The sequence below is a fragment of the Rhodococcus baikonurensis genome (assembly GCF_040489275.1).
Taxonomy (GTDB): Bacteria; Actinomycetota; Actinomycetes; order Mycobacteriales; family Mycobacteriaceae; genus Rhodococcus_F; species Rhodococcus_F baikonurensis.
In genome coordinates this window covers 1-57,671 of sequence record NZ_JBEUOQ010000011.1, presented here as the reverse complement: position 1 = coordinate 57,671, position 57,671 = coordinate 1, and the positions used below count along the sequence as shown (strand labels likewise).

Here is a 57,671-nt window from a genome sequence, read left to right as displayed (position 1 = left end):
TGACGACGGTGCCACCGCTCTTGAGCTCACCAGGGAGTGCACGTACCAACAACTCTTCGAGTTGCTGCTCCGAGATAACGGGAATCCCGTCTGCACCGGCCTTACGCACCTTGCTGCTCTGCGATGCCGCGTTGTCGCACACCACAACGCTGGTCTGGCGGCTCACCGAATTCATGACATCGAGTCCAGCCTCCGTGAGGCGAGCGGCCAATTTGATTCGAGGAGTTTGCGTCGAGCCGCTAATCACGACCTTCATACCCTGAACCAAGCCGTACGCCATATTCAGGCGTCCAGGATTGGTGAACGACGACGGCACCCGCTTGATCTGATCAGGATAAACTGCGACGCGGCGATCCTTGCAACTGACTACAGGGAGCGGGAGCTGCAGAGAATCTGCCAGGGATGCACTCCGCCCGAAGATCTCGACAAGCACGCGGGCATCGTCGTACGCGTCATGTGCGTTGAGTTGCTCGATCTTCCAGTACTCGGCCAACGTTCCGAGCCTGTGGTTGGGCACGTCGAGTTCCAGACGGCGCGACAGTGCCAATGTACAGAGGCGTTTTTCGATCGGAGTTCCGAAGCCAGCTCGCTGAAACTCTGCGTCCAAGAAGCCGTAGTCGAATGACGCGTTGTGAGCCACCAGGGTCCGGCCCGAGAGCAACTCACCGAATTCCTCGGCGACGTCTTCGAAACGCGGCGCACCGGCCAAGCGGTCGGGAGTGAGGTTGTGAACGTGGACGGGCCCCGGATCGCATCCCGGATTGAGCAGCGTCGAGAACTGGCGCTCTACCGATCCATCCTCACGCAGGACTAATGCGGCGATGCTGAGCACACGATGCGACGCCGACCGCATTCCTGACGTCTCGACATCGAGAACGACCCAGCGGTGGTCCGCAGGCAGACAAAGCGTCTCGGCGTGGCTCAACGCACTAGTCATCGAAATTCCTCCATCAGAAAACTATGCAAACGATCGGCTCGGTGGTCGATTGACACCGACATCATTCCTGAACCGTCCGACAAAATCGTATTACGAGATACTGACAGTCTGTTGGCCCTATCGAAATGGCCCGATCGAAAACCGTCCGGAAGCGGCCCCCGCACTAATCTAGCGAACACTCATAGCAATCTTGCGTTTGGAATCAGATGAAAGTTGAGTCTCGATAAAGTCGTTCAACCGTTCCGGCGTCGTTTCGACGCGGAGCGCGACTTCCAGGATCGACCATGTGTCGTAGTTATCTTGTTCTCCGAAAGTTATGACACCGACTCCATGCTCCGCTGCAACACTTCGCACTGACAACAAGTCATCGGCCAAGGAATCTCGGCGCACCTGTGGAATATGCAGCAATACATAGGCATGGGTGGCGCTCCTCCTGTGCGCTAGCGCCTCGTAAACCGCCGTAACATTGATCTGATCAGCAGGCTTGACCTCAAATGTCACCACTTCGATGTACTTGCCTGGGAGGTAGTCGTACTCCTTCAGATTGATGGCGACGATGTCAGGGCGGGTCCAGCGACCGCCGGTGGAGCGCCTCCCTTGGTCCGAGGTATCTTCGACAACAATCGAATTCGAGCGAGTCTCGCGGCTCCATGATTCACGAAGCGTGTCGACAAGTGGGCCGTACAGGTGACGTTCTCTAACCCGCGCGGGAATACGCACCCCACCAACCGATTCAATGACCTGGCCTGCGAGTTCAATTCCATCGACTTGGTCCGGCGCGCGGCGCAGAGTTCCCCCACCACCAAGCCCCGCAATCGCGGCCTGTTTCCGGATCAACCCTTCACGAGTTTCCCAGTATTTTGTCTTCCTCCAACGTAGAGCTTTTCGGGTAGTGATATTCCCCTGGGCAGATCCGTCCTCAGGCAATGCTTGGTAGAGCGTGTATTCGTCGGTATTCAACTGAAAGTCGATCACTGCGGTCTCCAATACGAGAGGAAATTAGGACATCTCTGTTTGAAGTGAAATCAGCGGAACGCACTCCCCTTCGAGGTCAGTGCCTTCACACGCTCGACAGTCCAGATCGCAAGCACATCCACCTTGCGCTTGCGACCCGTCTCCTTGTGCGTATCCATTTCCTGTTCCGCGATGATGTCCTTGATACCGTCGGCGTCGAGGGCCGAAAGACGCTCCAAGAGAACCTCTTCCCCATCGAGCTTGAAGACCTCGAACGGGTCGAAAGCCCCCGGCTCCCGTTTCACCTTCGGGGCAGCAGCACGACGACGCGGCGCCGGTGCAGAAGCAGGTACCACAGCGGCGGATCCATCCGACGGAACTGCAAAAGCGCTTTCGATTGCCTTCGCGAAGCGCGGGGTGCGGGCAGCTTCCTCCGCGACTACCTGAACCAGCTTGGCCAGCAACACCGATGCCGAGGCATTCGTCGCCGCCAGCTTCAAGAGCGCAGCACCGGTCTCCTGCACCTGCACCCGTCGACGCGCTTCATCGATACCCGCACTCATAGCTTCGCCTGCGCTTCCGTGAGAATGTTCTGCGTGATCGCACGCATCTGATCGAACTGACCTGCGTTGCCGTACTTCACTTTCAAAGTGCTGTACGGGTGAAACTCCGCCGACGCCGCAATCTGATTCGACTCCGCGAGGTATTCCGGCAACACGTGTGGGACGTTCGGATCGCGCCGAAGGTTCCGCACAGTAGTGCGGTGCACCGCCGAGTTGGACTTGTATTTGGTGATCACCAACCCGAGTTCGAAGAGTTCACGGCCGAGTTCTTTGCCGAACTTCGCAATGTGCGTCTGGATCTGCGGAATGCCGTACGTGGAGAGCACATCTGGGATCGTGGGGATCACATAGCCGTCAGCCATGGCCAATCCGTTGAGTGTGATCGGCCCGAGATTCGGCGGGCAATCGATCAGAACGTAGTCGTAGTACGGCATCACCGGTGCGACGGCATCCCTCAATAATTCAACCGGCTTGGTGGAGTTCCGATCAGCCACCCGAAGGGCACTGATCTCTTCCTGCAGCTCGATCAAATCGAGAGATGAAGGAAGCAGATCCACACCCGTCACTCGCTTGACCGGCGAGACGCCGCGCTGAATCGAAGCTTCGAGATCGAAGTTCGACGTGCCATCGACAGCGTCACGGAAAATGGTTGCGCTGGTCAGCCCTTGCTTGTTGAGTTCGAGCCAATGATCCTCACTGATCATCATCGTCGTCAGATTGATCTGCGCATCGAGGTCGATCAACAGCACGCGCTGACCGAATTCGAGCGACATGAACTCGGCCAAACCCGCGGTGATCGTCGTCTTACCGACGCCGCCCTTGAGGTTGATCGTCGCAATCGTCTTAGCCATCAGAACCCATTCCTGTCTCCCACCACAACACACCTAGTTCGCATCGACGATCGCACCTGTCCCTGACTGCCTCACCCGAAAACCGATTCGCCCCAACGGCTCTGCTGCGTGTGGAAGCGCGTACGAGAACAACGTTGCAAAATCGCGCGAGTCCACCGGACCAGCCTGCGCCCGTTTCAACTGACGAGGAGCCGGATCGTTCGCAAACACCAGAATCAACGCACCGCGAGTCTTCCGATGAAGAGCTCCCGCAAGCGGTCCCCCGTTCTTCTTCGGGCTGCCCGCAATGTGCTCGATCGCATCGCGCTCACGAACGGCCGTACCGGTGAAACCTGTTCGGTACTCGCGTTCCTGACGTTTGCGATTGACGATCGGAAGTTTCTCGTGCCAACCTTTGATCTCGATCGGCTCCCGGGTCTTGGGGTACGGAAGCAGAACTGCGAAGTCTTCGAGCAATCCGGATTCGATTGCGGTCGAGAGCGCTTCGCGGTGGGGACCGAAATCCCACCCGTTCGCCCACTCGAACTGGTCGACGGCCGCCAACACCACACGGGCAGGGACGATGCCGTATCGCGCAGTGAACGATCGCGAAACGTCATCCTTGTCAACGAAATTGAAGGACCCACTTTCGTCCAACGACTTCAAAAAAGGTGCAACCGCGTCGAAGTGTCGAGCGTTGATCGAACCGTCGCCTCGCGGGGGCTGCATCGTGAAACTGAAACTTTCACCACCCATACCGCGATAAACCAGATCGGCGTTGAACATCTTGTTTCGAGCCGTTGGCCTCAGCCACGGCAGCTGCTGAAACACCATCGGAGGCACATCGCGTGGAGTGACCCACGGTTCGCCCTTCTCGTTCACACCGCTGAACCGAGTGAGCTCATTCCGGAACTCCTGCTCGTCCCGAACGATCGCCTCGAACGCCTTGTACATGTCGTAGTCCGCGCCGGCGGGTCCGCCAACCGTGCGGCCGATGAACAGGCGCACCAGGTCTCGGTACCCGGGGCGGAATCCGAACCATCGTCCCATCTGCATCAATGTGTCAGCTTGGCCCGTTCGACGCGTGTAGTAGGTGATGGTCAGGCCCTCGACTGTAAAGCCGCGACTCAGCTTCGTTCCGCCGACAAGGATCTTCCACACTCCTCGTTCCTGGAAGTCGAGGGAATCCTGCTTGTAGTCCTTCTCCGCCGCACCATTGACCACGATGACAGGGCTGGTGCCCTCGGAAATCTTGTCGTAGGCGGCGCCGATGAACTCCTCCAGCTCACCGAACGAGCTGGGATTAGCCAACTCGCTACCACGCGCAGCACTCACCACTGCAAAGTCCTCGGCCCAGAGCTTTTCCAGCCTCGAGAGACTCTTAGCCTGGCTGTACCCCGCCGACTTCCACAAGGCCTTGAAATCATTGGCCACAGCGTCGTGCTCGGCCTGCTTCACCGATTCGTGCACCAACATCGTGTGGTGCCGATACGGCTTGGCGCCCTTCGATTCCCGGAAAAGCTTGATCGCCCCGGTCAGGACAAACGAGTCGAGAGCCCGCAATTGTTCGGCAGAACGATCCTCGTCGCACTCGGCCCGGAGATCCCGTACGTACGCTTTCTCGTTCGAATTGACCGGAGTCTTGTCGTCGTCCTCGACGTCGTCGAGATCGTGGAAGTCCGCACCACCCATGTACGGGCCAGGCCGCTCGAGACTGACGATGAAGTCCGAAGGAAAGACGTTGACGCTGTCCTCCGGATCGACAAACACATTGGCAAAAGGTGTTGCGGTGTAACCGATGTACTGGGCACGCTTGAGTAGACCGAGGATCTCAGCGATCTGGCCGTTGATCGCCGTCCGCTCGATCTGCTCGGTTTTCATCTTCTTCGGATCAATTGTGTTCACCGACGCCTGATCGGCTTCGTCGTCGATGATCAGGGCAGGAATCTGATCGAGTTCGGTCGGCACTTTCTTCAGATCGGCCACCAGCTTCTTAAGGCTGGAGACGTTCTTCTTCACGACCGCGATGCGAATATTGCTGGGGTACAGATTCTTCGGATCATTGAGTGGAAGAGAGTGATCCACGGTTTCGAAGTGCAGTGCGCTCAAGCCCGCGAGCAGACTCTTGTAGTCAAAGGTCGAGGTGGTGAGCCGGCGGATAGCCGGGATTTCATTCGTCTTGTTCGGATCGATTTCGTGTTCGAGAAAGTTCCCGTGCCGCCAGTCCTCGTCGTTGGCGTAGTCATCGTCCACGCCGGCACTGATGTTTTGACGACCGACCAATTCCATGTCGAGGCGTCGCTGAGTCTGGCTCCGGAGAATCTCGATCGTGCCGGTCAGAACGATGACCAAGCGGTATCCAGCGTCGATCGCCTTGGCCACGACGCCACTGAAATTCGCCGTCTTCCCGCTCTGGACGTAGCCGACCACCAAACCTTTGGACTGATACGGCTCCGGCCTGGTTGGGTCGGCGAGTCGATGCACAACCTCGGTCGTGGCGATGTCCAGCTTTCCGATTGTCGCTTCGTCCCAGTTCTTGTCGGCTAAAACTCGCTTGTAAGCGCGCCAATAGAAGTCATGCTCACGACGACGCTCTGAGGTGTACCAGGGGTCCCACGGCTGCTGAGCAGCAATGACAACCGGCCCACCTTCGCGAGGGAAGTGCGCATCCATCTCGGCGTGGGCGTCGACCGGCAATCCCAACAAGTCGTAGATCCGAGCCCGCCGTTCCGGACTTTGCGGAACAGTCGCCCCCACCCATGTCTCAACACTTTCCGCATCCCACTGCCGCAGACGCGAGGTGAGCGCCGTTCGTACACCGACAGCACTGTCGTCGAGGAACACATCGATGATGTCCGCGATGGTCAGGCCATCCGGATAGCTCGCTCGCAGGCGCGCGTTGACCGGGTACAGCACATTCTCGGGCGGAAACCCGTCACCGAGTTCACGTGCAACCGCACGGAATACTTCATCACTCACTGCACTACCTGCTCCCGGTGCGCTGCCACTGCGGAAATCAACACTTCCTGCCACGCCTGCATCTTTTCCCTCTGACGAGCGCCGATTCTCGTTCCTTCGAACATCTCACTCACCAACAGGAAGACAAGAGTCTTGAGCACCGGAGCGTCAGCCGGGTCGAGACTGCGACGTCCGAGCAGATCACGCCGAAAACGCGCATTGACCCACAAAGTTCGAGTCTTTAGATCGACTTCGAAGAACTGATCACGCGCCAAAGCTCGCCAACCCACCGCAACAGGATCATCACCGACGCTGAATTCGAAGGCGTCGCTGAAGGAATCGAGCACGTCTTCCGGAAAGCCGGATGCCGGCTCGATGACGCTGATCGGCCGAGGTGCAGAACTTCGGGCTGCCCGCACGACGCGCTCGGCATCGGTCAGATACGAACGGAATCCACCGTTGCCATCCGTGAAGACGGCCCCGTCGAAGGCAGCCGACGCAGTGGCGTCGAGCGTCACCCCCGATTTCTCGGGATTGATGGTGATGTGCTGCAGCAGAGATTCGTTCAGGTCGACAGCAATTCGTGCCAATCCGTAGTCCGGTCGGCCCCGCACTATCGCGTTCCAGCCGCCGATCTGCAGGAGTCGATCGTGCCGATAGAAGTAGAGCCCCTGCTGGTCACGGCCAGGGGCGCCGTGGATGCGAAATTCCGGTGCATTGCTCCGGGCGGGCCACACGTGAGCTTCGGTGGTTACTGTGCCACCGGCGATCGACACGGTAAGTGTCCGAGGGTAGTTAGGGTCACCGGTGCGCGGATACCGGAACGGGTCGATGGCACTGACTGTGCGCAGCGCGCCGGCGCGTCCCGCTTCGACGTCGAAGACATCGACAGTCAGAGCAATCCGGCCGGATTCGATGAGACGGTGAAATACGACGCCGAGGTGACTGCGCACGTCGTTGATGGTCTGTTCGAGCCAGCTGGTCTGCTCGTCCGCGTGCGCGGACATGAGAAATGTTGTGATGCTGCACCATTCGACAACAGTTCCGGTGTCGAAGGGAAAGCGGGGCGTGACTGCGTCGAAGAATTCTTTGGCTTGCCGGTCCTCGATCACCGAAACTGACTGACGCCCCTGCACTGAGGCCGAGTCGATCTCGCGGCCCTGCGTCGGGTGCCCGGACTTTCGAGACCACACTCGGAGCAACCGAGCCTGACTCAACGACGCCGCCTTCATCCCTACACCGAAATGACCCAGGTCCTCGGCGGCATACTCGCGTCGACGGCCGTAGGTCATCGCAGCATCGATGGTGTCACTGTCCATGCCGGAGCCGTTGTCGATCACCATCATCGACACGATCCGTGTGCCGTCCTGAACGAACCTGATCAGCACGTGCGACGCCGCGGCGTCGAGGCTGTTGTCGATCAGATCGGCGAGCGCTGTCGCGATGGTGTGGTGCAAGCCGATGGCGCCGGCGAGGGACTCGTCCGCCACAAGAATCTTGGTGCTCACTATGCGGGTGTCCGTGACGTCAGTCATGGGATGCGTCCTTACCCTCTGCCTCGCCGATTTCGGATGCTTCGCCACGCCTCCATGCCGCCTCCAAGAAGTCCAGAACCACGTCCTCACCACGATCTTCGTACGCGCGCAGTATCTTTCGTGGACGGTCTTCGCCGTCCAGACACACGGCTTCGGCAAGGATCCGCACCACATGCCTCTCGGCAGTTCGCAATGGCTCGCGATTGCCAACCTCTGCGAGTGCCTGACGTAGTGGGTCGATGTCAGAGTGGACGATCGCCGGTCGAACCACGCGGAAGGTTCCGTCTTGCCACAGCTCGAGCAACACGTCTTCGCCCTCGACAGCGGAGAGTTCACGCAGGAATCGGCGGATAGTGCCGAACGTCGGCTGCGCTCCGGTCCACCGAACTGCTTGAACGCCGAGGTGGCTCTCCAACTCGATGGTCTCACCGCGCACACAGCCGGCAGCGACCGCAACACCGGCGGGTACTGCAAACCCGGAGCCCCGCAGATGATCTGCGGTCACGGTCAGTCGATACCGCCACGTACTCCCTGACCGGTACAGGCGGCGAGTCAACTCTGGCGTCTTCGCAGTGTTGCGTGTCCGCTTGCGCCGGACTATCCCGTCACCACCAATGTTGAACTCACTGGCTTCTTCAGCCTCTCCCGAAGAAACCGATTCCTCCCCAACGGAATCCGCGCTTCCCCAGGCGTGCAGCCGCCAGACTGCGCCGTCGAGCGCCACGCGATCGTCGGCCTCGAGCGCGCGCTCGATCGACCGGTCACTGCGATCGGACTTCAGCAACTCCACTAGCTCGACGACGGACTTCGGCGATCCGACGGCTTCGAGCGCGCCGACTGCCAGATCGGAGATCCGACGCGCACGCGTCAGCGCAGAATCCGCCACTACGACGACCCCGCACCACGCAAGCCACTTCTCCAGTTCGCCGCGTGACATCGACACAACTTCGGCGACGTCGTCGAGTGCAACTACACCGTTGGGGGACTCAAAGTCTTCCAGCAAGGTCTGAGTGCGTTTCTTGGCCGCCGCGACGCCCGGAGCGGCTGCCCAACCGTCAGTCACCTCGAAGTAGTCGTCGAGACGGTCCAGAACCAACCACAGCGGAACTCCGTAACCAGGCACCTCCGCCGCGATGCTCGGATGCACGTCGAGGAGGCGATCGAGCGAAGCTACCGGCTGAATCTCGACGCGCAGGCTGGCAAGCAGGTTCCCCACGGCTGTCCCGAATCCGCACGCCGCGTTGAGTTTGGCTTTCACGTCGGCCTCGATCTGCCCGACCCGCCCCGAGCCCACTCCGAGCCTGGCTCCGATCGCTCCCCTACGCTGCGGCACTCGCGCTACGATCCGCTCACGCAACACCAACGACTCCCGCTCATCCAGCTGCGAGAAGAGATTGTCGATTTCGTCCATCGCGTCGGTACGGTCGGTGTCGGGCAAGTCGTTCGGCGTCAGAGCCGAGATCCGGGCGGCAACTTCCTGAATCGAGGCCGGAGATTCGTCGTCGATCTCGACGGTGACGAGTGGTCTGCTGTCCTGACCTCGGACCCGTCGCCACATAGCAAGCTGAGCGAGATCGTCGAGCAGCGCTGTGATCGCGGGTGGGGCACCTGCTTCCTCAGCGGCCTCGACGCGGGCGAGCGGAGTCGTCATGACCGCACAGACCAACAGGTTGAGCACTATGTCGTGCACCGTCTGTTCGCTCGTTCCGCGCACGCCGAAGATCTCAGCGGTCGTGTGCGTCAGCAGTCCGCCGATTGCTTTGTCGGTGGTGAGCCGAGACAGTGCCGTCACTGCGCGAGTATCGAGACTCAACGCCTCCAGCGGGAGATCTTCACCAAGGAGCGGAAAGCTCTCTCGTAATACCGCTGCCGCGTGGTGGGCGATGTAGAGGGACGCCAGCTCGGAGAGAACCTTCTCGAGATCGACCTCGAGAACAGTGAACGACGGCGCTTCGCTGAACCACCAATCAGGCGACGGGGCCAGCGGCTCGAGCAGCGCAGCACGATCGGATACGTAGTCGTCCAGCCAAGGAAATAGATCGACCCACAGCGTCTGACTCAGCTCGTTCGCGGGAAGCGAGTTCACACCCAACGTCAACGCACTACTCCCACTCACGGATACCTTCATTGCGGTCAAAACCGACCGCGATGTCGGTAACAAGTTACTGCAGCTTGTGAGCCGTCGCAGCGCCGGACCTGCTTACCCGACAGTCAGGCTTCTCCGCTCAGTCGACGGCGGTGAAACCCTTCGCCCGATCTTTGTCGACCGAGGTCCACAGCGTCGTCGACAGTTCGGCCTTCACCAGCGGGATAACCTCCTCCGCAAAACGGCGCAACGTGTCCTTCTGCTGCTCGAAGTCGAGCACGTGATTGACCGACACCGATTGGAAATCGTGGCCGTAACTCTCGTGATAATCGAGGATCTTCTCGGCGACCCGCTCCGAAGACCCGACCAACGCCGGCCCGCGGTCGACGGCTTCCTCGATGGTCCGGAAGCTCGTCGACTTCCCGACAGCTTTGGGATCGTGCTTGCGTTTGTCGGCCTGCGCAACGGCGCCTTCGTAGATCGGACGGAACTCTTCGATGGCCTGCTCGGTCGTGTCGGCGAGGAACAATCCGCCCGAACCCGAACCGACATACGCCTTGGCCGGGTCATGTCCGTACGCCAGGTACTGCTCGCGGTAGTGGTCGATCAGCACTTTGTAGTTCTCACGAGGCTGGAAGGCGTTGGCGGTGACGATGGGGTCGCCCCACTTCGCCGCGAGTTCGACGGCCTCGAACGAGGTAGCCGATCCGTGCCAGATACGGAACGGGCCGTCGAAAGGACGCGGTAGCGTCGTCGCGTCCTCGAGCGAAGGCCGGTGCGTTCCCACCCACTTGACGTTTTCCTCGCTGATCAGCAGTTTGAGGAGTTCGTAGTTCTCGGTGAGGTACTCGTACTGCTTGGCGATGTCGAGACCGAGGAGCGGGTATTGAAGAACCTCGTTGCCCTTGCCGATCACGATCTCGAGGCGTCCCCGGCTGAGTTGATCGATGGTTCCGAAATCTTCGGCGACTCGGATCGGATCAAGTAGCGAAAGGACCGTGACACCTGTCGACAGCAGGATTCTGTCCGTGGCCTGCGCAATCGCCCCCAAAACGACGGTTGGCGCCGACGAAAGAACCGGCCCGGCATGGCGCTCACCCACCGAGAACGAATCGATACCCAGTTCTTCGGCGAGAACCGCCAGTTCGACGACGCGGTTGAGCCGATCGGACGGGGCAACTTCCTCGCCGGTCACTGGATGGGGTGGGTTGAAAATGATGTCCAGAACCTGAAAACGCATGACCCGTCTTTCTCGATAACCGCACAGCGCGCCTGTCCCTTGGAGGCTAGTGCGCGGTTCCTCGACGGATCCACCAACCGACCGACGCTCCCAATGCAACCAACGTGCGAAATCTACTAATCAGCAACATCTTTCAACCAGAAGAGACCACCCAGTCGATAAAACTCTCGCCGATCCGAAGTCGACCGAAATCATGCCGAACTCCCGCCAGGCAGGACCTGTGTCACCGACCAATCGAGCGCACGGTAAACATGAAGTACTAAGAGTGCGTTCCCTTATCGTTAAGAGGTACTTGATATGAACGGTGCGGCAGCCATCGGTGATGGCATATTCCAGATTCCTGTCCCGATCACGGACAACCCGCTCGGCCACACGCTCGTCTACGCCATGGAATCCCCCGGCGGACTGATCTTGGTCGACGCTGGTTGGGGCGACGACAACGGCTGGCAAGGCCTAAACGCGGGGCTCGCCGAGATCGGGCATTCGGTGACCGACATCGAGGGCGTCGTAGTCACGCACTTCCATCCGGACCACACCGGACTGTGCGGCCGGGTCCGCGAGGCGTCCGGCGCCTGGATCGCGATGCACGAGGACGACCACTACCTGTTCGATCAGATGTCGACTGCACGCGACGACGAGTGGATGGCATACCAACTCGAGAACATGGAACGCGCTGGAGCCCCGAAAGCCGACCGCGATGCCTTCCGGTTGACTGCCGCGGGTGAGTCTCCCGTGGGCCCCGAGTCCGCTCCCGACCGCCTTCTCGCGGACGACGAGATCATCGCACTGACCGGCCGCGGCCTCCGCGTTGTCTACACCCCCGGCCACACGCCTGGCCACGTCTGCTTCTACCTCGACGACGCCGACGTCATGTTCACCGGCGACCACGTCCTGCAGAAGACAACCCCACACGTCGGCAACTTCGTGTACCCACTCGACGAGCGTGACGCCCTCGCCGATTTCCTCGACTCGCTCGCACGGGTGCAGAACATGAACATCACCCGCGGTCTCGGCGCTCACGGCATTCCGATCGACGACGTCGGAGGTCGCGCCGGCGAGCTGATCGAACACCACCAGGAACGACTCGATCACCTGCTGCAGGAGTTCGCCGACGACAAGCTCACGGTGTGGGACGTCGCGGCAAAGATGAAGTGGTACAAGCCGTGGGCCGAGATCTCCCCGATGGGAAAGACGATGGCGTTGTCCGAGGGCGCAGCTCACCTTCGCCATCTGGTTGCCCGAGAGCAGGTCTCTCAGGTTCCCGGCTCCGAGCCCGCGCTCTTCGCTCGCTCCGTCTGAAAGATCAGGGCCGACAAGCACTCCGCTCGTCGGCCCTGATCTCTATTCCGCTTCGGCCTGATCGACTATTCGGGTCGACGCGGATCGCGGGACCACCACCACCGGAACCGGCGAGTACCGCACGATCTTCGCTGCCCGACTGCCGAGGAACACCCGGGCCAGTGGACCTGCCTTGCTCGAGCCGACCGTCAGAACGTCACCTCGATCCCACTCGACGCCCTCGAGCGCCTCGGCCCAGTTACGGCCATGGCTGATAACCGATTCCATGACGTCAGGTATTTCGGGCAGTGCACGCACTCTCTCGAAGGCAGCGTTGGTCTCGCGCTCGACCACCTCGGCCCACTCGGAGATGACCGGTGAGTCCCCCTCTGTCCCGAGCGTGGTCGTGTACTGCGCGTTCGCACGAACTGCAAACGCCGCCAATCTGAGTCCGGCACCGACACGCGCAGCCACGGTCGCGGCGGCGAGCACCAGGTCGTCCTGATCGGGTGTGCCCGAGTATGCGGCGGTGACGCGGCGAACCACCTCACCGGGCTTGGTTCGAAATCCCCTCGGCGCCAGCGCGACCGGGACGTCGGAGCTGTGCAGCAAGCGGGAGGTGACGCTGCCGAGAGCCACGTGGCCGAACACCCCGGCTGTGGACGAGTCCAGGACGATCATCTTGGCTTCGTGCTCGTGAACGAGATCGAGCAGGCCACTCGACGTCGACTGAGCTTCATGCACGACATAGGTCACGTCGACGTCGGAGGGCATGTCTGCCCGCGCTTTCGCCAGTGCCGCTTCGGCTTCGGCTCGCAACTGCTGGTGGTATTCGGCGTCGACACGCGCCATCCCGGGCGGTGGCGGCGAGGGAATCACCGCGCAGATCACCAGCGGTTCACCGGACGAGCGCGCCAACAGCGTTGCAAGATGGACGGTTCCGGAACTGTCACCGTCGGGTGCGTATCCCGCGAGCAGCGTCATGACTCGGACTCCGATCCCAATTCGGCGCGGTTCTTCGCACCGAGGCGCGAGTGCTTCATACCGTAGGCGAAGTACCAGATGATCGCGACGGTCACCCAGACGAGGAACACGTAGATCGTGACGGTTCGGAGGTCCTTGATGATCCACAGGCAGCCCAGGATCGAGAGGATCGGCGTCACCGGATAGCCGGGAACTTTGAAGCTGCGCGGAAGGTCCGGGTCACTGCGCCGCAGGATGATGACCCCGATCGAGACCACGAGGAAGGCCACCAGGGTTCCGATGCTGGTCATTTCGGCGAGGAAGTTGATCGGAATGAAACCGGCCAGAATGCTGATGACGACGCAGACGATGATGGTGTTGGGCACCGGCGTCAGAGTCCGCGGGTTCACCTTGTGGAAGATCGACGGAATCATGCCGTCGCGTGACATCGCGAACAGGATACGGGTCTGACCGTAGATGACCACGAGCGTGACGCTGCAGATGGAGATCACCGCACCGGCGGCCAGAAGTGTTCCCGGCCAGGTAGATCCGGTCACCTGTTCGAGGATGGCGGACAGTCCGGCTTCCTGACCTTCGAACGATGTGGAATCCTGTGCACCGATCGCCACGGCGACGACGGCGATGTAGATCGCGGTGACGGACACGAGTGCAATGAGGATCGCGAGAGGGAGATTGCGACGAGGGTTCTTCACTTCCTCGCCGGCGGTGGACACGGCGTCGAGGCCGATGTACGAGAAGAAGATGATTCCGGCGGCGGACATGACGCCACTGAATCCGAACGGTGCGAAGTCGGCGAAGTGATTGCTGTTCCATCCGGCGATGCCGACCACGATGAAGAGCAACAGAATTGCGAGTTTGATCGAGACCATGATGGCGTTGGCCTTGGCTGATTCACTGGCGCCGCGGATGAGCAGAACACCGCACAGGCACACCAGGATCACTGCGGGCAGATTGATGATGCCGCCCTGCTCCGGCGCTTGTGACAACGCGTCGGGAATCTGGAACCCGAAGAGGTTGCCCAATAGCTGGTTCAAATACTGCGACCATCCGACGGACACCGCCGCGGCCGAGACTCCGTACTCGAGAAGCAGACACGCGCCGACGGCCATGGCTGGAAGCTCTCCGAGCGTCGCGTAAGCGTAGGAATACGACGAGCCCGACGCCGGGACAGCTCCGGCCAACTCCGCGTAACAAATCGCTGTGAGTCCCGCGACGACACCGGCAACAACGAAGGAGATGATCACTGCCGGACCCGCAACCGGGACCGCCTGCGAGAGGACGAAGAAAATACCGGTGCCGATCGTGGCACCGATTCCGAACATGGACAACTGCGCCAAACCGATACTGCGGGTCAGCTCACCGCCGTTGGTATCTGCGCCGGTCTCCTGGTCTATCTGCAAAGCCGGCTTGCGCCGAAGTACGTGTTTGACGAGAGTAGCCATCGACGCTCCTCTAGAGTGCCTGGTAGGAAACTGTTGTATCCTCATACTGCACGTAAGTGTCCTGTGACACAACAGTTGGAGCAAAGTTGTCCAGCTCACGCCAACCGTCCGGTCTGGAATGCCCGGATCGTGAACCGCCTTCGGAGAAAACGGGGAGATCATGACCGGACCGACCATCACCGTCGACCTGCGTCGTATCGAACAGAATGCGCGCGTCCTCGTCGAGGCGTCCAGCGCTCACGGTATATCGGTGGCCGGTGTCAGCAAATCTACGTGCGGCTCCCCCAAAGTGGCACGAGCAATGGTCCGCGGCGGCGTCACGCAGATCGCCGACTCCCGCCTGGACAACCTGGCCCGCATTCGCCGCGACGGCATCACCGTTCCCCTGATGCTGATCCGCGCACCGTCGCTGAACGAGATCGACGACACGATCCGCTACGCGGACATCAGCCTCAACTCCGAGTTGACGACGATTGCTGCTCTGGGCAGAGCAGCACAAACGCGAGGAGTCGTCCACGACATCGTGCTGATGATCGACCTCGGAGATCTCCGCGAAGGAATCCTGCCGGCGGAGGCGTTGGACGTAGTCGCTGAAATCCTTCCCATCGAGGGCATCAGACTGATCGGAATCGGCGCGAACCTCGCGTGCGTCGGTGGCATCCAACCGACCGTCGACAACCTGTCGAATCTGGTCTACCTAGCCGACGAAATCACGAAGCGGTTCTCGATCGAACTGCCGATCGTTTCCGGCGGCAATACGTTCTCACTGCCACTACTCGAGACGGGCACGATGCCCGAGGGGATCAACCATCTGCGTTTGGGCGCCAGCATCGTACTGGCCGAATCACCTACTCCCCCCAAACTGTACGAACTGCTGAACAACGATGCCTTCACTCTCACCGCGGACATCATCGAGGCGAAGGTCAAGCCGTCGCGGCCGTATGGAGTCTCAGGCGAAGACGCATTCGGCCGACGCCCCGTCTTCGACAACGAGGACAAGCCGAGCCGACGCCTGATCTTGTCCATCGGCCGCGAAGACATCTCGCCGGAAGGCTTGACCCCGATCGATCCGCGCCTGAAGGTGATCAGTGCCAGCAGCGATCACCTCCTCGTCGACGCCGGAGAAACAGGTGACGAATACCGACTGGGTGGCACGGTCGACTTCACGATCGATTACGGCGCGCTCTTGATGGCGATGACGTCGCCCTACGTCGAAAAGCGTTATGTCCTGGGCACCGAACCGATCGACGCCAATGCAACCGTCGAATTGATCGACCTCGAAACTGCCGGCCTGGCACGCCATCTCCTCGATCACGGTCTACGCGAAGACATGTCCGGAATCGGATTCAACTGCATCCAAGCCGAGAACGCTGCCGCGGATCTCACGACGTTGCCGCTGTGGCTCACTTCCGAGGCCTGGCAGAACACCAGAATTCCGATCGCCACCGAACCCGGAACCGATTTGGGTGCAATCATTTTCGCCTCCCACGGCGATATCGAGCAATTGCTGTCGTCCGCGGCGGATCTGCACGGCCCCAGTTTGGAGAACACCGTCTTGGTGGGGGTCAAGAACGCCACGGTCGATCACAAGCGCGCACTCGACGAGTACGGGGTGTTGCTGGTGACGATCGACGAGATCGATCGTCATGGCATGGCGGCCTTGATGCCTCGTGTCCTCGCCGCGGCGGGTCAGGGCGTGAACGGTGTCCACGTCCACTTCGACATGGACATCATCGACGGGCGTGTTCTCGGCGTCGACGACACGACGCATCTGGGCGGCCTCACATTCCGAGAAGCGCACCTGGCCGCCGAATTCATCAGCGAGACCGGCCTGACGAGATCGATGTCGATCGGAAGCGTCGCAGCGGCGGCTTCCGATCCTCTCGGCCGTCAGGCGACCTTCGTCGACGGATTGGTTGCATCGCTGCTGGGGCGCAAGGTGGTCAAAGCCTGACGTTGTCGGCAGCCCTTGCGAGAATCGTCCGATGATCACGCGGAGCCCCGGTCAACACGTATTCATCGCACTCGGCACGCCCTGGATCGATGCCGTAGTCGCGTTTCTCGAACCCAGAGCACGTGTGGATCCCTGGATCATGCACGGAAAGATGGCCATCGGTGACCTGGTGATCACTGTTCTCGACACCACTCCTCGCACGGTGCTCTGCATCGAGACCGTGGCTGCGCCGTTCGACGGCACGTCGCGGATGGAAGTCGACGAAGAAGTGAGCGCGCTCCGCTCTTTACCCGTCGTTCCCGAACTCGAACAACGATGGTCCATCACTTTTCCCACGGATCCAGGGCCGGTCGACGACGCACTGGCCGACCGGATTCTCACGGCCGTCCAGTCCTACGGTGCGCCCTACATCGGCGACATCGGCGACATCGGCGACATCGACACACTGGATCCGATGTCCACGGCTGCCCACGCCCGAACGTTGATGAACGAGCGCGGAGACTGCACCGGTTGCAGCTCACCGATGCCGTTGCGAAAGTTCAACAGCGGCGATCGCCTTCACTTTCATTCCGCACCACGGATCTTCAGGCGGGCCGAACTTGGGGACGACTACCCAGCAGTCCTGTGCCGCAAATGCACCGGAAGGATGGCCACTTCCGGGCACACCAACTTCATCGACTACATGCGGTCGAAGAATCCACTGTGCCCGCAGTGCGGTGCACACAGAACCGCTCAGTGTGCCCCGGGGATGCCGGTCCATCCGTTCGATCACCTACCGTGGCTCGCCGGAACGGGCTGCGTCGTGGGACCGGACACCCCGGAATGGACGTGCCGAGCGTGCAGTCACTCATGGGGACAGATGTTCCCGCCGGATCACCCGCAGCACGACTGATCAGTTCGCGGCGAAGCCGGGAAGCCGATCGATGTCCGCGATGATCGAATACTCCGCGGCGTCACCCTGGAGGATTCGACTCTGCTCGCCGTGGACGTCGACGGGGACGTCGCCGGCCAATGTCACTCGGTGCACACTGCGTGCCTGAGTTCCGTAGTCGGCGATCCCGTAATGCTGAGTCGCCTGGTTGTCCCAGATCGCCAGGTCGCCGGCCGTCCAGTTCCATCGAACAGTGTTTTCCAACTTGATGATTCGTGCCTGCAGGATCTGGTAAAGAGCGACCGACTCCGACGGCTTGAGCCCAACGAACTCCTTGAAGAAGTGACCGAGCAGGAGGGTCTTCTCCCCCGTCGCCGGATGGATACGCACCACCGGGTGTTCGGTCTCGTAGATCTCACGGGTGAATTCGGCGTAGTAGGCCTGGCGCTGCGCATCTACCGGGTTCGCCTGGTTGGCGACCTCGGCGTAGTCGTAGGCATTGGTGTGAACGGCCCGCAGATTCTCGACGAAGACTTTCAGTGAAGGCGGCAGTTGGTCGTATGCAGCGGTGGTGGACGCCCACGTGGTCGCTCCGCCGTACTCGGGAATGGTCGTCGCTCGCAGAATCGAGGCTTTCGGGATGCGGTCGACGAACGTCACGTCCGTATGCCAACTGTTGGCGGCGCGGTCGAGCACCAACAGCTTGTCGCCCCTGGACTTCACCGTCGGGTGCGGGGTGGTCTGCGTGCCGAGGGTTCCGGCGAATTCGTACTGCGACGTGTCGTCGAGATGCTGCTGCCCTTGGAAGAACACAACCTTGTGCGCTGCCAGCGCATAGTTGATCGCGTAGGCGGTCTCTTCGGACAAGTCCCCGGAGAGATAGACGCCGTCGATACGGGCGCCGATCAGCTCGCCCACTTTGTGGACGGTGATTCCGCCGGCAGCGTAGATCTGCTCCGGGGTCTGGATAACGCGTTCGAGTTCGGTGACGGACATGGCGATCTCCTGTGAGTCGGTCAAGCCTGCGGGCACGGCAGTCGTCATGGCGCTGCCTACTGTGAACACTCAATCATTGACGCTGCGGCCTCGAATACGGTTGAACTCGAGGTGATCTCAAAGTTCTCCGCTCCCTCGTCGGAGAATATTGCCGCTCACTGGGACGAGGCCGTCGTCGTTGTCGTCATGAGCTGTAGCGTGCGACCTGCCGCACCCACGTCTACGGAGGACAGCATGCAACCCGAGGGCCCTGCCGAACAGATTCGTTCAACGCTCGCTCGGATCGCGCATCTTGCCGATACCGGCTCGGTCGAGGCTTACGTGGAGCAGTTCACCCGCGAGGCCGAATGGAACATGCCCGCTAATCCCGATCGCAGTATCCCCGCACAGGTACGACGTGGCCGTGAAGAAATTGCTGCTGGAGTACGCGAGCGTCGGGCGGCCGGGATACAAGGCCCGGGCACATTCACACGCCACGTCACCACGGCGATCGCCGTGGACGTGACCTCGGAAACTACAGCCCGCGTGGATGCGGTGTGGACGTTCTACGTCGACACGACCACAATTCCCAAGCTCAGTGGCGTCGGGAGTTACGCCGACGAGTTCGAACTCGAAGACGGGCGGTGGCGACTGTCGCGACGAGTGATCTCGCGCGGCTGAAGAACACACCGGCCCGCCGCCGAAGAAGCAACAAACCAGCGTTGCCGTAGCGGGCTTCCTTCTCGGCGGTACGCATTGCGTGATCGACGACGGAGGTCAGTCCTTCCCAATCGATCTGGCGCAGTGGAACTTCCACCGAATCGAACTGTGGAAGTTCTGGTAGTCGCGGTAGCTCTGGGAGGGCCACTGCACCAAAACTTCCGTCGAGCCAGTTGAACTCGGGGCCTTGCACAACCTGTTTCGCGAGGAACGTCGAATCGAGCCCCGTCATCGCCGTCGCAATGTCGCCCAATTCCGGAACTTCGACAAATCTAACTGCCGGCGGATCGAAGGCGTACACGATATCGGTCGACTGCTCAGTCGTACCGTGACCATTCGAAGCTACGAGACGAAACTGACCGGATTGCTTCAACGTCAGCCGGTGCCGCGACGCACCAATTCCGAGCGCATGCACTTCACCCCATGGCGATTCGAGACTCAGCCGTCGATGCCCCCTAACGCGCCAAGTGACTTCGATGGACTGATAGCGCAACCCGTGTTCGGGAAGCACCTCGAACATCTCGATCACCGGAGGGGCAGAATGTGAGACAGTTTGGGAATACAGATACGAGTACCATTCGAAAGCCGACGGTCGAGCGTGAGGGTCTGTCCCGAGTCCTCGGTCGAACATACCGATTCCCTCATTGTCGATCCGGGCGCCCAGCGAGAACAAAGGCGCCGGACTCTCTTCGGCCTCACCGAGAATGCGGCGGAACAACGCGGCAAGTTTGAATCGATCAGTGCCAATGTCGTGCACAGTCTGCCCGCGGGCACATTCAGGCGGGCACATGCCCACTGAATGCACCCTCTGTTGCTCTCCAGAGAATCCCGCGACACGCATGAACTCTGTTCCGACCAGCATCACGTCGATGGGTGAATCACTTGTAACCACCTGTAAGGGACCGATGTCGCCGAACACCACCCCGCGAGAATGCACGAAATGAATCGCTCGCGCTATCTGTGCGCAATAGGCCACTCGCAGAATAATGTCGTGTGATTCGACCACAACTGAGGCACCCACAGCCCGTGCATGATCAGGATTGTTCAGCCAGTCCAGTGTCCGGGGAACTGTGACCTCTCCCGAATGCGGAGTGCGTACGCGCTCTTCGAAACGTGGTTTGACGACCGCGGTGAGGTATCCGACGGTGTGACCTTCTGATTCGACCAACGCCAGCGGCCACAGAAATAGCGCATCGAGCGTCGCTCGCTCGGCTTGCGGCAATTTCTGTCGAAAATCGATCAGAGATTGAACATTGGCGACGGCACCACCGTGTGCATTGTCGAATTCGCGGAAAAGACAGCGAAATCCTCGTCCAACCCCTTTCGGGGCCTTAACCTCACTGGACGGATTCCCGTCCGGCGCAACAAAACTACGGAGAACGCTCAGTTCAGCGATATCGACCTTCATACCCTGACTCTCCACAGATCTCTCCAATCACGACACTGCATAACCGACACCCCGCATCTGAGCACTCAGCGAAGCGCTTTCTACCAACGAGCCACACGAAGAATCGTGATGGGAGGGAACACCGCGTATCAACCCTCGAACCAACTGATGAACCAATGTTTGACAGGTACTCATGAACATGAGTGGGGATGTTGACTCGTCCGCCACAGTTCGACGGGTCATGGCATCAAACCGTTCATGCACCGTGAGCAACGCATCCGTCGAGCCGTCCCCGACAACCCAAACCAGCAAAGGTGTCAACGTGTCGATCCCACTATCGCCTGCGCGAGCAAGAATCGAGTCAGCCGGACCGACAACGACTGACAGCACGGTTCTGAAGTCCTTATCTCGGCGCCCTGGCCCTGGATGGCCGTAAACACAGTCCACGAGACTGTCGAAGGACGCACCTCCACCGAAGCGAGAAACGCTGAGCGCAAGCAGGTCCGACAAAATTGGCCGACGGGCGCACTCGTCACTGAACCAGTCAGTCAGTTGTGCAATGTATTCGAAAGTCTGTGACATGCCATCATCCGCAAGGGACCGAACGTCGATGTGGGATCGGATCATCGTCTCGATCTCGAAATCTTCGATCATTGTTGCATCGACTCCGGTGGCTGCAGATGCGCTGCTGGGCCATTAGCCCACGTCGTGTCGGACATCCAGTGCGGCAACGGACCGGCGGACACACCGCCTGGCGCGGGACTTTGCGGGTAGCTTCCGCCCACTCGACTGGCAGTGCCGATGGATGAAGAAGCATGCGGCTTGTCGAGCACTACTGGTCCTGTCGCAGCCAACGGCCACATCGTGGCAGTCTGCTCGGCGGCAGGCTGGGACGTTTCAATCCGAGAATTCCACTGGTCACTTTCGGCGCCGGAGTGGCCATCAGGCCGGACTGGTGGTCCATCCACCAGCTCTCTCTCCCATTCCCTCAGTCGCTCGGCAGATACCCGCTTCGCGTGACGGCTCCACTGCTCGAGAGCGTCGTCGACAACTTCCGTTTGATGCGCGACTACGGTCTCGTTGACTTTCAGAACAGTCTCTTGCTGCTTGTCTATGCGATCTCGTTCAGCCTCGAATTCGGCGTCCCTGCGGAACTCTGCCACTCGCTTGCGGGTATCGATGTCCTCGGTCGCATCACGCTTTTCCTCCTCTTCGAAGGCTTCTACCAATTCGTCGTAGGGCGTGCGGGTTCCCGCATTCGACATCACCTTGAATAAAACCGGAAGAAGTTCGACAAGCATGAAGAGGATAGACACTGCCAAGTGCGCCATGCTCGCCGTTCCGTCGCTACCAGACAGGTCGTTGAGTGCCTTGAGTCGGGCGATAATTCCCTTGTTCGCCTGTTCAAGTGCGTAGGAACCGTTCTGTGCGCTGTCGACCTGAGAACGTAACGTCTCGACACTCTGCTCCGCAGTCGGCAAATCCTTCTCCGCGTCGGCTACGGCCTTCGTACTTTCCTCCAACAGAGTCGTTTTCAGCCGCTCGATGATGCTGGCTTTCTCGACCTCCTTGACCTTCATTTGTTCGAGAGTGTCTTGCCACAATCGCTCGGCGTCTTCGGCGAGTCGTTTCTTCTCAAGACACAACGCCGCACATCCTGGCACCCCGGTACCCGCTGAACCTTCTTCTTCCGCGAGCGCTCGTGTGCGCGCACTGTCGGCATCTGCCTTCTGCTTCGAGGCGGTCGTCCCGAGCTTGTCTATCTCCGCCTGCACCAATCCGACCTCCGGGTTTGCCGCCGGATCGGCGGTAGGCCCCGCATTGATTAGTGCGCGCATTCGAGCCAGTTGCGCCTCCGCGTCCGCGAGGTCGGAACTCAACGTCGAATCCTTGAGATCCGTCCGCAATTCTTCCTGCGAGGCGAGAATATTGCGGTTGAGCTGCGTCTCGATCTCACTCTCGAATACCTTGAGCATCAACGGAGTTGAGATGACGAAACCGATGACGATCGCCAACACGACCCGAGGAATTGCGAGCATCAAACTACGGCCGATTCGCTTCTCGTGCGATAACCCGATCACCAAGAGTCGGTCGAGATTGAGAATCGCAAGTCCCCACACCACACCACCCGCGATGGCCGCCCATCCAGTTGCGATACCGGTGATAGACAACGCGTACGCAGCCGAGATCGCCGCAAAACCCGCGGTCGTCAACAACACCGACCCCATCGCTGTCTGCTTGGCAACCGATCCTGGAAGCTTCGCCAAGACATCGACACGTGAGCCCGCTAGGCGCGCAAGATAATACTTCTTAGTCATACCGATCCATTTCAATGCCTGCGAGTAAATCCTCGGGCTACTTGTTGCGATGACCGAATCTGGCCAGAGCGAGAGGGAAAAGAACGTAGATCATGCTGAGAGAGAACAACATCGGCACCGCGGTAGGCATCTGCCACAATCGCAAATACCCTACAGTCGAGTAGCAGGAACTGGCCGCGGTCGGGCCAGTCCAGGACTGGATGAACTGGCAAGGTGCGTACGACGGCCACGTCGGCGTGGCGCCGTAGACTGCGTGTGGCGTCTGATCACCTCTCCATTCGTCGGTCATCTCTGCCACGACCGATGGAGCAGACATCGCTCCGAGATCGCCACGGAAGAACACTTGCACCACAGGAATGGACAGTGCTCCGGCCAGAACCACAAGGACTGCATAGGTGAGCACCCGACGAGTCGTGCCGCCGCCTGTTCTCGAACCCAGCCTCTGCAGCCCGGATTTGATCCAGCGGTGCAGGTTTCGCACGTAGATGGGTGTGAACAAAGCAAAAATGTATCCAAGAGGACGCCAAACGAGGGATCCGAGTGCGATCACCGACAACACTGGCATCATCGTGACCACCAGGACAGACGCCGAATAAGGGTTGCCCAGGTATCCACCTATCACAGTCAGACGGCGGACGGCAATCTGGATCACCCGTGGTCGTCCACGACGACGCCGTATGATGTGGCCAATTCGGCAAGTCCTCCGTCGAAGCCCTGCCATACCGAACGCACACGCCAGCGGCCGGCTCGGATGTAGAACTCACCGACGATCATCGCTTGCTCAGTGGTAGCGTGCGCGCAGACCGAGTCTGCAATCGGGAACTCGTTGTCCGTCAGAATCATTCGCAAAGGGTTCAAGGAACTGAACGATCCTTGACCAGTGATGACGATTCCCATCGCCACTCGGTGATACCGCGAAGCCAACACGCCGAAATCGAGATCCACACGCTGCATGTCGGGGCGCAGCACCGACAGTTTCACGGCCCCGTTCCCACCTACCGGAGCGTTGTAGAAGACAAAATCCTCGTCACTGCTCACCTTGCGGTTCTCGTCCAGGAGGAACACGACGACGTCGACCTCGAGCGAGTTCACCGCCGGCTGCGTCCACGACACCGAACAACCCCATCGAAGGGCGTCCGGCGGAAGGTCCATGACCTCACCCATCACCAGGCTGCGGAGTTCCGATTGGCTGACAACCAAATCCGTAGCCTCACTCTCGCTCACGCCGCCGGAGGAAGTGACCGCCGTACTCGCCGCTTCCGGCTCAGGAATGGTCGGAGCAACCATTTGGTCGCGCCACATGGCTGCACTTTCGCGGCCGTACACATTTGCCACAGCTCCGACTGCGATGTTGAACAATTCGGACTCGCCACAGAGTGACTTTGGCGAATGCGCGCGTATGACATTCGCCGCACTGGACATGGAATCGTGCATCTCCGGTGTGGATGCCACCGTCATCGCCAATGGCCACAATCGATACACACTTTCGTCTGCGAACTTCTGGTGGATCTTTTCCTGAAGAGCTAGCGCTGCAAGCGCAGTTTCGTGGTCGACGATCAGTGCCTCGGCCAGCAGCGACCACTGGGTGACGGTCACGGACGTCCCGCGTTCAGTCTGGTGGCCGTCGACCGACAACTCCCCGAGACTGCAATTGTCCTCCTCGCCGATCACCACCCCGGTGCTCGCTTCGGCCCATTCAGGGAGCTCTGTGAGCGCGACCGTAACCAGGTGCACTTCTTCGCCCACTGATCCACGGCCCTCCGCGTGCTGCCATCGGAACTGTTCGGCCGAACTCGGAGCGAGAAACATCGACACCGCTCCACGCCACAGCCTGGCTACGGTGTCGTCACGTACACCGAGAACGACAACGGAACCACCGTCCATTGCCGCGCCGACTGCGTCGAGCAGCAGACTTAGTAGGCCTGTTCGCCAAGTACCCGCTTCGAGGAGGAAATCGAGAATCTGGGAGTTCGTAGGTGCACTCGCCCCCGGAACCGATTGAGTCATGAGGTCACTGCCAGTGCCACACGCCGCGGGTTGCGAGCACCCAGCGAACCGGATCGAGACATCTGAAAGGCGTAATTCCGCTGGCATGCAAACGGTCACCGACCGGAGATTCCCCCAATGCAGAGACCGCGAAATATCGATTGGCCAATGGACGACCTGTGTGAGGCTGGTCCACCGACATCACCATTGGCGTTGCGTCCAGCTTCTTGAGCAGACTGCGAACCTCCTGGTTGAGAAGCTGACCGTCGCCGTCGTGGTATGGGGCCGGGCGCAGACTGAAATCACGCGAGAATGCGGCACCCGGATTCGACATGATCCGACTCCACTCGCTGCCTTCTACGTATTGAAGGGCTTGCAGTGCATCAAATTTCGACAAGATAATAGCCAAGTTAGGAGTGCCGAGCCCAACAATTCCGAGGACAGTGCGAAGTACCGTCCTGGGATCTCCTCCGACACGCTCTTGTGAAGGCAAGAGATCGTGGAGTTGGTTGGTCACCGCCTCCACCTTGAGTGGATCGAACATGAAAAGTACGCCGTCGGCATGCGTGAAGAACTGGAGCCATGGGGCCCGCGCATTCTCAGGGTTCTCAAGATCCTCTCCCGCAACGTCACGGATTACCAGGATCTGGGACACGTTGTTCCAATGCCCGAGGCTGAAGATCAACGGGTCACGCTGGTAGGGATTTCCGGTGTGGGCGGCTGGGGTGGCTTCCAGGATTCCACGAGCCTCATACAACGGCGCTTCGTAATGATCTCGATACGTGGCTTCCGTTGTGCTGTCGAATGGTTCGACTACGGCGTTGAAAGATTCTCCCAGCAACTGCAATTGCTTGATCAGTACTGCAATGTAGACCGTCTTGCCCGTCGCTCGCGCACCAGCCATTGCGATACACGTGACTTGTGCATTTCGCCACCCGTCGACGAGGACATAGTGACATGTTGGACATACTTCGCGGGCGGGTCCACCGAGTTCGAGTTCGGCATATTGCGGCGGGGGCGCCCAGCCCGCGTGGGCGTCGGCCGGTCGACGCAGTTTGACGATCTTGCGTGAAAGAACTTGACCACCATGAAATGCCCCGGCAATCGGGTCTGCCTCGGTAGCTGTACCAGACACCAGCGTCCAGGCAAAGTGATCAGGCGTCAGGCTGACGAAGCAGCGCGGGCATTTACTCACGAGAAACCACCCGGGTTCGAATCAGTCATGACTGGTGACAGTAATTGTGTTACAACCCGGGATAATCCACTCGGGTCCGAGGCTAGTGTCGATACGACCCGCGGAGAGATTACAACCATAGAAGCGCCAGAAGGAACCACCTCCGGAACTGCTTCCGTAAGGAGCACCAGGACACGGGTGATCAGGGGATCAGCCTCGGCGATACCGAGATCCGCCGGCACACCGTCGGTAATCGTGTAGACCATGCGCCTCGCGGTTACTGCCTGCGCGGATAGTGCGGAGCGGAATCCAACTCCCAGGGGTACGGAATCCAAAACCTCCTGTACGACCGAACGAAGCTCACGCAGGTCACATTCGGGAACGGTATTCAACCGCACGCCGAGAATCGAAACCATCGGCGTGGTGTCGCCCAGCACGGTGGACACACCTGCCAGAAGATCGACGATCGCCGCCGCACTGAAATCATCGAATCTCGGCAGCATCGACATAGAACTGTCAATGTCAATGCTCACCGAGTACCCATCGCCATCACGAAGTCGATCGGTACGCAGTACTCCACGGGCACTCGATCGCACGACCGCCGCCAACTCACCCAAGGCTACATCGATTTCCGTTCGCCTCGAGACGATTTCAAGCGAGGATGCTCCCACCGAGACAGTTGCCAGATCGGCACGATGCAGACCCGAAACATCCATTGGGCGAAGTTCCGCACGATCGGGGTCCGGGTCGTTCTGACTGTCGACGCTTATCGTCACGCGCAGAATCGTTCCCTGAGGAAACGCGATGAGTCCATTTCCCGGTCTAGCGGACACAGTTGTCACGTCAGCGATACGGGGAAGGATCATCAGTCCCGCCCGCGGATGCACGGCACCGGCCGATCCTCCCGATTGCGCCGTCGCCGAAAGCTCGATACTCACTGCACCTGCGTCGGCAGTGACAGCCAACGGCCGACGTGGGAGATCTACTCTCCCAGCTCCATCAAGCACATATGCAGGCATCAGATCTTGTCCTTTCCGAGACGACCCAGTGGGCCTTGCGAACATTCCGATTCAGATGTGGGCATAACCAAGTGCTCGAACCATTGCCAGACAAAAGGTCGGTACTTTGCGATTTCGGCTTGCGAATCCACATTCGGTCTGCGGCGCACTTCTTCACGAAACATATCTGCGATCGGGGACAACACTTCATCGCCGAAGCCCCGTAGATCCGAGAGCGTTTCCCGCGCCAAGGATTCCAACAATCCGACTCCGTTCTCGCTACCCAACCCCAGACTGGTCAATAGATCGGGACGACGGCGTGCCTGCCCAGGGGCGCCGTCCGTCAGAAACATCACGGTCACCAGGAGCCATTCACGATCGATTATTCCTGACCTGATCAGCTCGGCGATATTCGTTCTTGCGTAGTCGCTCGACCCCAGAATCGAGTGTCTCAAGCCGCTGATCTGGGCGTCACCCACAAATGGAACATGCGGCGCAGCACATCGATCGCGCGCCCAGCGGGAAGCGAAAAGCAACACCACCAACCGATCCAGAACGTCTGTCGACAATTCAGCGATCTCCGCGGCGTTCATCCGGCAGAAGCTCATCAGCGCCGGGCGCATGAGGCCCACCACACGCTCCAACTCCGCGAATCCCGAGGCTGCCCATCGATCAACCAATCGTACCTGCGCCCAGGACAGCGCCGTCGCGTCGCCGTCGACATCACGCAGACCAATCGTCAACGCCAATCGTCCGGCCTCCGCGTCTCGCACCAAATTCGCACAGACGAAACCGATTTCAGGCGGTTGCCGTGATGAGATAATCGTCGACTGTAGGTATCGCGGAGGAACAACATCGGGGAATCGTTGAGCAAGAGTCAACAAATCTTCGTGCGGCAGGTACTCCGGCGAAAACAAACTCGTCGCATCACCGACAAAGTACGCCTGCGCCGCTTCAGCATCGTTCTTCGTTCGGCTCTCCCACAGCACCCGCCACAGCGCCAGAGGCACAAACGGAGACCACTCGCCTAGGTGACAGCGAGGTGAATCTGCGACCGTACGAAGTACCAGGTCCGCCACCAACGCGACTGTCGGCTCCTCAACCGCCGTCGCGTTACCTCGAATACCACCGTCAATTTGCACATCTTCGGTAGGCAGCATCCATACGATCGCTGCACGAGGTACTCGAAAGCCCAGTGGCCGAACAGTAAATGACCCATTCACTCGCTCGTCGACAACGCACCCACGGATCAGCTGTCGTAGCGGAACGCTGATCGCACCAACTGAAGCAGTGAATGTCTGCACTGTCGACTCATCCAGAAGCAAAGGAACGACCGCACGGACAATCAGTGCCCGGACGGGAGCTTCGATCCCTTCGTCGAACAACCCCGCGTTCATGATCAAGTCAGCGAATCGAACGATTTCGATCTCCACCGACTGCGAATTAGCCGACCGCACAGGCATTGCCTCGATATTCAGCCGATCGAGGAAACCATGAGCGACCGATTGCACCGTTCGTAGCAGCTCGGGAGTCGGGCGAGCGTCCAGCCTTCCAAAGATGTTCCGGAAATCGAAGCCTTTCGTCGACCATCCCGGGGTTTCGCGAACGATTCCGAGAAATCGAAACCATCGCGCTTCGGATTGCTCCGGCGTGAGATTCGGCATCGCGAGGATACCAAGATACCCCTCCGAAACGCGTTGTGACTGTTGAATCGCGCCGGATGGCATGACTGACGGAACATCGCCGCTGCTACTGTCGAATGGGTCCTGCCGAGATCCGTGATATTCGGTTCCGGATTGCGCAATCGACAGAGCCACCGGTTGCTCGGATCCGATACGGCGAACTGGTGCCTGAACGCGATCGATCACACGCCTTGCCTCGCTCTGAGCGTCACTGAAGATGTCGTTGCGAATGACGAGCTCGGCCAATGGCCACGCGGTTTCAGCGATGAAAACAGGGCCGGCTTCAGCGATGTCATCCAACTGTGTCAACGCCTCGACTGCGGTATCCGGGTCCAGAAATACCGTCTGCGCCAAGACCGACCATTCCGTCACCTCGACTTCTGCATCACGTTCGGTGCGGTGAGATTCGTGGTTGGCCCCCTCCGAACTGTCCAACTCGCCCAACGAGGGTGTCTCGAGCTCACTCAGTACGACAACACTTCCTGGGAGCTCGAGCTCCGCAAGATCTTCAATCGGCACACACACCAGATGCACGTTCAATGCTTCGAGGTCTTCCCGACTTGGGTGACGTTCGTAGGTCGAGAAGTAGAATCGCGCAGCAGCTGACGACGCCATCAAGGCACTCACCGCGCCAACCCACAAAGCGCCACGCTCCGGATCCTCGACGCCGAGAATGACAGTGCCCCGCTTGGCGATCGCGTCCTGAACGGCATCGAGCAACACAGAGAGCACGCCGATCCGCCACACACCCGGATCAAGCACGAAGTTCACGATCCTCGACAGTTCGAGGACCTCCCCCTCCGGAAATGGCTCTGTCTCGACGAGTTCGGATCCGGCCACGAGCTCTGCTCCGAACGGTGTCAACCAACCCGACGAGCGCCACAGCGAAATCGGCCTGCGAAGCGGTGGAAGCAGTGGGGCTCGATCGACGAGCACGTGCACAAAGACGTTGCCTGGTCGACCCGATGCGTCGGAACCCGCCTGCACAGAGTGCCAATATGCGACGCTGTCGCCGATCAGTGGGCCGTAGTGCAAACGCCGTGGCCGACCTTCGATTTCTTCTTGCGTCGGAAACGTCGGTAGCGCAACCACAGTCTCGAACCGGGTGTTGATTCCGACGCGCACCGCATCTTGCTCGAACTCGTCGAGCCCGCCTGCAACAGCCTTGACCTGCCAGCCGCCGAGTACCTGACCCCGTCCAGCCGTCGGTCGATCGAACGACGTGTATGTCAACTGACCGCAACGAGGAACTGCTCGCTGATCGCCCGCCAGGACCCCGGTCGTGAAGTCGGTTTCCGAGAAGCCGCCAGTGGTCATCCTGTTTGCCCGCCCGCTATCTCGCGTCCGTCAACCCAGAGCTTCTCGACAGCTGGGTCGATCAGTGCAAAAGTGCTTCGATGGGTCGGCAGGAGATCGGCAAAGAGGCGGACGTAACCGTAGAGTCCTCGAACGTCGGCACTCCACGTCACTCCCCGGTCCGCTCGATTTAGCTGCACCGGCTGGAACTGCTTCCCACGTCCACGGCCGTCCGTACCCGCTGCCCACACATCAACCGCGGTCCCGTCCATCGAACTCAGCGGCAGTCGATTTGCGTTGTAGACCAGGATGAATGGTGGGGAACCATGCGTGTCGCGCTCCGGAGCCAATGCAATGTCAAGCACCAAACCTGCGCTACGCGCGATGACGTCGTATTGCACGCGAAGGAGTCCTGGATAGTCGACTACGCTCGGGGCACCCAGCACCTTGTTCCCCGCCGTGTACGACACGGGCACTACGTGCACCGAACAACCGTTGGCGGGCAATTGAGATGGGAAGTGCAGACCCCCGTCCCGCTCGTATCTGCTCCGTGAGATTTCATGGCCGGCCGGCTGCGCCAGTGCACTTGCCGAATCCATGCCGCGACTGCTGACGTGAACCTCGATGGCTGCTGCGCCCTCCGGCCACGCAAAGGTCAGCAGTTGCTCGGCACAGCGTTCTACGAGCCGCAAATGCCGGACGGCGCCCAACGGTCTTGTGGCAGTTACTGTCTTACCAACCTGAACCGCGTTGTCGAGCGTCGTGACTGGTGTGAAGTAAGCGCGCGTCCATCCACGCGGCCACGACACCTCGGCCATCACGCAGTTTCCGGTTTGTGCACCCTTGATCGGATGAATCAGGCGAGCATCAGTCGGCAACCCGCCGGACGCCTCCAACGCCCCCTCCGCCAAAACCGATTCCTCGACACCCGGCTTCGGGCCTGTTTCGGTTCGGTAGATGACTACCTTGCCAACCGGAGGGCTGCTCCATTGCAGATCGAAGCGTGGTTCGTCGGCGTCGCCGTAAGTATCGACCGAAAGATCAAGTACCGGCGACAGAATCACCGAGACCTGCACAACCTCCTCAACTGGCGGAGACAGCTCGGTACCGCTCCCGACCGGGACTTCACAGATCGCCCGATACAGGTAGCGCTGACCACGCTCGGCGGTAGAGTCCACGAACCCGCCAAGATTATCGTCGTCGGGGTGAAGTCGAACCTGACCGGCAGACCCGAGGGCGCCCGAAAGCGAAGTCCTCATCACGCGAACGACTTTCACGCCCGGCCAAGTGTCCCAGCGACCGATGATGGTACCTTCGTCCTCTGAGATCGCCAAATCCACTACTGGACTGATGATCTGAGCGGTGCCCAACAATATCGGCTGCTCAGATGCGGCATCGGCGACAGTTCGCCCGACATGACACCAGACCTGAACAAAGCGCAGCGCAGAACTCGGTGGCCGCAAATCAGTCAGCGAAGTTTCCATGGTCGATCCGAGCAGTTCACCAACTTCTGGCTTGTAAGCGGCGTGCTCCTCACTGGAGACGACGCGATAGACGACTACTTGACCTCCAGCGACCTGAAACGGTTCCCACGCGATGCGGTACCCACCCTGGGACCTTTTCGCCTGTAACTTGGCATCGTTGGACCCGTCGGTCGAATAGTCGAATTCGCAAAAATCGTCGGACGTCAGATCCAACATGTTGCCAATGGTCGGCGACGCCGGCGCCGAAACTACCTCGGCAGATTGCGAAGCCTGCGCCGGGTTCGCTGCGTCGCGGTCCGACCCGCTCTCTTCAACCCCCGCGATTACGTTCGCGATGTGGCCGGCCATCGGTTTGGCCGTGCGTGGGAGCATCGATTCGATCTCCGAGGTGGTTCGCCTGTTGGAGCGCGCAATCTGAGTGAGGTGCGCATCCTTGATCACCCCGATCTGAAGTTGATCTTCGGCAATTGCACCTGTCCTCCACTGGAGGAGCGCTTCAAGCACCTGACCGCTCATCGCTCGACTCCTCAGAAGTTCATGCCGTCAATTGACGGCGCACGGAAGGGATCGGACACAGGTGATTCCATGGACGAACGTCCGAATCCGTCGAGGGCTTCAGAATCAGGAGACACGGGAATCTCGTACGAATAGTCATCGTCGACAGCTGTGGACGGCTTACCGAATTCGAGTTCTTCACGCGACAGACCCTCACTGAACTGAGTGGTCACCGCGATCAATCCCAGTCCGAGGCGCACCTGATTCGCCCGTCCCCCACATACCGCCGCGCGTCCACTTGTCGAGGCGAGATCCGTGAGCATCGTCCGATCGAAGTATCCGCCTTCGGCGAGTTCACCCGAAACTCCAACACCGGCCATGAAACCATCGATCGACTTCATCGTCGACTGCCCCTCGTCATGCACCTCGATCGACGACACCAGGTCGCGAATCAAAGACGCTTTGGGTCCGGCGAGCTCTTCCAATGCTCGTTCCCAGACAACATCCGCGCCGTCCAGCACAATGTCACCGGCAGCCAACTTGTCAGACCACACGTCAAGAGCTGAACCAGAACCGGTGCCCTGCTTGGTGTAAAGCAGTTCCGGATTCTGTCGAATATCCAGACCCAGCGCACCCACATGATCGCCGGCAGAGCGAGTCAATCCGTCCCAGGGGGACGTCATCCAGCCAACTGTGAATAATTCACTTCGTAGCCGTTCTGCGACCTCGACAATTCGAGCCGGCGCCGGTCGCGCTGATCCGATCCCTGCAGAACGTGGCAGCCCCCAATCGATTTGACGCGTCGAGCCCGACCTTGCCGGCGCCCGTCCGAGAGGCTCGGACAAAAAGGAGCCGAGTGCTGCACTCCAAGAGACGTGCTGGCGATAGGCAGCGGAAAGTCGATCCAAGTCACGCAGTGCTGTGCGAAGGTTCGCCTGATCCGCTTCCAATTCACCCGCACCTCTTCGGTGTCTGTTGATCATCTGGAAGAGTTCTTGCTGGCTTCTGTTGAACAGAATGAACAAGCTGGAAAACCAAACGAGCAACGTCACCAAGACGATCAGCACCAAATGCCACCAAACCAACGCTTCACGGTAAGTCGCGTACCCGGCAGTGCCGAGAATGAGCACGGTGACGAAGGTGATGACCTGTGCCCATCGAGCGAGACTACGCTGACGCATCCTTATGCCCTCGGACTGGTCCTCGAATCCGGTGTGCGCGCGCAACCTCGAAAGTAAGCCACTGACTTCTGTACGTGCCGCGTGTATACCGCCTGCCAGAATCTGGCCGAATGCGAATCCGTACGAACGTCGAATGGTCTGCCCCCAGGTATCCACTGCGCTGGCTGTTCGACGAGCTTCCAAGCCCAGAACTTGATCTTGCTCGAGTTCACGCAACTGCGAACGGAATTCGGAGATAGCCAGCACGTCGTGAGCATCCAAGCTCGAGACGCCGGTACTGGCCGCGATGATTCCCGGGACATCGGTGAATCGTTGATCCCTGCCCGGAACGATATCGCCGGCAGTGCGAATGACGGCGCGATTCGCACCGACTTGAATGGGTGTCAACCCCTGTGACCGCTCCCCCGCATCGGCCAAAGTCAACGCGCCAGCGCAATAGTCGTTCCACAGCCTCGAGAGATCTGTGGCTGCGGAGTGGTGACGACTCTCGGTTCCTGGATCCAATGCAGTCATCATCTGATGGGATGCTTCACTGAAATCGCTCCACTTCACCGAACGCCCATCGGGACCCACACCGTTGACGACAATCGTGTACGCCGAAGAATCGGAACCGAATACCGCTGAGTTGACCGTTGATGCGACAGCTCCCGAAATGCCCTTCGACACTCGGTTGTAGAAAGCCATCGGAGCATTGCGCAGAGCAGAACCCATAAAGCTGAAGAACATCACCAATGCTCGCCACAACCCGATCGCCTGCGACCCAACGTCTGCTGGTTTCGGCACACGAACCCCGACGAGCGTGCCTCGATGCTTTGCCCACAGGTTCTGAGCCATCGTCCCGGTAGCCAACGGAACGTCCTCGACATAGACCACGCTGCCGCCCGCGTCCAAAGGCAGCGGCAGTGGCCCACCTATATCGAGTACACGCTCCCGCAGATCGTGCTCGGCACCTGACGTCTCCAACCTCCGGTAGAACGAACGCACCAACCGAATCGCATCGCCCGGAACGATATGGATGTCGTCAAACGGGGCATGTTCAACGTGTGCCCACAAACCGGCTATTCCGGCGACAACCGGAGCCGCGCTTCGTCCGATCACGATCGGGTCTGTAGTCGGGGAAAGGGATACGTGACCCATCCCTGGACCATTCGAATCCTCGGGAGCAATCAACAGGTTGTGCCAACCCGCGAGTGCCGGAGCCGCCGAGTCCGGCACCTGTAAACCACCGCGAGTAAGTATCATCCTGATTCGAACCAGCTGTGCGCTACCCGAGTTGGACACCAGCATGTCTGCCACTGCACGTTCGGACTCGACTCGAACCGTCTGAGCACCCTCGATGAAGGGCACCAGGACACAGAGCCTGACCCGCGCAACCCTCCTCGACGCCAATATGTCCTGTAATGCGACCTTGGCTGTCTCACCGCCGTCGACTGAGAGGGCATGCACGCCCGAGACACCGGACAACCCTTCATCTTCGTCGATCCACAAGAAGGGGTCGAGCAGCCCCGCTGCCGACAGGTCCGTGAGGACGTCACGTACGCCGTCGGACGGCCCGTTGGACGCGAGAAAAACCGTCAACACACTCATGTCAGAACTGTCCTAAGTCGGGAATCACGATGTCGTTGTCTCCGTAACCGGCCGAAGGCATTGCGGGAATGCCGGTTTGAACCGGCCGGAGCGCTGCCTCTTCGCATTCCTTGACCATCGACGACAACTCGGCCGTGGCCCAGAAGACGTCTGGTGCGAGGTCTCGAAAAATCGGGGTCTTGGCAGCTTGACCCCTAGATGTAATCAGGGAAAAGGTGCCACCCCCGGCCGCTCCGCCTTCTCCCGGAGCCATGTAGTGATGGCCGGCAAATGCGTTCAGGCGATCGAGCCACTCGATAGTCTTCGCGCTGCGTTCCTCAATCGTGGAAGCGTGGCCGGACTCAGGTACCGCTGATGGCCACCCTGTTTGTGTGTCGCCTGTGCGCAGCCAGTCCGTCATCGCGGCCTTTGCTGAGATTTCGTTGATCCCGCGCGCCGGATCCTCCAGCGTCGCATCATAAATCGATCTCAGCGCCCGATACGGATACAGCGAGGACATCACCGGCTGCTGATGCGACTGAGCCATCGCCAGCAGCACCGACTCGAGGACGGCCGGCAACCAGTCGTTGTTAGCGCCGAAACGAGATGGAGGTGTAAGCAACGGATTGGGGAAGTCCAGCCATGCACTGTCGGACGCTGACCACACGCGGACAGGTTCAATAAAAGGCGGCGCTGGAATTCGGATCCGACCGAGCACCAAGCCGAGGAACCAGCCTGCCGTCATCGCACGACGCTCGTTCTCGTGCATCGGCAACGAGGCTGCCAATGGCCTGGACCGGCGCATAGACCAGAACGCCTCCTGCTGCGAGGGCGTCGAGTCAGCCCATTGTTTCGCGGCCGGCTTGAGTACCGAGTCGTAAGCAAGCGGTGAGTAGTTCGGGTACGAACCAAAAATGTCGAGCCTTTTGAGCCCGCCCTCGTCAGTCAGAACACGACCGAAGCCGTCCGCGGTCTCACGGTCGATCTTCGGATTATGACTGATCACCTGCTCCAGCAAGTCCGAGACGGGCAAGTTGAGGAACGGCACAGCGGAGAACTTGTATCGGTAGGCGATCTGCTGACCCGGATGGAGCGCTTCCATTGCCTGCTGGTTGACGCTGGCCAAAGGACGAGCCAGTGAAAGCGCTTCACCGAACTTCGAAATCAGAAGCGAAGTTCGTTGCGACAGTTCGTATTCTGGCACGCCGGCCGTCACGATATAGTCCCGCAATGTGACTTTGCAGAACCGGTCGAAAGATTCGCCTGTCCGTGAAACATATGACCTGGCACGTCCTAGCAACTCACCGCTACGCAAGTGAATGTCGTAGCGAGCAGCCGAGGGAATGAGCGCTTCGTTGGTTGACGGATTGACTGGAAACGCTTTGGATCGCCAGGTCGCGGTCCGTTCGATCAACGGCACGACCTGGCCCGGCGCTCGCGAGCCGTCAGTCGTGGGCCAGAGTCCCGTGACGACGCGCCTCGCTGCGATCTGGACGGCAGATTCGAATGGAGGTGGCACGGCTGAGTCGTCCGCAACCGCCATCGGAAGGTCACTTCGGTACTGCGACAGGAACTCCGATGACGGCGTCAGCATGACCTCGTTGTTGGCCTCGGCAAATCGCTGCGGAACACGTTCCGCGGCATCGGACGGCCACGCTGCGTACTGATCTGTCTCCAATCGTGCCAGCCCGACATCGATAGCCGGCGACTTACTCGCGATTCGCAACACGGTCTGAGACTCGTTGAGCGCAGTCAACAGCGGCGTCATGATCTCGGGGACCAGCGCTGCCGCAACGTCGCGGACCTTGCCTGAGAGGGTCGAATATATCTGCCGATTGACATTCTGTTGATATTCGACGACCACAGAATCGATGACTGCTCGGCTCATCGGGATCGTACCGTTGAGGCTTGCGAGGGTTCCCGTTACGCCGGGCGTCGGAGCTGCGATGTCTGCAGGTGACAACTTCGACAGATCTTCGGCGGCTGGACGGATAACGTCGCGCAGATAGACCGCAATACGATTGACAATGGCTGTGGCGTATGGCAATCCGAGAGTGGCCACGGCTTCGGCGACCGTAGACTCAATGTTGTGGACGATACGATCTTGCCACCCGAAAGCGTACAGAAGTGCGGCGTTGTCAGACGCTGTCCGCAAGGCCGTAGAACGCCCACGAACAGCATGGTGGACATCGGGAACCCACTGCTTGGCGTTCATGCCGTCCCCGGACGGAATGAACGGGCGAAGTTGCGTTTCGACGATCTGGCGAGACATCCGACCAACCTCATCCCAAGGCAACACAGTCCCGGTAATCCATCCACCGACATTCGCAGGTGAAGCACCACCTCCTGCATTCCGATCGGACAGTCCGACACGTGCCAGGATCGACGGCCACTGACTGTCGAGGATGGAGTTGACCTGCTCTTCATCGGACGCCGGGTTACCCCGCTGAAGGTGACCGTCCAGCAGTCGATCGACACTACTGCGAGCGAGCCGCTGGGCGGCGTACTCGGCATACCGGTCGCGGCCCATACTCAAACTCGAGAACCCGAAAGTGCCCCACGGCAGGCTGTCCCATGCCCCGGCGCCCCATCCGATGTGCTCGCGCAACCCCGCCAACCCACCACCGTTGGTCAAGTCGTACTGGATAAACTGCCGAGTAGCGGCACCACTCATCATCAGACCCGAGAGACCTCGCCCCAGACCGCGATAGATCGCGTTCTGCGAACCGTCACCGAACGGTGCGCCTTCGGTTCCGACTCGGCGGCCGACTGGGAAAACCCGAGCGAAGGGCACTTCGGCTCCGTCACCGTTCTGCTGGCCCAAAGCTTTCAGGATCGCAACGTCGTGCTCACGCGCGGAACCCATTTGGCTCGCGACGATTTCCCCGAGCATTGCGAGGGCGTTGGCGCTCACCCCGGTAGTGGCGCTTTTGCCCAACCCGTCGAAAATGTCGGGGGCAACCATGAACACACCCATCATCCGAGGATCCAGACGGGGTACGAGGGTGAGAAGTCGGCAGACGTCCAAAGCCATCGACGCTCCCGCACCGCCGGCCATTGAAGAGACCACAAGTACGATCGGGGACTCGCCCGGGTCGAACGAACCACCACCAGGGACATCGAGCGCGCGCATTTCGGTCTCGGTCGCCACCGTGAACAGTGTGTCCCACGCTCGCTGCAACACTTCGCTGATCCCGGTTGTCTTACTCAACGTGATCATGCGGCCGAGAGCCCGGAACTGACCTGCGCCAGAACCGATCGGCACTGGCACATTCCGCGGATCGCGAGGCGCCCACGTGGCGATCGAGCTCAACTGTTGACGCGCGACCAGCTGGTTCGAGAGTGCGTTGTCCAGGACCGCATATGAATCTCCTTGCGGCCCGCTTCCGAAATATGTGCCGCCCTGATCGCGCACGTTGTTGAGACCGTCGGGCCCAGTCTCTGGAGCAGTCGGCACATCGAGGCTCACGAATTGCCAGCCGGCAGGGATCTTTTCGATACCAGCGGCGGCGAGATCAGAGCGCAGCTGATCCATCATGTAGGACAGCGTGACTGCTCCCGAACCACCGCAACCTACTACCAGGAAACGCCTCATACCGATCCTCTCGAAATGATGATGCTGAACGTCATTACCTGACACGCCCATCCGGTGGCGCGAAAGGGTCGAACCCGCTCGGTGGCGCGAAAGGATCGGGAGCATCCGTGATCCTCGTGGCCGTATCGCCGCCTGTTCCACCGCCTTGTGCTCCGGAAGGCCCACCGAATGGGTCGCCCCGTCGGGAATATTGCTGCTCGGATGCAGCACCCGGCGATTCTCCGTCGGAGCCCGATCCTTCACCGAACTGAGTCCGCAAGTGTGTGACCGCCGCTGGAACACTCCGCCTGGCGTCCTCGATCAAGGCGTCCACACGAGCCGAATCGGAATCAGTGCCTACAAGCAAGAGGAGCACCGCCGCCCCAGCGGGACCTGAAGGATCGTGGAAGACAACCCAAGTGTTGTGAACCGCCAAGGGAAGTCGTCCGTCTCCTTGTCGATCGGTGGCGGGCAGAACGCTCGACGCGCCACGCATTCCCGGCACGGACGCACTCACGTACCCGGCACCTATTGGCGACCATCCAATCCGCGTCCGCAACTGAACCCCGTCGGCGTCCAGAACCCGCGCGGACTTGTGCATTCCACGCACCGATTCCACCAAATCGCGTTCATCCAACTCGAAAGGACGCCCCGCGCGAAGGATGGCCCCTTCGCGGACTTCGATCGGAATCTGACGAGCCTTGAGTCCCACTGCCGGAATCTTTGCGGTCATCCACTTCGCCCCGTACAAAAACACCAACGGGATACCCGGCCCGAGCAGCAACGCTAAAACAAGAGTCACCCAGAAGCGTGCGGAATCGACAGGCTTCTGTACGTCCGCGCTGAATTGAACCGGAACCGTGATCTCGCGGTCGCTCTCGCCCTCAGGTGAAACCATCAGCGAAAGTGTTCCACTGACAGTGCCGTTAACCGCGTTCTCGATCGCCAGGGAGACCGGCAGTCCCGCGTCGGATTCGGCGCAATCCGATCGCACATCACCGTTCGCACCAACCACAGTGAATGTTCCGATACCGTCTGGCACGCCGGTGAGCGCCACAGGGGTACCTGGATCGAAACGAACGCAGCCTGGCCCTGTCACACTGATCGTGCGATCGAAGCTCCCGGCACCCTCCAGCGTGCCGAAATCGATACGCGCTGGCACCGACGGATATCCTATAGGTGGAGCGATCTGAAGCGGAATGTCGACTGACTGAGGCGTCAGCTCAGTGCCGGGCTCGACACCGCCGTCAGCCCGCGTCGCGTCTGCCGTAGTCACATTCAATGTGAGCCGCAAGATCGAACTACCGGCAGGCACCTCTGAAAGGTCCAGCTCTACCGAGTCTCCAATTCGATCTTTGAGGAGCGGCTCAGCGACCTCATGCGTCTGACCTGCTGAATCAATAATCGCGACAGACAAGAGCGCTTTGCCGAGGAGAGTCGCGGGGTCAATCGGCTTGCGATCGGCCCCCACGACACCAAGTTCGACAGCACTCGTCTTCTCCCCTGAATGAACTGCCGTCGTTTTTTGCCCGAGCCAAGCGGGATACAGGTTTCCGGAGATGTGGATGTTCGACTTCGAACGAGCTTGCAACGCTTCTCCGGTCGGATCCACGAATGCCAGAGCCCACACTCCCTGCCACTGAACCGAATCGGCGTCAGACATCGCAAAGGAGATCGAGTTAGGAGATTCCCATCGGTATTCGACCTCGACCCCGCCGAGACGACCACGGCCGTCCTCCCCAATGGCCGTCAGAGGCAGCGGCAACTTCTCACTATTCGGCGCTACCAGGGTCGGAACCAGTCCAACCGCGTCAGTGAAACCTAGAACGTTGACCGCGCTGATCGATCGGTCGAGAACAAACCTGTGCTTGCCTTCCTCGCAAACTTCACGCGAACAGACACCGCTTTCCTGTGAAAGCGGTGCTTGGCCCGGTGTACTCAAGGTGTCGAAGGCAAAAAGAAGATCGTCGATGTTCTCCGCGAGAAAGAACTCTCCAGGCGATGGAGCCTGAACCCTGCCGCACGTTGCGCTATCCGGAGCCAAACCTGCGGTGATCGATCGCATGAGGTCGAAATCCTGGGCTACGGAAGTTCCCGCGGCAAGGCCGATTCCGAATACCTTGACACCAACACTACGAAGCTGGTCGGCTATACCAGCGGGGCGACAAATCGACTCAGTCGCCGCCGCGATCACTTGGTTCACTCCGATACCCGAATTCAGAGACGCCCCCGGTGCATACGGCTTGCTCTCGTCGCGCTCCGAAAAATCGAGCTTTCCGTCAGAGAACCACGCCACGGCTTGGCAACGGTTGGAACCATCCGAGGTACGCGGGCGGTCGGCGAGCGTTCCTCGCGCGCCCTCCAAGGCGTTCCAGTAGTCCGTGTCGATGCCCTGGTTTCGATTCCGAAACGAATCCACGGACTTTTGCAATTCAGGGAGCGAACCGGCGTTCAGTGGCGTCCATGACGATTGGAGGTTGTACTCACTGGCAAATCCTGCGATTGCGACATTGAGATCGACTGCTGCGGTGGAACCGAATGCGGTCAGCCGATCCAGGAGAAAGTTAGCGGCACTTACTCGCGCAGCTTCGGGATCGGAAGCCTGCAAACTCGACGATTCGTCGATCAGGAGGAGCAGGTCACCGGTTTGCTGGGATGCAAGGCAGGAACCGAAGTCCCCCACCGCCGAATCTGAACCGTCGGACGGCAGCGCCGATGCAGCACCAGTCCCGGTCACGAAATTGAGGGCGAGTAACCCGAAAACCAACAGCGCACCGGTGCGCACTTTACTCACAGCCGTCCAATCCAATCTGCGATATTCCATGCACTGATCAAAACGCCGGCACAGGAAATGACGAGTACAGCGCGGACCACCCATGGGATCCACACCGGTTGTGAGTAGAACGCACTCGCTCGTGCACGGGTATCACGCGCTGTGAATGCTGCGAGAACGCCTATCGCGACAATGCCGCTGAGAGTCCAGGCAACGACGGCCGAAGTCCCCGATGCGAAGGAGCAGAGCGCAATGACAACGCCGACCACCGCCACAAAGCCCGCAGCGCTCAACCAAACGACCGGCGGGGTCACGGCACGAACGGTTGCCGGTCCGACGTCAGAACCGAAAGGTCCCGGACCACTACTCGAATATTGTGGACTCAAGCCTGACTGCGCAAACTCCGAGGGCGCGAAGCCTCGGTGATTGCCCGGATCTTGATCGAACGCCCCCGAAAATCTGGTGAAATCGGCCGAATCAGGCTCTCGCCGAGTCCCCGAATCTGTTTCCGGGCGCGAATAGTCACTGAAGTCGAACGGGTCGGGTGAACTCGCCAACGAAGCACTCCTTGCAATGAATGATTGAAACGGGTCTTCCAAAACTGGAGGGCTTTCGAAACAACAGGTCGTCCAGACCGCCTACGGCACTCGGTCTCCCACATAGTCTCACTACGTGCGTCAGAAAGTGATCACCGCTGGACGACCGATGGCAGTTGCACGAGGACATATCACCACATGTGTCGGACATATTTCGCGCCGACCCGCAAAAGGGAGGAAGTTCGCGTCGACAATCATCGCAACAAGACAATCATCGCAACAAGTAGTACTAAAGTATGATTCTCGATCGATTCAGTAACAGTAGAGGTTAAGCACAACACTCATCCGCCGATTCCTTTCACCTATTTTCATGCGATTCTCGCCCCGACGAGTTGGTGTCAGTCTTCTTCGCCGGTGATCGCCTCACACCAGTCTTCGACCTGATCGATCCCCTCTTCCGTCCATTCCGGGCTCATGTCTTCCAGTGCATCGAAGACCACCTCGCAGGTCAGCATCTCTGGTGAACCCTCCGACCCCGCCGTCTCGGCGCCTTCAGCAGAAGCTGTGGCAACTGGGCCGGCGGCCAGCGCAACAGCCATCGCGCCCGTTCCGACCATCGCTTTCACACGCATCGGTTCTCCTCCTTCACTCTCGCTTCGGTCCTCGGGGTACCCGACTCGCCCCGCCCTACCCATCGCCGTCACTCATGTCCGACTTTCGGCGCCGACGGCATAGACTGAGCTCGTCGCCACCACGCTCTCGCAGCGTCGGGGGCGACAGATACACAGCTGGATCAGAATCGGAAGGCATCCCATTACAGAATCTCCCGCTCCGCACGACATCTACTTCGTACCCCCGGAGCAGGACAGCCCCAATCCCGTGGAACCGGCGTCGGCCGCGTCACGCGCACGGATGGGTGAACTACCCGAGACTGTCCGATTCAAGAATCGTTTTGCCCTCGCGATCACGACCACCACGCCGCTCGAAGCGATGGTCGAAGATCTGCTGTTCATCCGCGACATCCTCGACGCCGCAGGAATCGAGTATCTACTCGTCCGCGGAAACGACGAGCGCCCGGTCATCGCGGTCAGCTGGACCGAACGCAAGAACCTGCGGCAGGCACTTGTCGAGGGATGCGCCAACGCACCCTTCTATTCCAAAACTGTCGACGCGAAGAAGAGCCCAGCACTCCTGGTCGCGGACGGTGCCCTGTCGAAAACCAACAAGTCACGGATCTTCCGCTTGTTCCGTCCGCGGGTTCACGTCGCAAGCGGGATGAACTACGGCGCGAACATCGGAGTTCAAATCGAATTGTGGTCGATTTCCGACGAAGAAATCGTCCTACCCGTCGAGAACTCACTGACACGACGAACCGTCCTCCCCGAAGAAGCTGTCCGAGGAACCGTCGAGCGATTCGGCCGGATCTGGCCGACTATCGAGAACATGTTCGCCGATCATGCCTCCGATATCAGCTTCGATATCGACCTTGTCTTTTCCTGGGTCGACGGCTCTTCCAAAGAGTTTCAGGCTCAGCGCGCCAAGCGGATGCAGAACTACATCGTCGGTGAGGGGGACGAATCAGAGGCGCGTTTCCGTCAGATCGACGAGCTCAAATACGCGCTACGGTCCATCCACATGTACGCGCCGTGGATCCGACGGATCTTCGTCGCAACCGATTCCGATCGTCCGGACTGGCTTGCCGACGATCCGCGAGTCACGTTCATGCCCAGCGAAAAGTTCTTCGCCGATCCAAGTGTGTTGCCTACCCATAATTCTCAAGCTGTCGAGTGCCAGCTGCACCATATTCCGGGTCTGGCAGAACACTTCCTCTACTCCAATGACGACATGTTCTTCGGTCGCCCCGTCGGCCCGGACATGTTCTTCTCCCCCGGCGGGATCAGCATGTTCATCGAGGCCGACACCAGAATCGGTTTGGGCCACAACGACAACGACCGCAGCGGGTTCGAGAATGCCGCCCGCGTCAACCGCCGACTGCTGCAGGACCGCTTCGGTCTGATGACCACCAGGCATCTGGAGCATGCAGCGACGCCACTGCGCAAGAGTGTGATGGCCGAGATGGAACGCGAGTTCGCCGAAGACTTCGCGGCAACTGCAGCAAGCACCTTCCGCGCGAGTTCCAATATCTCGGTGACCAATTCGCTGTATCACTACTACACACTGATGAGTGGACGGTCGGTGGTGCAGAAGTCCGCAGCCGTCAAATACGTCGACACGACGGTCAAGGCCGGTTTGCGCGACATGGATTCGCTGCTCGCCAAGCGCTCCATGGACTTCTTCTGCCTCAACGACGGCAGCGCTCCGGAGATCGATCTGGAACTTCGCACGCGCAAGATCACGGAGTTTCTGGAGAGCTACTACCCCATCCCGGCTCCCTGGGAAGCCTAGACGAAGCGAGGGTCCAGCCGATTTCGGCTGGGCCCTCGCCACTTCGGTCGATCAGCGTGCTGTCACATGCTCCCGCTGCACCGGAATGGGCAGACCGAGGTTGTCACGCAACGTCGTTCCTTCGTAGTCGCTGCGGAGAACACCTCGATCCTGCAGCAACGGCACCACGTCGTCGACGAACTCGTCGAGTCCCGTCGGTACGAGGTGCGAGCCGAGGATGAATCCGTCCGAACCGTCGTTGCCGACAAACGAATCGATTTTCTCGGCGACCTGCTGCGGTGTACCCACGATCGGTCCACGCTCGAACTGATCGATCACCACTTCGCGCAGATTCAACTTCTTGCTCTCCGCGACCGCGCGCAGTTTTGCGACGGTCGCGAAACGATCTTGGTGAATGAAGGCGCGCCCCTGGATGATCGGCGGAGCTTCGGGGTCCGGGGCGATGTCGGGTAGTGGTCCTTCGGGGTCGTACTTCGACAGATCGAGATTCCAGATCTGTTCGAGCAGAACCAAAGCGGTCTGGCCGGTGACCTGCTGGTCGCGAATCTCTCGGTATTTCTCGATCGCATCTGCCTCCGAGGTGCCGAGAACAAAACTCGCCGACGGCAGGATCTTGATGTCACCCGGGTCGCGTCCGGCCGCGACGGCACGTGCTTTGATATCGCGATAGAAGTCGGCCGCCTCGGGCAACTGACCGTACGGTGAGAAGATCGCGTCGGCATTGCCGGCAGCAAAATCGCGCCCCTGCGGCGACACCCCGGCCTGCAGAATAACCGGGCGCCCTTGCGGGCTACGCGGCACTGTGAATCGGCCGTTCACGTCGAAATGTGATCCATGAAAAGCGAATTCACCGGCATCCGGTCGCGCGAGAAAGCGCCCTGATGCTTTGTCGGCCACGATATCGTCACTGCGCCACGAATCCCACAGTTCACGCACCAGCGCTACGGTCTCCTCCGCACGCTCGTATCGTTGCGCACGATCCAGGTATCCGCCACGGCGAAAGTTCTGGCCGGTGAATGCGTCGAACGAGGTGACGACGTTCCAGGCGGCGCGGCCACCGGACAACTGGTCGAGCGTCGCGAATTGGCGGGCCAGTTCGTACGGCTCGTTGAACGTGGCGTTGATGGTGCCGGCCAAGCCGAGGTGTTCGGTTACTGCCGCCAACGATGCAAGGACTGTGAAGGTGTCCGGCCTACCGATGATGTCCTGATCGAATATCTGTCCCGCACGTTCACGAAGGGCGAGACCTTCGGCGAGGAAGAAGAAGTCGAACTTCCCACGCTCGGCGGTTCGAGCAGTGTGTTCGAAGGAATCGAACTCGATCTGGCTGCCCGCCTGCGGATCCCACCATGCAGTGTGATGGTTGACGCCGCCGAGGTAGGCGCCGAGGATGACCTGCTTACGCTTCTGAGAACTCATGAAAATGTATTCCTCGTCTGTCAGGCGGCCGGAGTACCGGCGGCGTAGCGGTTGGGAACGTCGATGGGTAGACCAAGTAGTCCGCGAAGATTCGTCTGCGGATACTCGGTACGGAATGCGCTGCGCCGCTGCAATTCAGGCACCAGCTCACCTGCGATCGCGTCGAGGTCGTCCACGAGGACGCCCGGCCGCAACCGGAAGCCGCCGATTCCCAACTGCTGCCACCGGAGCAGGAGATCCGCCAACTCAGCAGCGGATCCGGTGAAGGTCAGTGCGTCCGAACGGTATTCGGCGCCGGCCTGCGCGTCGAGGCGAGCGAGTCGTTCCTTCCCTGTTTCTTCGGTCGTATCGAAGAAGACGACGATGTCGGTGAAGACCCGAAGCGCTTCGCCGGTGCGCTGCACGTGTTCTTCGGCGGCTCGCACTTCACCCAGGATTGCCGTGACCTGCTCGTCGTCGAACGGCGTCACGAACACCAGGTCGGCCGTCCGCGCCGCCAGCTCGTATGCGACCCGCTGATGAGCCAATGCGGTGACGACGGGATGGCCCTGCGGCGGGCGCGGTGTAACCGACGGTCCACGAACCGAGAGGTACTTTCCTTCGAAGTCGATGTAGTGCAGCTTGTCCCGGTCGAGGAATCGACGCTGTTCGACATCGCGGATCTCGGCGTCGTCCTCCCAACTGTCCCAGAGTCTCCGGACGACGTCAGCTGCCTCCGCAGCTTCGTCGAACAGGTCGCGCACGAAGTCCGGGAGGACGCCGGAAACGATCGACTGACGGTCGGCATCGGTGAGGGCCGGGATGTCGCGACGCCCGAACTGTGCTGCCTCGGGTTCCGACACCGACACCTTCACCTGCCACCCGGCGCGACCACGCGAGGTGTAATCCAGCGTGGCAACGGCTTTGGACACGTGGAACGGCTCGGTGTGAATGGTGGTGATGGTCGGGATCAAGCCGATGTTGCTCGTGATCGGTGCCAGGCGGGCGGCCACGAGATGCGCATCGAGCCGAGCACGTACCCGATCAACCGCGTCGTCGACGGGTTCGAGTGGGTTGGCCGGCACCGAGAGACTGTCCTCGATGGTGACGAAATCGAGCAGACCGCGCTCGGCGGTCGTCACCACGTCGGTCCAATACGACGCGCTGAACAGTTCACTCGGGCGCGAGTGTGGCTCTCGCCAGGCTGCAGGGTGCCAACCGGCACCGTCCAGCGCTACGGCGAGATGCAACGGAGCAAGATGAGAGGAGGGGGTGGAGGTCATCGGCGCATACTCCTGTTCGAGAACTACTCGGGAGCGCACAGTGCCGACCGCAGAAACCGTCAGCACCTGGCTGACGGTTCTCGTGGCGACTGCCGCTTGCGACACGCACCGCGCGTGTCGCCAGGTGTGATTCCGGGGCACCCCATCGGCATGAAGGGTTGCCGTCCAGCTAGCCGGTCCTTGTTGCTGGAGCTCTGCACCTACCTCGACGGTAGTGAGTACGCGACCGCCCGGCAATCGCCCAGAACTGCGCGGGGGTGCCGGAAACCGCCTGCCACCTCAGACGATCGAGCGGCCTGCCTTTTCGCTCTCGCGGATTCGAATACCGGCAGCGCCGAGCCTGCGGGCACCCTCGGCCGCGTCGACGGGCTCACCGACCGTCACGTGCGCACCGAGTGGAACGACCGAATGAACGATTGTCTCGTCGTACACGTGCACCAGGTTGCACCCCTGAGCCCCGTCACGACCACGCTGCCCACCGACTTCCACGTTCAAGTCCTGGGTGTAACACGTCGACGACGCCACGGATACCGGAATGCCGGCAAACGTCGCCGTCGTCGAATAGTGCAGGTGCCCGGCAAGAATCGCTCGGACGTCGCTGCCACGCAATACGTCTGACAACCGGGACTGATCGCGCAACTCCACCAGAACGGCGAGATCCTGAATGCACGGAACCGGCGGATGATGCAGCGCCAGAATTGTTCCGTCGGGCGCCGACACCGCCAATTCTGCTCGTAGCCAATCCAATTGACGATCCGTGATCTCACCGTAGTGATGACCGGGAACCGACGAATCCAGGGTGATCACCCGCAGTCCGTCAAGGTCGTAGACGTTGTCGACGGGATGATCGGTGGCGTCCTCGCCCAACAGCAACGATCTGAACGTAGGGCGGTCGTCGTGATTGCCCATCGCCCAGACGACCTGCGCATCGATCTCGGCCGCCACAGGTTCCACGATGGCTTTCAATTCCGCGTATGCGTCGGGGTGCCCCTGGTCGGTCAGGTCGCCGGTGAATATCAGTGCGTCCGGGCGTGCGCCCGAGGCCACGATCCCGCTGAGCACTTCGCGCAATCTCGTCGACGCATCCACGGCGTCGTACAACTCCCCCTGAGCCACCAGATGCGTGTCACTGAGGTGCACCAGGAAATGCTTCGGACGCGGGTACTCGGCATTCCGAACGCTCATCGGTCTCTCGCTTCCGCTTGCCGACGCGTAGGCGCCGGTGCGGCACCTACTGATCGTCGAGACTAGTCAACCGACCAACAGTGACTGATCGGGGCACGCCCGACGAACACGAAGCGAACTCCCGCGACCACCCTCGGGATCGAGTAGTTGAAGCTGCGAGTAGTGTGTGGACAGTGTTGTTCCTGACCAGTCGGCGTTACGTCGACCTTCGCCTGCAGGCGAGCGCAATGTGTCCGCGCTCGCTCTGACCTGACGCGTACCAGGAAACATTTCTTCGAATCTGCCCGGCCTCTGGTGCCGCGCTGCGTTTCGCTCCCATGATTTTCGAAAGGCATAGTCATGCCCAGCTCCACCTCCACCGGCGTGCCGGAAAAGTCCACGTCCCGTTTTCCGTCCTGGGCGACGGCATTCGGACCGCAGATCGTCGCGGGTCTCGTACTCGGTGTCATCATCGGTCTCGTCGCCCGGGCAATGCCTGACGCAGCCGACGGCAACGTCAACTGGTTGGTCGGCACCGTACAGACCATCGGTTCTAGTTACGTCAAGCTGCTCACCGTTGCGGTGATCCCGCTGGTGTTCACCGCCATCGTCAGCTCGATCGCCAACCTCCGCCAGGTCGCCAATGCAGCTCGCCTGGCCGTGCAGACCTTGCTCTGGTTCGCCATCACCGCTTTCATCGCCGTGATCATCGGCATCATCGTCGGCCTGATCACCGATCCCGGTTCGCGGACCGACGTCGCCGCCGACGCTGCGAAGGAACCCAAGAGTTCGGGTTCGTGGTGGGCGTTCATCACCGGACTGGTTCCGAACAACTTCCTGGGGCTGGGCGCAAAGACTTCCGTCGCAGAGGGAGTAGCAACCACATCCCTGAGCTTCAACGTCCTGCAGCTGCTCGTCATCGCCGGCGCAATCGGTATCGCGGCGCTGAAGATCGGCCCCAAGGCTGCTCCGTTCCTCGAGTTCAACGCGTCACTGCTCGCGATCGTCCAGAAGGTCCTGTGGTGGATCATTCGCCTTGCCCCGATCGGTACGGCCGCACTGATCGCCAACGCTGTCGCCACCTACGGCTGGGATGCAATCGGCTCGCTGGGCGTATTCACCGCCGCCATCTACATCGGTCTGGCCATCGTCTTCTTCGTGGTCTACCCCATCCTGATTGCCGCGCACGGCCTCTCGGTCCGAAGCTTCTTCTCCGGTGTCTGGCCTGCAACTCAACTCGGCTTCGTCTCGCGCTCGTCGATCGGCACTCTGCCGCTGACCGAACGCGTCACCGAACGCAACCTCGGTGTTCCGCGTGAGTACGCCTCGTTCGCCGTTCCGCTCGGTGCCACCACCAAGATGGACGGTTGCGCTGCAATCTATCCCGCGATCGCGGCAATCTTCGTCGCCGGCTTCTACGACGTCCCGCTGACTTTCACCGACTACCTGCTGATCGTCGTCGTCTCGGTCATCGGCTCGGCAGCAACGGCCGGAACCACCGGTGCGACAGTCATGCTCACACTCACGCTCTCCACCCTGGGTCTTCCCCTTGCCGGCGTCGGACTGCTCCTCGCAGTCGAACCGATCGTCGACATGGGCCGTACCGCAGTCAACGTCACCGGCCAGGCTCTGGTTCCGGTCATCGTCGCAATGCGTGAGGGCATCCTCGACAAGGAGCGCTTCGACGCTCCCCGCAACGGTGATCCCTTCGCCGAGGAACTTGTCGACGCGTAACCCTCGCTGACAACAGCAGCGTCCCCGCACCTGAGCAATACGGTGCGGGGACGTTGCTTTTCACCCCGGATTTCACCCTTGCCGAAATAAACCATTTGGTCGTTATGACCAGTATGCTCAGCCGGCACAGCCCTCAGAAGTGGAAGGGCTGCCCAGTTGAACACGAGGTCACATGAAGCTCCGCCGTCTGGCATTCAGCGTCGCCGGTTGCGCCGCAATCACTCTGGTTGCCGCACCCGCCGCACAGGCATCCACGGTTTTCGATTTCCTACCGATCGAGATCGCACGCATGATTCCGACTGGCTCTGCGGACGCAGTCCAGCCGTTCCTTCCCCCTGTCTTCGCACCGCAGGCGCCGCCGGCGCCGCCTGCACCGCAAGCGCCCCAGAATCAGCCGGCGCCGCAGAACACTCCGGCGCGGTACTACCAGAACTGCACAGCCGTTCGTAACGCCGGCGCCGCTCCGTTGTACCGGGGCCAGAACGGATACGCCCCGCATCTCGACCGGGACAACGACGGCATCGCCTGCGAGTGATCCAACGCTCGGGTTGTGGGCACCCACAACCCGAGCACTGTTGCCGAACCGTCAGACGCCCAACGCCCGGGACAAGGTCGGCCACGCCTTGGGTAGTCGTTCACGCCAATATGCCCACGCATGTGTGCCGTTCGGCTCGTAATCCACCTGCGCCGGAATCTTCAGTTCCTGCAACCGCGCGTCGAACATCTTGGTACAGGCGTGCGCAGCAACCTCGATGCCGCCGCCGATCACCAGACGCTCGAGTAGTTCCGGAGTCTGCAGAGTCTCGTCGGATCCGGGACGACCATTCGCCGTCGACACGTAGATTTCCTTGCCACGCAGCTTCTCTGCGTTGATCAACGAATCGTGTGCCTCCCACTCGGGGCCTCCTGGCACACCCCAGATGTTGGCCGGATCTCCGCTTCGCGAAGAAATCGTGGCCTGGACGGCAGTTCGGCCGAGCGGATCCATCGTGGAGTAGCAGCCACTGAAAACCGCGACGCCACGATACATGTCCGGAAAGCGTTGGGCGAGCATCATTGCACCCATTGCACCCATGGAATTGCCGGCAATCGCGTTGATGCCGTTGGTCTTCAACCGTGCGTCAATCAGCGGTGGCAACTCTTCGGTGATGAAGGTTTCCCACTTGTGCAGTCCCAGCCGCGGATCCGGATTCTCCCAGTCCGAGTACAGGCTCGCGATTCCACCGTTGAGCATCACGACGTTGACGTTCTTGTCGGCGAAGAACGCCGGAGCGCCGCCGATCGTCATCCATCCGCTGCTCTTCTCACCGGCGTCGACACCCTCGAGCATGTACAGCGCCGGGCGCGGAACCGAATTGTCAGCGGGTAGCAAAATCTCGACGCCGACCTCGCGTCGAAGTGCAGGCGACGCCACCGTCAGCCTGACCGCCTGCGGTGCGGTCACCTTCTCACCGACGATGGCCGGGACGACGATGTCGTCGCGCAGGTCCGGTTTGGGGCCCGGATCCTCCTGAAGTGGTCCCGGGATCGTCGACCCCGAACTCACGCTGCCCTCGACGCTGCCCAGACTTCCCGAGCTTCCCGCGCTCCCGGAACTCGGCGCTGCCGTCGACAGTCCGCCCAACTGCAAAGAAAGTGCACAAACGGCCACACACACCGCACCTGTGCGCGCAGATCGGATCCACGCACGCCGCTCAGTCCTCATGAAACTCCCAAACCGTCAAAGATGTTTTCCGTGAACATACCGTGCAGTTCGGACTTTCTTGGACAAATGACCACGAAGAGATCTGTCGGTCACCGCTACTAGGCTGGCCCCGTGCAACCGGATTCAGTCAGGGCCCTCGACCTCGACCGAATTCGCGCTGTCGTGGGCACAACCACCTACGAACGCGGTCTTGCCTACCTGCGGCAGAATGCAGTCGAATCCATCGGATGGAACGACACCGCTGATACCTTGACCGGCGCTGTGTCGGGAACTGCACGAGAGCCGTACACCTGCACGATTTCGGTAACCCGCAGCGCGACTGGTACCGCAACTTTCGCACGCGGCCTCTGCACGTGTCCCGTGCGGATGAACTGTAAACACGTGGCTGCGTTGGTACTCGCAGCAGTGGCCGAGGCGAACACGACGCCACAACAACACGGGTGGGACGGCGCGCTCGAGCAGTTGCTCCGACCCGACCCCGACCTCGGTGCCACTCGCGGACTCGGCATTCAATTCAGCACCCGAACCAAGGGCACATCGACACGGCTCCTCGTCAAACCAGTGCAACCAGGAGCGAGAGGGTGGATCTCCGGCGGACTCGCCTGGAACAAACTCGGAAGCACCTTTCAGTTCCCTGCGGATCACCTCCGGGTTCTACGCGACATACATCTCCTGCACAGCGCCGGCAATTACTACCGCAATCAGAATGCCGCGGAAATCGATCTTGCCGGGTTCACGAGCCCGCAACTCTGGTCGCTGCTTCGTGAGGCGATCAGCCTGGGTGTTTCACTCGTTCACTCGAAGGCCTGCCTCGGCAACGTCTCCCTACTCGACGATGCCAACATCTGCCTCGACGTCCACGGAGCAGAAGACGACAACCTCCGTCTCACGCCCCGAATTCAGGCCGGTGGGCACATCGTCACTCATTCCGACTGGGGACTCGTCGGCACGCCGGCACATGGCGTCTTCACGCTCGACGACGCCAACGCGATCACGCTCGCACCACTACACACGCCGGTAACCCACCAACTGAGGCAGTTGATCGACTCCGGAAAGTCAGTCGACATACCCGCCGAGCATCGGGATGCGTTCACGTCACGGTTCGTGTTCAAACTCGGAAACCTCGCTCCCGTCACATCTTCCGACGGCACCTACAACCCACCGACTGTGTCCGGTCCTCGGCTACAACTAGTCGCCACGTACGAGGACAACCATCGCATCGACATCGAATCGGCATGGAAGTACACCGTCGATGCCGACGAACTGATCATTTCTACCGCGGATACATCCACCGACGAGTCCGAGGTCCGCAATCACGTGGCCGAAGATGCCATCGCCAAGAGCCTCGGTGCGGCCGGGGCGAAGGCCACTCTCGCGGGAACGCTGACCGGTCTCGATTCCATGCAGTTCACACTCGACCTCCTCCCCCAACTCGACGCGAACGCCGCCGTCGACCTCACCGTCGCGGGCACGCCGGCCGACTATCGTTCTGCAGACGACGCTGTCGTAATCGGTCTCAGTACGTCAGCCCCCGACGGGAACAGCGGATCCGACTGGTTCGACCTCGATGTCACCGTCGACGTTGCGGGACAAAGTGTTCCGTTCACAACACTGTTCTCCGCTCTGAGCAAGGGTGAGACCCACATCCTGCTACCGGACGGCGCCTTCTTCCGACTCGACGCACCTGACCTTCTCGGTCTACACCGACTCATCACCGAAGCGCGGTCACTGCTCGATCGCCCAACCGGCAAACTTGCGATCAGCAAGTTTCAAGCCGGGCTGTGGGATGAATTGACCACACTGGGAAGAGTCGAACATCAAGCAGCAGCATGGGAGAAGCAGATCGCAGGATTGCTCGACAGTTCCGGGATCGATCCCGTCGAAGTCCCCGACACCTTGACGGCAACACTGCGTCCCTATCAGGTCGACGGTTTCCGCTGGCTCAACTTCCTCCGGCAGCACAGCTTGGGCGGCATACTCGCCGACGACATGGGCCTGGGCAAGACCCTGCAAACCCTCGCAATGATCTGCGCTGCACGGCAATCGAATCCAGCGGCGCCGCCCTTTCTGATCGTTGCTCCCACCAGCGTGGTCTCTAATTGGAAATCCGAGGTGGCCAAGTTCGCACCAACCCTCCACGCCGCTGTCATCACGGATACTCTGCGGCGCAGAAGAACCGACCTGGCAACACTCGTCGACGGGGCAGACATCGTCGTGACGTCGTACGCACTCTTTCGCCTCGACAACGAGGCGTATTCCGCAGTCCTCTGGTCCGGACTGGTACTCGACGAAGCCCAATTCGCCAAGAACCACAAGTCCAAAGTCCACCAGTGCGCGCGAGCGGTGGACGCACCTTTCAAACTCGCGATCACCGGAACTCCCATGGAGAACAATCTGATGGAGTTGTGGTCGCTCCTCGCGATCACTGCACCCGGACTGTTCCCCAGTCCCACCACCTTCACCGACCTCTACCGCAACCCCATCGAAAAGGGAGGCGACACAGAGCGATTGGCGCAACTTCGACGGCGCGTCAAACCGCTGATGGTTCGGCGCACCAAGGAACAGGTGGCCGCAGACTTGCCGCCGAAGCAGGAGCAGATACTCGAGATCGAGTTGCATCCGAGTCATCGCGCAATCTACGACACTCACCTACAACGCGAACGGCAGAAGATTCTCGGATTGCTGGACGACGTCGACAAGAACCGATTCACGATCCTGCAATCGCTGACGCTGCTACGCCAACTCAGCCTCGACGTCTCGCTGGTCGACGAGGAAAACGGACCCGTCCCGTCGGCCAAGGTCGACGCTCTCGTCGAGCAATTGGACGACGTCATCGCCGGCGGGCACCGTGCGTTGATCTTCAGTCAGTTCACCGGATTCCTCGGTTCGGTGCGCGCCCGACTCGACGCAGAGAGCATCCCCTACAGCTACCTCGACGGTTCGACGCGCAATCGCGGTGAAGTCCTGGAGGAGTTCAAGTCTGGCGCAATGCCCGTCTTTCTGATCAGCCTCAAGGCTGGTGGCTTCGGTCTCAATCTCACCGAGGCCGACTACTGCTTCATCCTCGATCCCTGGTGGAACCCAGCCGCCGAAGCACAAGCGGTCGATCGCACTCACCGCATCGGGCAGACGCGAAACGTCATGGTCTACCGTCTCATTGCCAAAGACACGATCGAGGAGAAGGTCATGGCACTCAAAGCAAAAAAGTCGGCATTGTTCTCGAATGTCATGGACGCCGAAGGGACACTCGGCACCGGACTCGACGCCGAGGATCTTCGCGCGCTGTTCGAGTGAGGTGCCTATTCGGTCGAACCGCACCCACCCGCTCACGGTAATGTGAGTCGAGAACGGACAACACAGAACTCCCGAGCGAAGAAATTCACTTCGTTCGAACGAGAGGAACCTGAATGGGCGTCACACTTGCCAAGGGCGGCAACGTATCTCTGTCGAAGGCCGCACCCAACCTCACCAAGGTCGCAGTCGGTCTCGGCTGGGATGCACGCAGTACCAGTGGTGCCGACTTCGACCTCGACGCCAGCGCGTTGGTCACCGGCCCGGAACGCAAGGTCCTTTCCGACCTGCACTTCGTCTTCTACAACAACCTTCGCTCGCCCGACGGATCCATCGAGCACACCGGCGACAACCTCACCGGTGAAGGTGACGGCGACGACGAAGTCATCAACGTCGACCTCCCGGCTGTACCGCCCAACGTCACCAACATCTTCTTCCCCGTCTCGATTCACGACGCGGACGCCCGGCTCCAGTCCTTCGGGCAGGTCACCAACGCCTACATCCGCGTCGTAGATCTGTCGAATGGCTCCGAGCTGGCACGCTACGACCTCTCGGAAGACGCTTCCACCGAGACCGCCATGCTTTTCGGTGAGCTCTACCGCCACAACGGCGAGTGGAAGTTCCGCGCAGTCGGACAGGGATACGCATCCGGACTCGCCGGTATCGCCCGCGACTACGGCGTCAACATCTGATCTCTATCTGTACGCGAAACGGGGTTCGATCCGGCATTTCCGGATCGAACCCCGTTTCAGTTGTCTGGGTCCGTGCTCAAGTTAACGCTGCAGAATCGCCCTCGCGAGATAGGGAGCCCAGGACGAGTCCGCTTTGGTGCCGAACTTCCCCAGCTCGTAGCCCGTAGCCCCGATCAAGCCAAGCACCTCTACAGTGCTCCCCGATGTGTCACGTTTGGAGGTCTGAGCTCCAGACATCAGGATGCTCGACGCGCGAATCGGTTCGAGCGCTCGCGAGACGAAGCGATGACGATCTGACGGCGACATGCCGGCCGCAACTGCGAGGAGTGCAAGGAGCTCCACCGCCCGCTGCGAGCCACCCGGCGCAACCGGAACCCCCTCGACGATTACCGACCACATCGTCGACGCGTCCCGCTGAGCTGACTGTCCCCGCCTCGTCAGAACAATCTGCCCTTTGTGCTTTCGCACCAGGCCAAACCTCTTGAGTACCGCGAAGAGTGATCGCCCTTTGGGGAGATTGACAGGTCCCAGTTCAGGTTCGTCGAGCATCGCATCGACGGTCGTGAAGAAATCATCCGCCTCGATCCCTTCGACACCGATCAGCGTCAGGACCGCCTGAAGGCGGTGGCCGGCTTCGAGGTGGATCAGCTCTCCGACTGCCGACCGATCTTCGATGCCGGCTCGGTCCAGAACCGCGTGCAATTCCGGGACTCGCGCGGGTTCCAGGCATTCGACGAGCTTTGCAACGTCGTACGGCGCAACGATCTCGTCCGGTCGAGATGTACGCCTGTCGGACAGGCGACCGTTGACCTCGGCGATCTCGAATCGTGTCGGCTCGAATTCAGTTTGCGGCCATTCGAGGGTCCACTCGTGGGAGCGCAGCTTCTCCGAAGCGAGGACACCGAGGAGCTGCTCGTACTCGTCAGGCCCGACGCATTCTTCCGGAGGACATGCGCCGCGACCCGCGGCGCACACAACTTGAAAACCGTCGGGCAGGCGGTCCGAAGATTCGAGAGTCAGTGTGTGGCGCCAATTCCCGTAACGTCCGTATCGATAGCTGAGCTCATCACCTGGCAAGACCATGACCTCGTCGAGGCGTACCGCGGACTCCACGACCGCCACTCGACCGGGGCGGCGCTGTTCTGCGTTGCTTCCGGACGCCACGTACTCTTCGACCTCACCCGGAAATCGGCTCCCGGACTTGGACCACGCGTGCGAATGGAGGTCACTCCACCCCATTGCTCGTTGGACCACGGAATGCAGGTCATCCAGATTCAGATCTGAGGTGACGAGAATTCGTCGCCAGATCTGAGTGGAAACATTGTCGACACTGATACGGATCGCGTACTGCGCTGGAACCGAGCGCCGCTGCGAACGCAACGAGCGCGCAAACGGAAAGCCCCCACGCTCTCCGCCAACTTCTTGAACAAACCTTTGCAGTTCTTCCGGTTCCGTCGGAACGAGTCGCAAATGCGACACCCTCGAGCTGCTCAACCCCACCATGTCACTCAGCCTAGGCCAAAGTGCTAGGGACAAAGGCACAAAATCGGAGAGTACTTCGAACTTATGAGGGGGTTCACAATCTGTACCTTGGCTAATAAGTCGCTACGTGCTTCGGCGCCGGCATCTTCCTCACCCCGTCTGCCTTTGCACTGCCTTTGCCCTGCCCTGATCGTGCGAACGGTACGTTGGGTCGATCTGAGGCGACGGATGTACCGTTCGCTCGACGTCGGGCGGGGTGGTGCGCCGGCCGCGACGGTGCCGCCAGTACCCTGCCCTGATCGTGCGAACGGTACGTTCGGTCGATCTGAGGTGACGAAGGTACCGTTCGCACGCGGTCGGGTGTGTTTTGGGTATGAGAAAGCCCCCCAACCATGACTGGTTGGGGGGCTTCTCTTACGTTGTGTTCGGCGGTGTCCTACTCTCCCACACCCTGTCGAGTGCAGTACCATCGGCGCTGAAGGGCTTAGCTTCCGGGTTCGGAATGGGACCGGGCGTTTCCCCTTCGCTATGACCGCCGTAACTCTATGAAACTGTCACAGTAACCAACCTGTGATCCAGATCCTCCACACACCCACCACCGGTGAATATCTCAGGGTGGTCGATGATGGATGATCGAAATCAAGGTATCTGTGTGTTGTTTCAGATACCGCACAGTGGACGCGTAGCTTCTTTGTGGTAAGTCCTCGGCCTATTAGTACCAGTCACCTGCATGCATTAC

Annotated in this window: 38 protein-coding genes, 1 rRNA gene and 1 riboswitch (1 of these 40 running past the window's edge); of the genes, 9 read left to right on the top strand and 30 right to left on the bottom strand. The window is 60.3% G+C overall.

Going from position 1 to position 57,671, the window contains the following annotated elements; genetic code table 11:
* From ABWI03_RS23370 to ABWI03_RS23335, 8 genes are all read right to left on the bottom strand, one after another.
* Window positions 1–937, bottom strand: the 5' portion of a protein-coding gene (locus tag ABWI03_RS23370; protein ID WP_298772996.1) for a TerD family protein. Its footprint begins 998 nt before the window's first position; the window shows 937 of its 1,935 coding nt (coding positions 1–937); it begins with the start codon at window positions 935–937; the stop codon falls past the left edge of the window.
* A gap of 168 nt (window positions 938–1,105) precedes the next feature.
* Window positions 1,106–1,912, bottom strand: a complete 807-nt coding sequence (locus tag ABWI03_RS23365; protein WP_118603727.1) for a hypothetical protein — start codon at window positions 1,910–1,912, stop codon at window positions 1,106–1,108.
* A 50-nt stretch (window positions 1,913–1,962) separates the two neighbouring features.
* Window positions 1,963–2,454, bottom strand: coding sequence for a hypothetical protein (locus ABWI03_RS23360; protein ID WP_298772987.1), 492 nt, complete (start codon window positions 2,452–2,454; stop codon window positions 1,963–1,965).
* Window positions 2,451–3,305, bottom strand: coding sequence for a ParA family protein (locus ABWI03_RS23355; RefSeq protein WP_003940667.1), 855 nt, complete (start codon window positions 3,303–3,305; stop codon window positions 2,451–2,453). The genes ABWI03_RS23360 and ABWI03_RS23355 overlap by 4 nt, the downstream gene beginning before the upstream one ends.
* Before the next feature lie 33 nt (window positions 3,306–3,338).
* The gene (locus ABWI03_RS23350) at window positions 3,339–6,263 is read right to left on the bottom strand and encodes a Z1 domain-containing protein (protein ID WP_298772983.1); all 2,925 of its coding nucleotides are present in this window, start codon (window positions 6,261–6,263) and stop codon (window positions 3,339–3,341) included.
* Window positions 6,260–7,777, bottom strand: a complete 1,518-nt coding sequence (locus ABWI03_RS23345) for an ATP-binding protein (RefSeq protein ID WP_298772981.1) — start codon at window positions 7,775–7,777, stop codon at window positions 6,260–6,262. The genes ABWI03_RS23350 and ABWI03_RS23345 overlap by 4 nt, the downstream gene beginning before the upstream one ends.
* Window positions 7,770–9,893, bottom strand: coding sequence for a hypothetical protein (locus ABWI03_RS23340; RefSeq protein WP_298772979.1), 2,124 nt, complete (start codon window positions 9,891–9,893; stop codon window positions 7,770–7,772). The genes ABWI03_RS23345 and ABWI03_RS23340 overlap by 8 nt, the downstream gene beginning before the upstream one ends.
* A 109-nt stretch (window positions 9,894–10,002) precedes the next feature.
* Window positions 10,003–11,103 carry an LLM class flavin-dependent oxidoreductase gene (locus ABWI03_RS23335; protein WP_221742702.1) on the bottom strand — a complete coding sequence of 367 codons (1,101 nt, stop codon included), beginning with the start codon at window positions 11,101–11,103 and terminating at the stop codon, window positions 10,003–10,005.
* Window positions 11,104–11,400: 297 nt separating this feature from the next.
* Here ABWI03_RS23335 and ABWI03_RS23330 point away from each other — a divergent pair, with 297 nt between their 5' ends.
* Window positions 11,401–12,402 carry an MBL fold metallo-hydrolase gene (locus ABWI03_RS23330; protein ID WP_095971500.1) on the top strand — a complete coding sequence of 334 codons (1,002 nt, stop codon included), beginning with the start codon at window positions 11,401–11,403 and terminating at the stop codon, window positions 12,400–12,402.
* 42 nt (window positions 12,403–12,444) lie between these two features.
* On the opposite strand, the gene ABWI03_RS23325 is transcribed toward ABWI03_RS23330, so the two are convergent.
* Complete coding sequence (locus ABWI03_RS23325; RefSeq protein ID WP_298772973.1) at window positions 12,445–13,365, bottom strand: universal stress protein; 921 nt, start codon at window positions 13,363–13,365, stop codon at window positions 12,445–12,447.
* Window positions 13,362–14,807: an amino acid permease gene (locus ABWI03_RS23320; RefSeq protein WP_298772971.1), complete on the bottom strand. Its 1,446-nt coding sequence runs from the start codon at window positions 14,805–14,807 to the stop codon at window positions 13,362–13,364. Before ABWI03_RS23320 ends, ABWI03_RS23325 begins: the two co-directional genes overlap by 4 nt.
* A 160-nt stretch (window positions 14,808–14,967) precedes the next feature.
* Between ABWI03_RS23320 and ABWI03_RS23315 the strand changes: the two genes are divergently transcribed.
* Complete coding sequence (locus ABWI03_RS23315) at window positions 14,968–16,761, top strand: alanine racemase (protein ID WP_353798884.1); 1,794 nt, start codon at window positions 14,968–14,970, stop codon at window positions 16,759–16,761.
* Between the two features lie 31 nt (window positions 16,762–16,792).
* On the top strand, window positions 16,793–17,653 hold the full coding sequence (locus ABWI03_RS23310; protein ID WP_298772967.1) for a hypothetical protein: 861 nt from the start codon (window positions 16,793–16,795) through the stop codon (window positions 17,651–17,653).
* On the opposite strand, the gene ABWI03_RS23305 is transcribed toward ABWI03_RS23310, so the two are convergent.
* Window positions 17,654–18,628: a TauD/TfdA dioxygenase family protein gene (locus ABWI03_RS23305; RefSeq protein ID WP_298773160.1), complete on the bottom strand. Its 975-nt coding sequence runs from the start codon at window positions 18,626–18,628 to the stop codon at window positions 17,654–17,656.
* Window positions 18,629–18,739: 111 nt separating this feature from the next.
* Between ABWI03_RS23305 and ABWI03_RS23300 the strand changes: the two genes are divergently transcribed.
* The gene (locus ABWI03_RS23300; protein ID WP_298772965.1) at window positions 18,740–19,288 is read left to right on the top strand and encodes a nuclear transport factor 2 family protein; all 549 of its coding nucleotides are present in this window, start codon (window positions 18,740–18,742) and stop codon (window positions 19,286–19,288) included.
* Here the strand turns inward: ABWI03_RS23300 and ABWI03_RS23295 are convergent.
* From ABWI03_RS23295 to ABWI03_RS23235, 13 genes are all read right to left on the bottom strand, one after another.
* A complete protein-coding gene (locus tag ABWI03_RS23295) occupies window positions 19,203–20,735 on the bottom strand; it encodes a serine/threonine-protein kinase (RefSeq protein ID WP_353798883.1) in 1,533 nt (510 codons plus the stop codon). The two genes, ABWI03_RS23300 and ABWI03_RS23295, sit on opposite strands and share 86 nt — an antisense overlap.
* Window positions 20,736–20,762: 27 nt before the next feature.
* Window positions 20,763–21,368 carry a hypothetical protein gene (locus ABWI03_RS23290; RefSeq protein ID WP_298772962.1) on the bottom strand — a complete coding sequence of 202 codons (606 nt, stop codon included), beginning with the start codon at window positions 21,366–21,368 and terminating at the stop codon, window positions 20,763–20,765.
* Window positions 21,365–23,032 (bottom strand): DUF4407 domain-containing protein, encoded by a 1,668-nt coding sequence (locus tag ABWI03_RS23285; RefSeq protein ID WP_298772960.1) that lies wholly within the window; start codon window positions 23,030–23,032, stop codon window positions 21,365–21,367. Before ABWI03_RS23285 ends, ABWI03_RS23290 begins: the two co-directional genes overlap by 4 nt.
* Window positions 23,033–23,069: 37 nt before the next feature.
* Complete coding sequence (locus tag ABWI03_RS23280) at window positions 23,070–23,531, bottom strand: hypothetical protein (protein ID WP_298772958.1); 462 nt, start codon at window positions 23,529–23,531, stop codon at window positions 23,070–23,072.
* A gap of 149 nt (window positions 23,532–23,680) precedes the next feature.
* The gene (locus tag ABWI03_RS23275) at window positions 23,681–25,039 is read right to left on the bottom strand and encodes a TerD family protein (RefSeq protein ID WP_298772955.1); all 1,359 of its coding nucleotides are present in this window, start codon (window positions 25,037–25,039) and stop codon (window positions 23,681–23,683) included.
* A 4-nt stretch (window positions 25,040–25,043) separates the two neighbouring features.
* Window positions 25,044–26,213, bottom strand: a complete 1,170-nt coding sequence (locus ABWI03_RS23270) for a TRAFAC clade GTPase domain-containing protein (RefSeq protein WP_081558131.1) — start codon at window positions 26,211–26,213, stop codon at window positions 25,044–25,046.
* A complete protein-coding gene (locus ABWI03_RS23265; protein WP_298772950.1) occupies window positions 26,210–26,725 on the bottom strand; it encodes a hypothetical protein in 516 nt (171 codons plus the stop codon). The genes ABWI03_RS23270 and ABWI03_RS23265 overlap by 4 nt, the downstream gene beginning before the upstream one ends.
* Window positions 26,726–27,210: 485 nt before the next feature.
* Complete coding sequence (locus ABWI03_RS23260) at window positions 27,211–30,189, bottom strand: GAP1-N2 domain-containing protein (RefSeq protein ID WP_298772948.1); 2,979 nt, start codon at window positions 30,187–30,189, stop codon at window positions 27,211–27,213.
* Window positions 30,186–32,168, bottom strand: coding sequence for a SaeA-related protein (locus ABWI03_RS23255; RefSeq protein WP_298772946.1), 1,983 nt, complete (start codon window positions 32,166–32,168; stop codon window positions 30,186–30,188). The genes ABWI03_RS23260 and ABWI03_RS23255 overlap by 4 nt, the downstream gene beginning before the upstream one ends.
* Before the next feature lie 11 nt (window positions 32,169–32,179).
* Window positions 32,180–34,915 (bottom strand): magnesium transporter, encoded by a 2,736-nt coding sequence (locus ABWI03_RS23250; protein WP_298772944.1) that lies wholly within the window; start codon window positions 34,913–34,915, stop codon window positions 32,180–32,182.
* Window position 34,916: 1 nt separating this feature from the next.
* A complete protein-coding gene (locus tag ABWI03_RS23245) occupies window positions 34,917–38,489 on the bottom strand; it encodes a tubulin-like doman-containing protein (RefSeq protein ID WP_298772942.1) in 3,573 nt (1,190 codons plus the stop codon).
* Window positions 38,490–38,523: 34 nt separating this feature from the next.
* Window positions 38,524–41,262 (bottom strand): vWA domain-containing protein, encoded by a 2,739-nt coding sequence (locus ABWI03_RS23240; protein ID WP_298772940.1) that lies wholly within the window; start codon window positions 41,260–41,262, stop codon window positions 38,524–38,526.
* A gap of 913 nt (window positions 41,263–42,175) precedes the next feature.
* Entirely contained in the window at window positions 42,176–42,409 is a 234-nt protein-coding gene (locus ABWI03_RS23235; protein WP_024488025.1) for a hypothetical protein, read from the bottom strand.
* Between the two features lie 280 nt (window positions 42,410–42,689).
* Here ABWI03_RS23235 and ABWI03_RS23230 point away from each other — a divergent pair, with 280 nt between their 5' ends.
* On the top strand, window positions 42,690–44,183 hold the full coding sequence (locus ABWI03_RS23230; RefSeq protein ID WP_020970156.1) for a stealth family protein: 1,494 nt from the start codon (window positions 42,690–42,692) through the stop codon (window positions 44,181–44,183).
* 51 nt (window positions 44,184–44,234) lie between these two features.
* Here ABWI03_RS23230 and ABWI03_RS23225 read toward each other — a convergent pair whose 3' ends face one another.
* The 3 genes from ABWI03_RS23225 to ABWI03_RS23215 form a co-directional block, all read right to left on the bottom strand.
* Window positions 44,235–45,602 (bottom strand): NtaA/DmoA family FMN-dependent monooxygenase, encoded by a 1,368-nt coding sequence (locus ABWI03_RS23225; RefSeq protein ID WP_298772934.1) that lies wholly within the window; start codon window positions 45,600–45,602, stop codon window positions 44,235–44,237.
* 20 nt (window positions 45,603–45,622) lie between these two features.
* Window positions 45,623–46,969, bottom strand: a complete 1,347-nt coding sequence (locus tag ABWI03_RS23220; protein ID WP_298772932.1) for an LLM class flavin-dependent oxidoreductase — start codon at window positions 46,967–46,969, stop codon at window positions 45,623–45,625.
* A riboswitch (SAM riboswitch) is annotated at window positions 46,952–47,065 on the bottom strand. (Overlaps the previous gene by 18 nt.)
* Window positions 47,066–47,143: 78 nt before the next feature.
* Window positions 47,144–48,049, bottom strand: a complete 906-nt coding sequence (locus ABWI03_RS23215; protein WP_298772930.1) for a phosphodiesterase — start codon at window positions 48,047–48,049, stop codon at window positions 47,144–47,146.
* A gap of 339 nt (window positions 48,050–48,388) precedes the next feature.
* On the opposite strand from ABWI03_RS23215, the gene ABWI03_RS23210 reads away from it, so the two are divergent.
* Together ABWI03_RS23210 and ABWI03_RS23205 are read left to right on the top strand one after the other, a co-directional pair.
* Window positions 48,389–49,762, top strand: a complete 1,374-nt coding sequence (locus ABWI03_RS23210; protein WP_298772928.1) for a dicarboxylate/amino acid:cation symporter — start codon at window positions 48,389–48,391, stop codon at window positions 49,760–49,762.
* 172 nt (window positions 49,763–49,934) lie between these two features.
* Complete coding sequence (locus ABWI03_RS23205; protein WP_298772926.1) at window positions 49,935–50,297, top strand: excalibur calcium-binding domain-containing protein; 363 nt, start codon at window positions 49,935–49,937, stop codon at window positions 50,295–50,297.
* Window positions 50,298–50,348: 51 nt separating this feature from the next.
* Here ABWI03_RS23205 and ABWI03_RS23200 read toward each other — a convergent pair whose 3' ends face one another.
* A complete protein-coding gene (locus ABWI03_RS23200) occupies window positions 50,349–51,467 on the bottom strand; it encodes an alpha/beta hydrolase (protein WP_095971612.1) in 1,119 nt (372 codons plus the stop codon).
* A gap of 111 nt (window positions 51,468–51,578) precedes the next feature.
* Between ABWI03_RS23200 and ABWI03_RS23195 the strand changes: the two genes are divergently transcribed.
* Window positions 51,579–54,761 (top strand): DEAD/DEAH box helicase, encoded by a 3,183-nt coding sequence (locus ABWI03_RS23195; protein ID WP_298772924.1) that lies wholly within the window; start codon window positions 51,579–51,581, stop codon window positions 54,759–54,761.
* A 113-nt stretch (window positions 54,762–54,874) separates the two neighbouring features.
* Complete coding sequence (locus ABWI03_RS23190) at window positions 54,875–55,450, top strand: TerD family protein (protein WP_003940660.1); 576 nt, start codon at window positions 54,875–54,877, stop codon at window positions 55,448–55,450.
* 81 nt (window positions 55,451–55,531) lie between these two features.
* On the opposite strand, the gene ABWI03_RS23185 is transcribed toward ABWI03_RS23190, so the two are convergent.
* The gene (locus ABWI03_RS23185; protein WP_298772918.1) at window positions 55,532–56,953 is read right to left on the bottom strand and encodes a plasmid pRiA4b ORF-3 family protein; all 1,422 of its coding nucleotides are present in this window, start codon (window positions 56,951–56,953) and stop codon (window positions 55,532–55,534) included.
* Between the two features lie 402 nt (window positions 56,954–57,355).
* Window positions 57,356–57,472 (bottom strand): 5S ribosomal RNA (gene rrf / locus ABWI03_RS23180).
* Window positions 57,473–57,671 lie beyond the last annotated feature (199 nt).

Coding starts and splice junctions, on each gene's coding strand:
- ABWI03_RS23355 (WP_003940667.1), bottom strand. CDS start 3,305: ATGGCTAAGACGATTGCGACGATCAACCTCAAGGGCGGCGTCGGTAAG.
- ABWI03_RS23275 (WP_298772955.1), bottom strand. CDS start 25,039: ATGACTCAATCGGTTCCGGGGGCGAGTGCACCTACGAACTCCCAGATT.
- ABWI03_RS23260 (WP_298772948.1), bottom strand. CDS start 30,189: ATGACCACTGGCGGCTTCTCGGAAACCGACTTCACGACCGGGGTCCTG.
- ABWI03_RS23225 (WP_298772934.1), bottom strand. CDS start 45,602: ATGAGTTCTCAGAAGCGTAAGCAGGTCATCCTCGGCGCCTACCTCGGC.
- ABWI03_RS23290 (WP_298772962.1), bottom strand. CDS start 21,368: ATGATCGAAGATTTCGAGATCGAGACGATGATCCGATCCCACATCGAC.
- ABWI03_RS23250 (WP_298772944.1), bottom strand. CDS start 34,915: ATGAGTGTGTTGACGGTTTTTCTCGCGTCCAACGGGCCGTCCGACGGC.
- ABWI03_RS23315 (WP_353798884.1), top strand. CDS start 14,968: ATGACCGGACCGACCATCACCGTCGACCTGCGTCGTATCGAACAGAAT.
- ABWI03_RS23285 (WP_298772960.1), bottom strand. CDS start 23,032: ATGACTAAGAAGTATTATCTTGCGCGCCTAGCGGGCTCACGTGTCGAT.
- ABWI03_RS23255 (WP_298772946.1), bottom strand. CDS start 32,168: ATGAGCGGTCAGGTGCTTGAAGCGCTCCTCCAGTGGAGGACAGGTGCA.
- ABWI03_RS23235 (WP_024488025.1), bottom strand. CDS start 42,409: ATGCGTGTGAAAGCGATGGTCGGAACGGGCGCGATGGCTGTTGCGCTG.
- ABWI03_RS23185 (WP_298772918.1), bottom strand. CDS start 56,953: ATGGTGGGGTTGAGCAGCTCGAGGGTGTCGCATTTGCGACTCGTTCCG.
- ABWI03_RS23210 (WP_298772928.1), top strand. CDS start 48,389: ATGCCCAGCTCCACCTCCACCGGCGTGCCGGAAAAGTCCACGTCCCGT.
- ABWI03_RS23325 (WP_298772973.1), bottom strand. CDS start 13,365: ATGACGCTGCTCGCGGGATACGCACCCGACGGTGACAGTTCCGGAACC.
- ABWI03_RS23205 (WP_298772926.1), top strand. CDS start 49,935: ATGAAGCTCCGCCGTCTGGCATTCAGCGTCGCCGGTTGCGCCGCAATC.
- ABWI03_RS23230 (WP_020970156.1), top strand. CDS start 42,690: ATGGGTGAACTACCCGAGACTGTCCGATTCAAGAATCGTTTTGCCCTC.
- ABWI03_RS23345 (WP_298772981.1), bottom strand. CDS start 7,777: ATGACTGACGTCACGGACACCCGCATAGTGAGCACCAAGATTCTTGTG.
- ABWI03_RS23245 (WP_298772942.1), bottom strand. CDS start 38,489: ATGAGGCGTTTCCTGGTAGTAGGTTGCGGTGGTTCGGGAGCAGTCACG.
- ABWI03_RS23190 (WP_003940660.1), top strand. CDS start 54,875: ATGGGCGTCACACTTGCCAAGGGCGGCAACGTATCTCTGTCGAAGGCC.
- ABWI03_RS23215 (WP_298772930.1), bottom strand. CDS start 48,049: ATGAGCGTTCGGAATGCCGAGTACCCGCGTCCGAAGCATTTCCTGGTG.
- ABWI03_RS23335 (WP_221742702.1), bottom strand. CDS start 11,103: ATGCGTTTTCAGGTTCTGGACATCATTTTCAACCCACCCCATCCAGTG.
- ABWI03_RS23330 (WP_095971500.1), top strand. CDS start 11,401: ATGAACGGTGCGGCAGCCATCGGTGATGGCATATTCCAGATTCCTGTC.
- ABWI03_RS23360 (WP_298772987.1), bottom strand. CDS start 2,454: ATGAGTGCGGGTATCGATGAAGCGCGTCGACGGGTGCAGGTGCAGGAG.
- ABWI03_RS23200 (WP_095971612.1), bottom strand. CDS start 51,467: ATGAGGACTGAGCGGCGTGCGTGGATCCGATCTGCGCGCACAGGTGCG.
- ABWI03_RS23305 (WP_298773160.1), bottom strand. CDS start 18,628: ATGTCCGTCACCGAACTCGAACGCGTTATCCAGACCCCGGAGCAGATC.
- ABWI03_RS23320 (WP_298772971.1), bottom strand. CDS start 14,807: ATGGCTACTCTCGTCAAACACGTACTTCGGCGCAAGCCGGCTTTGCAG.
- ABWI03_RS23295 (WP_353798883.1), bottom strand. CDS start 20,735: ATGAAGGTCGATATCGCTGAACTGAGCGTTCTCCGTAGTTTTGTTGCG.
- ABWI03_RS23310 (WP_298772967.1), top strand. CDS start 16,793: ATGATCACGCGGAGCCCCGGTCAACACGTATTCATCGCACTCGGCACG.